Annotated in this window: 57 protein-coding genes and 1 tRNA gene (1 of these 58 only partly in view); 41 read left to right on the top strand and 17 right to left on the bottom strand. The window is 59.3% G+C overall.

The genetic code is table 11. From position 1 onward, the window contains the following. A protein-coding gene (locus B9Z52_RS06640; protein ID WP_108413067.1) for an NAD(P)/FAD-dependent oxidoreductase crosses the window boundary here: on the top strand, window positions 1-1008 show its 3' portion. 264 nt of this gene lie to the left of the window's left edge; 1008 of the gene's 1272 nt are visible here — the last part of the coding sequence; its start codon lies off the left edge, out of view; it ends in the stop codon at window positions 1006-1008. Between the two features lie 67 nt (window positions 1009-1075). Further along, entirely contained in the window at window positions 1076-1684 is a 609-nt protein-coding gene (locus B9Z52_RS06635; protein ID WP_233251851.1) for a c-type cytochrome, read from the top strand. A gap of 19 nt (window positions 1685-1703) precedes the next feature. Here the strand turns inward: B9Z52_RS06635 and B9Z52_RS06630 are convergent, their stop codons facing one another. Both B9Z52_RS06630 and B9Z52_RS06625 read right to left on the bottom strand, forming a co-directional pair. Then, window positions 1704-2810, bottom strand: coding sequence for a YeeE/YedE family protein (locus B9Z52_RS06630; RefSeq protein WP_233251850.1), 1107 nt, complete (start codon window positions 2808-2810; stop codon window positions 1704-1706). Window positions 2811-2896: 86 nt separating this feature from the next. Further along, the gene (locus tag B9Z52_RS06625; protein WP_233251849.1) at window positions 2897-3961 is read right to left on the bottom strand and encodes a YeeE/YedE family protein; all 1065 of its coding nucleotides are present in this window, start codon (window positions 3959-3961) and stop codon (window positions 2897-2899) included. Between the two features lie 94 nt (window positions 3962-4055). Here B9Z52_RS06625 and B9Z52_RS06620 point away from each other — a divergent pair, with 94 nt between their 5' ends. Both B9Z52_RS06620 and B9Z52_RS06615 read left to right on the top strand, forming a co-directional pair. After that, window positions 4056-4541, top strand: a complete 486-nt coding sequence (locus B9Z52_RS06620; RefSeq protein WP_233251848.1) for a hypothetical protein — start codon at window positions 4056-4058, stop codon at window positions 4539-4541. A 71-nt stretch (window positions 4542-4612) separates the two neighbouring features. Next, complete coding sequence (locus tag B9Z52_RS06615; protein ID WP_108413065.1) at window positions 4613-5314, top strand: Crp/Fnr family transcriptional regulator; 702 nt, start codon at window positions 4613-4615, stop codon at window positions 5312-5314. An 18-nt stretch (window positions 5315-5332) separates the two neighbouring features. Here the strand turns inward: B9Z52_RS06615 and B9Z52_RS06610 are convergent, their stop codons facing one another. After that, window positions 5333-5950: a bifunctional 2-polyprenyl-6-hydroxyphenol methylase/3-demethylubiquinol 3-O-methyltransferase UbiG gene (locus B9Z52_RS06610; RefSeq protein ID WP_108413064.1), complete on the bottom strand. Its 618-nt coding sequence runs from the start codon at window positions 5948-5950 to the stop codon at window positions 5333-5335. A gap of 66 nt (window positions 5951-6016) precedes the next feature. On the opposite strand from B9Z52_RS06610, the gene B9Z52_RS06605 reads away from it, so the two are divergent. The 15 genes from B9Z52_RS06605 to B9Z52_RS06535 all read left to right on the top strand — a co-directional run bounded on the left by B9Z52_RS06605 (window position 6017) and on the right by B9Z52_RS06535 (window position 17889). Next, window positions 6017-6505: a rhodanese-like domain-containing protein gene (locus tag B9Z52_RS06605; RefSeq protein WP_233251847.1), complete on the top strand. Its 489-nt coding sequence runs from the start codon at window positions 6017-6019 to the stop codon at window positions 6503-6505. A 12-nt stretch (window positions 6506-6517) separates the two neighbouring features. Next, the gene (locus B9Z52_RS06600) at window positions 6518-6898 is read left to right on the top strand and encodes a rhodanese-like domain-containing protein (RefSeq protein WP_108413063.1); all 381 of its coding nucleotides are present in this window, start codon (window positions 6518-6520) and stop codon (window positions 6896-6898) included. Between the two features lie 182 nt (window positions 6899-7080). Beyond that, window positions 7081-7398 (top strand): c-type cytochrome, encoded by a 318-nt coding sequence (locus B9Z52_RS06595; protein WP_108413062.1) that lies wholly within the window; start codon window positions 7081-7083, stop codon window positions 7396-7398. Between the two features lie 122 nt (window positions 7399-7520). Then, window positions 7521-7844, top strand: a complete 324-nt coding sequence (locus B9Z52_RS06590; protein ID WP_108413061.1) for a hypothetical protein — start codon at window positions 7521-7523, stop codon at window positions 7842-7844. A 129-nt stretch (window positions 7845-7973) separates the two neighbouring features. Beyond that, a complete protein-coding gene (locus tag B9Z52_RS06585) occupies window positions 7974-8546 on the top strand; it encodes a DUF302 domain-containing protein (protein ID WP_108413060.1) in 573 nt (190 codons plus the stop codon). Window positions 8547-8572: 26 nt separating this feature from the next. Then, complete coding sequence (locus tag B9Z52_RS06580; protein ID WP_108413059.1) at window positions 8573-9904, top strand: OmpP1/FadL family transporter; 1332 nt, start codon at window positions 8573-8575, stop codon at window positions 9902-9904. Between the two features lie 129 nt (window positions 9905-10033). Continuing rightward, the gene (locus tag B9Z52_RS06575) at window positions 10034-10339 is read left to right on the top strand and encodes a helix-turn-helix transcriptional regulator (protein WP_108413058.1); all 306 of its coding nucleotides are present in this window, start codon (window positions 10034-10036) and stop codon (window positions 10337-10339) included. A 22-nt stretch (window positions 10340-10361) separates the two neighbouring features. Beyond that, window positions 10362-11726: a sulfite dehydrogenase gene (gene soxC, locus B9Z52_RS06570; RefSeq protein ID WP_233251846.1), complete on the top strand. Its 1365-nt coding sequence runs from the start codon at window positions 10362-10364 to the stop codon at window positions 11724-11726. Further along, entirely contained in the window at window positions 11710-12789 is a 1080-nt protein-coding gene (locus B9Z52_RS06565) for a c-type cytochrome (RefSeq protein WP_108413057.1), read from the top strand. The genes soxC and B9Z52_RS06565 overlap by 17 nt, the downstream gene beginning before the upstream one ends. A gap of 68 nt (window positions 12790-12857) precedes the next feature. Further along, on the top strand, window positions 12858-13313 hold the full coding sequence (soxY, locus tag B9Z52_RS06560; protein WP_108413056.1) for a thiosulfate oxidation carrier protein SoxY: 456 nt from the start codon (window positions 12858-12860) through the stop codon (window positions 13311-13313). Window positions 13314-13361: 48 nt separating this feature from the next. After that, window positions 13362-13673, top strand: coding sequence for a thiosulfate oxidation carrier complex protein SoxZ (gene soxZ / locus B9Z52_RS06555; protein WP_199222051.1), 312 nt, complete (start codon window positions 13362-13364; stop codon window positions 13671-13673). A 136-nt stretch (window positions 13674-13809) separates the two neighbouring features. Continuing rightward, the gene (soxA, locus tag B9Z52_RS06550; protein ID WP_369907866.1) at window positions 13810-14553 is read left to right on the top strand and encodes a sulfur oxidation c-type cytochrome SoxA; all 744 of its coding nucleotides are present in this window, start codon (window positions 13810-13812) and stop codon (window positions 14551-14553) included. Window positions 14554-14571: 18 nt separating this feature from the next. Beyond that, the gene (soxX, locus tag B9Z52_RS06545; protein ID WP_108413287.1) at window positions 14572-15228 is read left to right on the top strand and encodes a sulfur oxidation c-type cytochrome SoxX; all 657 of its coding nucleotides are present in this window, start codon (window positions 14572-14574) and stop codon (window positions 15226-15228) included. A 60-nt stretch (window positions 15229-15288) separates the two neighbouring features. Further along, window positions 15289-17025: a thiosulfohydrolase SoxB gene (soxB, locus tag B9Z52_RS06540; RefSeq protein WP_108413054.1), complete on the top strand. Its 1737-nt coding sequence runs from the start codon at window positions 15289-15291 to the stop codon at window positions 17023-17025. 159 nt (window positions 17026-17184) lie between these two features. Further along, the gene (locus B9Z52_RS06535) at window positions 17185-17889 is read left to right on the top strand and encodes a DUF4395 family protein (protein WP_233251845.1); all 705 of its coding nucleotides are present in this window, start codon (window positions 17185-17187) and stop codon (window positions 17887-17889) included. 16 nt (window positions 17890-17905) lie between these two features. Here B9Z52_RS06535 and B9Z52_RS06530 read toward each other — a convergent pair whose 3' ends face one another. The 3 genes from B9Z52_RS06530 to B9Z52_RS06520 are packed head-to-tail and all read right to left on the bottom strand — an operon-like array spanning window position 17906 to window position 18680. Beyond that, a complete protein-coding gene (locus B9Z52_RS06530; protein ID WP_108413052.1) occupies window positions 17906-18106 on the bottom strand; it encodes a hypothetical protein in 201 nt (66 codons plus the stop codon). Between the two features lie 23 nt (window positions 18107-18129). Continuing rightward, on the bottom strand, window positions 18130-18477 hold the full coding sequence (locus tag B9Z52_RS06525; RefSeq protein ID WP_108413051.1) for a rhodanese-like domain-containing protein: 348 nt from the start codon (window positions 18475-18477) through the stop codon (window positions 18130-18132). Then, window positions 18474-18680 carry a hypothetical protein gene (locus B9Z52_RS06520; protein ID WP_108413050.1) on the bottom strand — a complete coding sequence of 69 codons (207 nt, stop codon included), beginning with the start codon at window positions 18678-18680 and terminating at the stop codon, window positions 18474-18476. Before B9Z52_RS06520 ends, B9Z52_RS06525 begins: the two co-directional genes overlap by 4 nt. Window positions 18681-18821: 141 nt before the next feature. Between B9Z52_RS06520 and B9Z52_RS06515 the strand changes: the two genes are divergently transcribed. Continuing rightward, entirely contained in the window at window positions 18822-20105 is a 1284-nt protein-coding gene (locus B9Z52_RS06515) for an NAD(P)/FAD-dependent oxidoreductase (RefSeq protein WP_108413049.1), read from the top strand. Window positions 20106-20143: 38 nt separating this feature from the next. Here the strand turns inward: B9Z52_RS06515 and B9Z52_RS06510 are convergent, their stop codons facing one another. Further along, the gene (locus B9Z52_RS06510; protein WP_108413048.1) at window positions 20144-21073 is read right to left on the bottom strand and encodes a LysR family transcriptional regulator; all 930 of its coding nucleotides are present in this window, start codon (window positions 21071-21073) and stop codon (window positions 20144-20146) included. A 109-nt stretch (window positions 21074-21182) separates the two neighbouring features. On the opposite strand from B9Z52_RS06510, the gene B9Z52_RS06505 reads away from it, so the two are divergent. The 13 genes from B9Z52_RS06505 to B9Z52_RS06445 all read left to right on the top strand — a co-directional run bounded on the left by B9Z52_RS06505 (window position 21183) and on the right by B9Z52_RS06445 (window position 36438). Then, on the top strand, window positions 21183-22562 hold the full coding sequence (locus B9Z52_RS06505) for a ribulose-bisphosphate carboxylase (protein WP_108413047.1): 1380 nt from the start codon (window positions 21183-21185) through the stop codon (window positions 22560-22562). 93 nt (window positions 22563-22655) lie between these two features. Then, entirely contained in the window at window positions 22656-23447 is a 792-nt protein-coding gene (locus B9Z52_RS06500; RefSeq protein WP_108413046.1) for a CbbQ/NirQ/NorQ/GpvN family protein, read from the top strand. 12 nt (window positions 23448-23459) lie between these two features. Beyond that, window positions 23460-25736 (top strand): nitric oxide reductase activation protein NorD, encoded by a 2277-nt coding sequence (locus B9Z52_RS06495; RefSeq protein WP_108413045.1) that lies wholly within the window; start codon window positions 23460-23462, stop codon window positions 25734-25736. A gap of 243 nt (window positions 25737-25979) precedes the next feature. Next, window positions 25980-26705 (top strand): HAD-IA family hydrolase, encoded by a 726-nt coding sequence (locus tag B9Z52_RS06490; protein ID WP_108413044.1) that lies wholly within the window; start codon window positions 25980-25982, stop codon window positions 26703-26705. After that, window positions 26702-27388 carry a ribulose-phosphate 3-epimerase gene (rpe, locus tag B9Z52_RS06485; protein ID WP_108413043.1) on the top strand — a complete coding sequence of 229 codons (687 nt, stop codon included), beginning with the start codon at window positions 26702-26704 and terminating at the stop codon, window positions 27386-27388. The genes B9Z52_RS06490 and rpe overlap by 4 nt, the downstream gene beginning before the upstream one ends. A 50-nt stretch (window positions 27389-27438) precedes the next feature. After that, window positions 27439-28536: a class 1 fructose-bisphosphatase gene (locus B9Z52_RS06480; protein ID WP_108413042.1), complete on the top strand. Its 1098-nt coding sequence runs from the start codon at window positions 27439-27441 to the stop codon at window positions 28534-28536. Window positions 28537-28586: 50 nt separating this feature from the next. After that, window positions 28587-29471 carry a phosphoribulokinase gene (locus B9Z52_RS06475; RefSeq protein WP_108413041.1) on the top strand — a complete coding sequence of 295 codons (885 nt, stop codon included), beginning with the start codon at window positions 28587-28589 and terminating at the stop codon, window positions 29469-29471. 20 nt (window positions 29472-29491) lie between these two features. Further along, window positions 29492-31597 (top strand): transketolase, encoded by a 2106-nt coding sequence (gene tkt, locus B9Z52_RS06470; protein ID WP_199222050.1) that lies wholly within the window; start codon window positions 29492-29494, stop codon window positions 31595-31597. Between the two features lie 30 nt (window positions 31598-31627). After that, window positions 31628-32293 (top strand): HAD-IA family hydrolase, encoded by a 666-nt coding sequence (locus tag B9Z52_RS06465; RefSeq protein ID WP_108413286.1) that lies wholly within the window; start codon window positions 31628-31630, stop codon window positions 32291-32293. Between the two features lie 237 nt (window positions 32294-32530). Beyond that, the gene (gene gap / locus B9Z52_RS06460) at window positions 32531-33547 is read left to right on the top strand and encodes a type I glyceraldehyde-3-phosphate dehydrogenase (RefSeq protein ID WP_108413039.1); all 1017 of its coding nucleotides are present in this window, start codon (window positions 32531-32533) and stop codon (window positions 33545-33547) included. After that, window positions 33544-34764 (top strand): phosphoglycerate kinase, encoded by a 1221-nt coding sequence (locus B9Z52_RS06455; protein ID WP_108413038.1) that lies wholly within the window; start codon window positions 33544-33546, stop codon window positions 34762-34764. The genes gap and B9Z52_RS06455 overlap by 4 nt, the downstream gene beginning before the upstream one ends. A gap of 39 nt (window positions 34765-34803) precedes the next feature. Further along, the gene (gene fba / locus B9Z52_RS06450) at window positions 34804-35838 is read left to right on the top strand and encodes a class II fructose-bisphosphate aldolase (RefSeq protein ID WP_108413037.1); all 1035 of its coding nucleotides are present in this window, start codon (window positions 34804-34806) and stop codon (window positions 35836-35838) included. 129 nt (window positions 35839-35967) lie between these two features. Further along, complete coding sequence (locus B9Z52_RS06445) at window positions 35968-36438, top strand: hypothetical protein (protein ID WP_108413036.1); 471 nt, start codon at window positions 35968-35970, stop codon at window positions 36436-36438. A gap of 79 nt (window positions 36439-36517) precedes the next feature. Here B9Z52_RS06445 and B9Z52_RS06440 read toward each other — a convergent pair. Then, window positions 36518-36602 (bottom strand) — tRNA-Leu (locus tag B9Z52_RS06440). 185 nt (window positions 36603-36787) lie between these two features. Between B9Z52_RS06440 and cysM the strand changes: the two genes are divergently transcribed. From cysM to B9Z52_RS06425, 3 genes are read left to right on the top strand one after another with little or no spacing between them, the layout of a single operon-like run. Continuing rightward, a complete protein-coding gene (gene cysM, locus B9Z52_RS06435) occupies window positions 36788-37690 on the top strand; it encodes a cysteine synthase CysM (RefSeq protein ID WP_108413035.1) in 903 nt (300 codons plus the stop codon). A 14-nt stretch (window positions 37691-37704) separates the two neighbouring features. Next, complete coding sequence (locus tag B9Z52_RS06430) at window positions 37705-38259, top strand: NUDIX domain-containing protein (protein WP_108413034.1); 555 nt, start codon at window positions 37705-37707, stop codon at window positions 38257-38259. Between the two features lie 3 nt (window positions 38260-38262). After that, entirely contained in the window at window positions 38263-38490 is a 228-nt protein-coding gene (locus B9Z52_RS06425) for a sulfurtransferase TusA family protein (RefSeq protein WP_108413033.1), read from the top strand. Between the two features lie 96 nt (window positions 38491-38586). On the opposite strand, the gene galU is transcribed toward B9Z52_RS06425, so the two are convergent. Both galU and B9Z52_RS06415 read right to left on the bottom strand, forming a co-directional pair. Beyond that, entirely contained in the window at window positions 38587-39465 is an 879-nt protein-coding gene (gene galU, locus B9Z52_RS06420) for a UTP--glucose-1-phosphate uridylyltransferase GalU (protein ID WP_108413285.1), read from the bottom strand. A gap of 27 nt (window positions 39466-39492) precedes the next feature. Beyond that, the gene (locus tag B9Z52_RS06415; RefSeq protein ID WP_108413032.1) at window positions 39493-42507 is read right to left on the bottom strand and encodes a valine--tRNA ligase; all 3015 of its coding nucleotides are present in this window, start codon (window positions 42505-42507) and stop codon (window positions 39493-39495) included. A 194-nt stretch (window positions 42508-42701) separates the two neighbouring features. On the opposite strand from B9Z52_RS06415, the gene B9Z52_RS06410 reads away from it, so the two are divergent. Both B9Z52_RS06410 and B9Z52_RS06405 read left to right on the top strand, forming a co-directional pair. After that, window positions 42702-43124 (top strand): rubrerythrin family protein, encoded by a 423-nt coding sequence (locus B9Z52_RS06410; protein ID WP_108413284.1) that lies wholly within the window; start codon window positions 42702-42704, stop codon window positions 43122-43124. A gap of 8 nt (window positions 43125-43132) precedes the next feature. Next, window positions 43133-43729, top strand: coding sequence for a DUF3501 family protein (locus B9Z52_RS06405; protein ID WP_108413031.1), 597 nt, complete (start codon window positions 43133-43135; stop codon window positions 43727-43729). Here B9Z52_RS06405 and B9Z52_RS06400 read toward each other — a convergent pair. The 3 genes from B9Z52_RS06400 to B9Z52_RS06390 form a co-directional block, all read right to left on the bottom strand. Further along, the gene (locus B9Z52_RS06400; protein ID WP_108413283.1) at window positions 43716-44693 is read right to left on the bottom strand and encodes a tripartite tricarboxylate transporter substrate binding protein; all 978 of its coding nucleotides are present in this window, start codon (window positions 44691-44693) and stop codon (window positions 43716-43718) included. The genes B9Z52_RS06405 and B9Z52_RS06400 overlap by 14 nt on opposite strands. A 23-nt stretch (window positions 44694-44716) precedes the next feature. Continuing rightward, complete coding sequence (locus tag B9Z52_RS06395; RefSeq protein ID WP_108413030.1) at window positions 44717-45838, bottom strand: NADH:flavin oxidoreductase/NADH oxidase; 1122 nt, start codon at window positions 45836-45838, stop codon at window positions 44717-44719. A 496-nt stretch (window positions 45839-46334) separates the two neighbouring features. Further along, on the bottom strand, window positions 46335-47039 hold the full coding sequence (locus tag B9Z52_RS06390) for a pseudouridine synthase (protein WP_108413029.1): 705 nt from the start codon (window positions 47037-47039) through the stop codon (window positions 46335-46337). Here B9Z52_RS06390 and yaaA point away from each other — a divergent pair. From yaaA to B9Z52_RS06375, 3 genes are read left to right on the top strand one after another with little or no spacing between them, the layout of a single operon-like run. Further along, window positions 47038-47814 (top strand): peroxide stress protein YaaA, encoded by a 777-nt coding sequence (gene yaaA / locus B9Z52_RS06385; protein WP_199222049.1) that lies wholly within the window; start codon window positions 47038-47040, stop codon window positions 47812-47814. The genes B9Z52_RS06390 and yaaA overlap by 2 nt on opposite strands. Further along, window positions 47811-48668 (top strand): NADPH-dependent 7-cyano-7-deazaguanine reductase QueF, encoded by an 858-nt coding sequence (gene queF / locus B9Z52_RS06380; protein WP_108413027.1) that lies wholly within the window; start codon window positions 47811-47813, stop codon window positions 48666-48668. Before yaaA ends, queF begins: the two co-directional genes overlap by 4 nt. Window positions 48669-48691: 23 nt before the next feature. After that, window positions 48692-49132 (top strand): PACE efflux transporter, encoded by a 441-nt coding sequence (locus B9Z52_RS06375; RefSeq protein WP_108413026.1) that lies wholly within the window; start codon window positions 48692-48694, stop codon window positions 49130-49132. Between the two features lie 15 nt (window positions 49133-49147). Here the strand turns inward: B9Z52_RS06375 and B9Z52_RS17840 are convergent, their stop codons facing one another. From B9Z52_RS17840 to B9Z52_RS06355, 4 genes are all read right to left on the bottom strand, one after another. Then, the gene (locus B9Z52_RS17840) at window positions 49148-49297 is read right to left on the bottom strand and encodes a hypothetical protein (protein WP_158270517.1); all 150 of its coding nucleotides are present in this window, start codon (window positions 49295-49297) and stop codon (window positions 49148-49150) included. 37 nt (window positions 49298-49334) lie between these two features. Beyond that, entirely contained in the window at window positions 49335-51158 is a 1824-nt protein-coding gene (locus tag B9Z52_RS06365; protein ID WP_108413024.1) for a DUF6396 domain-containing protein, read from the bottom strand. A gap of 21 nt (window positions 51159-51179) precedes the next feature. Then, on the bottom strand, window positions 51180-53414 hold the full coding sequence (locus B9Z52_RS18100) for a phospholipase D-like domain-containing protein (protein WP_233251844.1): 2235 nt from the start codon (window positions 53412-53414) through the stop codon (window positions 51180-51182). A gap of 23 nt (window positions 53415-53437) precedes the next feature. Continuing rightward, on the bottom strand, window positions 53438-55470 hold a 2033-nt coding region (locus B9Z52_RS06355), incomplete at its 5' end, for a type VI secretion system Vgr family protein (RefSeq protein WP_108413023.1).

Genomic DNA, 55470 nt, shown 5'->3' with positions numbered 1-55470 from the left:
CCCTACGACAACCTGGTCAAGCGCCACGGCGTGCAGATGGTGCAGGACCGTGTGAGCAGCATCGATGCCGACAAGCGGGTGGTCAAGCTCGCTGGCGGTGCCGAATTGACCTATGACCGCTTGATCGTCTCGCCAGGCGTGGACTTCATGTGGGAAACCCTGCCCGGCATGAACAAGCCTGGTGCGCAAGACAAAGTGCTGCACGCCTGGAAAGCGGGTGCCCAAACCTTGGCATTGCGCAAGCAGCTCGAAGCCATGCCCGATGGCGGTGTGTTCGCCATGTCGATTCCTCTGGCACCTTACCGTTGCCCGCCCGGCCCCTATGAGCGTGCATGTCAGGTGGCCGATTACTTCAGCAAGGCCAAGCCCAAGAGCAAGGTGCTGATTCTGGATGCCAACGACGACGTGACCTCCAAAGGACCTTTGTTCAAGAAGGCCTGGACAGAGCGTTACAAAGGCATCGTCGAATACCGCAACAAGCACAACGTGACCGATGTGGACGTGGCCACCAACACTTTGAAGTTCGAGTTCAACGACGACCTCAAGGCGTCTGTGTTGAACGTGATCCCCAACATGCGTGCGGGCGACATTGCCGTCAATGCCGGTTTGGCCACGGCCAACAAGCGCTGGTGCGATGTGGACTTTCTGACTTTCGAATCGAAAGTGGGCAAGAACGTGCACGTGTTGGGCGATGCGATCCAGATTGCACCGGCCATGCCCAAGTCGGGCCACATGGCCAACCAGCATGGCAAAACCTGTGCGGCCGCAGTCGTGGCTTTGCTGACGGGTCAGCAAGTCAACACCATGCCGATCTACAACAACACCTGCTACAGCTTTGTCAGTTCGGATGATGTCGTTCACGTGGCCAGCGTGCACGCCTACGACGCCGACAAGAAAACCATGCTGGCTGTGCCTGGCTCGGGTGGCGTCTCCAGCGCCGCCAACGAACTCGAAGGCCGCTATGCAATGGCTTGGGCACGCAACATCTGGGCAGACACCTTGGCTTGATGTGCCGCTTGATCCAGGCCGCAGTCGAGAGTCTGCGGCTTTTTTTTGTCATTCATTTTTCAATGCCATGAACATCCGAACACATGCCCAAATCGCCTTGATGCTCTTGTGCGGGGCCGCCAGCTTGGCTGCGCACGCGCAAGCTGACGAGGCGCGTGCCAAGAAAATTGTTGGTGGCGTTTGCTTTGTCTGCCATGGTGCAGAAGGTGAATCGTCCAGCGAAGTGTTCCCTCGTCTGGCGGGGCAGCACTGGGAATACACGGCCAAGCAGTTGGAAAACTTCAAATCCGGCAAGCGCAAGAGCACCGCCATGGCCGACATGGTGGCCAAGTTGACGCCCGATGAAATGGTGGCGCTGGGCAAGTACTTTGAAAAACAAACCGTGCCGGTCGAATCTGCCAAAGACCCCGGCCTGGCGGCTGTGGGCAAATACATTTATCACAACGGCAATAAATTCAGTGGTCTGGCCGCGTGTGCCAGCTGCCATGGCGCAGAAGCCAAAGGCACCACGGCCTTGCCGCGCCTGGCGGGCCAGTATGCGGACTACATCGCCACGCAGTTGCAACAGTTCAACAAGCGCGAGCGCACCAATGACAATGCCGTGATGCACGCCATCGTCAGCAAGATGACACCGCTTGAAATGGTTGCCGTGGCGGAGTACCTGAGCGGGAAATAAATCCCCGCTCGGGCTCAGGTCAGGGGGCGGTCAATCCCGATAGGGGCATGGCCTGCGAGGCTTGGACACTGGCCGATGTGCCGCCATCGAGCCAGCGGTCTGTCAGGCCTGCGCCCAGCCACATGCCCACCAGGCTGAGCCACGAGGTGAGCGCGAAGATGGCACCGCCGGTCACGCCAGCACCTACCGCGCAGCCGCCTGCGAGCATGGCCCCAAAACCCATCAAGATGGCACCGCCAATGTAGCGACGCATGCTGTAGCCGTCGCTGAAGCCTTCGAGTTTCCAGTCCTTGCCGATCAGGGCACCGATCAGCGAGCCGATGAACACGCCGGGCATCAGTCCAAACTCGAAGCCGATGGGGGGCGTGGGCCATTGCACCACCCGCATTAACCACTCGGCAGACGGGCCACTGAACGTCAGACCCTGGATTTGCACCGGATCGAACGACTCGCGTGCGACCCACTGGCTAAAGCCCCAAGCGGCAGCCACCATGAGGCCGGAGCCAATCCCACCGACCCACATCCACACACCGCGTTGTGGGCTGCGCAAGGAAAAATACAGCGCTGCGATCAGCCAGATGCCGCCCATGGCCAGACCTGCGCCATGGCCCAGCCCTGTCATGGCCAACAGGTCGCGAGAGGGACCGCCTGCAACCGTCCACCAGCTGCTGATGGCCAAGCGCAAGGGCGACAAAGCCCCTGACAAAGCCGATTGAGCGGCGACCGCGAAGATCAAGCCCGACAAGAGTGCACGCAAGTTGCCGTTGGCTGACAGCACCAGCAAACGGCTGGCGCAGCCACGCGTCATGACCATGCCCACGCCAAAAGTCAGGCCGCCAATGAGTGCGCCAGACAGGCTGCCGGTGGCGGCAATCTGACGGGCGCTGTTGGTGTCCAGCCAACCCAGCAGCACCATGAGCTGCACGGCGATCACCGCAGAGGCAAACGCCAATAACCACACGGAGAGCTTGTCGCCAAAGCGGCGATGCCAGAACTCGATCACGGCCGCTCGCAGACAAAAGCGAGAACGCTGTGCAAAGAACCCAAACAAGCCACCAATCAGGGCACCACCGGTGGCCAGAACAGTAGCATTTCCATAGGCTTCCAGCCATTGAGCCATAGACATGGCGCGCTCCAGTTACATCATTGTTGAATGATGTATATCCTAAGGCGTGTGATGGTTAGAGGCTTGATCGAGGTCAATGCACGGTCTCAGATGACCCAGCCCATGCTTTTGCTCAGGCGCCAGGCCAAGCCCGCTCCGAGCCAGATGCTGACGAGTGTGAGCCAAGCCGTGAGCGCAAAGATGGCACCGCCCGTCATACCGGCACCCACGGTGCAGCCGCTGGCCAATACCGCGCCAAACCCCATCAGGATGGCACCCGAGAGGTAGTGCCCTAATTTGTTTTCAGTTTTGAAACCTTCGAATTTGAACTCGCGGCCCAGCCAAGCACCGATCAAGGAGCCCAGGAATGTGCCGGGCAATACCCCTGAGTCAAATCCCCAGCTGCCTGCATTGGCTGTGGAAAGTACGCGCATCAGCCACTCGGCCGACGGGCTGCTGAAGCTCAGGCTTTGCACGGGCACGGGCTCAAAAGACGCAGATGCGATGGCTTGGGTAAAGCCCCAGCCCATGGCGATGCTTGTGCCCGTCAACGCGGCACCCAGCCCCAGCGCCCAGCGACCTGCATGGTGGCGCATGAAAAATACCCAAGCAAAGATCAGCAAAGCGGCTGAGATGATCAGCCCACCGGTGTGGCCAATGCCCGCGAGCAGCAGCAAATCACGCGATGGCCCACCATCGACAGGCCACAGTTGGGTCACACTGAGTTTCAGGGGGGCCAACCAGCCGCCAATGGTGGCCTGAACTGTCACGGCAAAGATCAGCCCTGACAGCAAAGCGCGCAAATTGCCATTGGCCGACAACACCAGCAAGCGGCTCGCACAGCCGCGCGTCAGGATCATGCCGGCGCCAAAACACAAGCCACCCACAATGGCCCCCGAGATGCTTCCTGGTTGGGCCATGAACCGGGTCACGGATGGTTTGAGCCATCCCATGGCAACCAGCCCCTGCACGGTGAAAAGACAAGTGCCAAAGGCCAAAAGCCAGACACTCAAGCGTTCGCCGGCCTTGCCTTCACAGCATTCAAGCACTGCTGCACGCGCACAAAATCGTGTGCGTTGTGCCGCAAAACCAAATACCAAGCCGATGAGCGCCCCCCCAGTGGCCAACACATGGGCATCGCCCCAGGTTTCCAACAGGCTTGCAAGATTCACAGGGTTCTCCAGTAATTTAAGATGCGCTTATATTTCGGGTTGTCTACACATGATGACAACGCCTGTATTTTCCGGGTTTTTTTGATCGATATTCATGAATGAGTTTACTTTGAACCTCGCTTTGAAACGTCGTCATTTCTTGGGGGTGGCGTCATTGGGGTTTGCCCAAGGTGTTTGCGCGCAGTCGATAGCCTCTGCTGTGCTGCCTACGCCTCAATCTTTGCAGGCCGAATTGGATCGGGCTTTGCAGCAAAAACAACCCTTGATCGTGATGGTGAGCCTGGAGGGTTGTCCGTTTTGCCGAGTTGCACGCAGCAGCCATCTGGTGCCCATGCAAAAAGCGGGCGCGCCCATCGTGCAGCTCGACATGCGCAGTGCGCAAGTGGTGTTGGATTTCCAAGGACGCTCGACCACGCATGATCAACTGATCAAACAATGGCACATTTCCATTGCGCCGACTTTGCTGTTCTTCGGCCCGGGGGGCAAAGAAGTTGCAGAACGCATGGAGGGCGGTTATCTGCCGGATTTCTATGGCCCTTATCTGGATGAGCGCCTGATCAAGGGCCGACAGGCGCTTTGAATCGATCCTGCTGACCTTAGAAATCCATGCAGTCTTCCTTCCCGAAAAATTTCAATTTTTGACAAGCAGTCATGATTCCAATCCGCATTGATTCCGCATGGAAGGGCACTTCCGACTGCCGCACTTGTGGCATACGTGACATGGTCTTGTTTGCCGACCTTAACGAGCAAGACTTCAGCGACATGCACACGCCCATCGATGACATGGGCTTTCAGGCGGATGCGGTCTTGTACACGGAGGGGCAGACAGCGCAAGGCTTGTTCACGCTGCGAAAAGGCACCGTGAAGTTGGTCCGTGCAACGGTTGACGGCCGTGAACGCATTGTCAGAGTGTTGCGCCCGGGGGATGTGATCGGTCTGGAGGCCTTGGTCACTGGGCGTTACGACAGTGAAGCCGTTGCGATGGTGGATGTCAGCGTTTGCAGGATCCCTTTGTCGGTGATCCATCAACTGTCTGCCAACTCCCCTCGTTTGCACTTGAGGTTGATGCAAAAATGGCAGCAAGCTTTGAAAGACGCTGATGATTGGTTGGCCGAATTGAATTTCGGCTCTGCGCGTCAGCGCGTGGCCAGTTTGGCATTGAAAATGCGAGATCCAGAGCAGTCACAGTTCACGGCATTCTTTGCGCGTGATGACATGGGCGCCATGCTCGACCTCAAGTTGGAAACTGTGAGTCGTGAAATTTCGGGACTGATTCGTGATGGCACCTTGAAATCTTGCGACAAACAGGGCAGGCGCTACGAGATTTTGGACGAAAAAAAGCTAATGGTTTGAGCGGCCATCAGCTCAATTTCAGCGCTTTCGAGCGGTCAAGCCCAGCAGACCAGACATGCCTTTGTGGGCCGTACCTTCGTCTATCTGCGCTTCGTAGGTTTGCAAGTTGATGATGTCGTAATTTGCAAAAGCTTCACGCATCAGGGACTCGTCGTACATGTGTGCCAGTTTGCCCGGGCCACCTGTGTTGAACTTCAGTTGTGCTGCCGTGTAGCCCTGAATGATCAATGTCCCGCCGGACTTCAGGCTCGCGTCCATCTTTGTAAAAAGCGCCTTGCGTTCCAGCGGGTTGGCAAATTGGAAGAAGATGCCGACCACATTGTTGTAGTGTGATGCCTTCCATTTGAACGATTGCCAGTCGCTGCAATGCCACTGAACCGATTGCATGCGACGTGCCGCCAACACCCGTGCTTTTTGAATGGCGTTTTCTGAAAAATCAAAGGCATCAACGGCGAGACCTTGCTCCGCCAGCCAGACACCATTGCGGCCTTCGCCATCTGCTACAGCCAGAGCAGAACCAGCTTGCAGGTGCGCCATTTGGCTGCGCAGGTACGCATTGGGTGTTTCGCCAAAAATGTACTGATCCGTGGCGAATCGTTGGTTCCATGTGTTGAGTGGACTGTTGAATGCTGTCATGGTGTTGCGGGTTGATCTGTTGTCGTTTACTGGGGAACGGATAATTGGGTATATTAGCTAAAACTGATGGATTTCCGCATGAACATGATTCATTCTCTTCGAACCCTCCCCTTCTTGGTGCTGTGTCTGGGGGCATTGAACAGCCATTTGGTTTGGGCCACAGATGCCAAGGCTGTTGCTGTGGACGAAATGTCTGCCTATCTCGAGTTCGTTGATTACGGCGGGGCCACGATATTTTCAGAACAAATTCCCAAGGCCGAGTACGCCAAGATGATCGTCATCGATACACGCGATGCCAATCAATTTGGCAAAGAACACATTCCGGGCGCCATCAACATCGAATGGCGTCAAGTGCTGGCCAAGTCGGCGCTCATTCCCAAAAACAAGCCGGTACTGGTTTATTGCAATACCGGCAGTTTGTCTGCGCAGGCAGGATTTTCCTTGCGGGTCGCAGGTTGGGAAAATGTCCGCATTCTTCAAGGTGGCTATGCCGAATGGAAAGCCAAAGGCGGCATGGACGCCAACCTCAAGGCCACATCTACTCCACAGCATTGAAAGAAAAAAATTATGAAAACAGCACATGATTTGGTGGCGCAAGCCAAAACACACACCCGGGAAATTGCCTTGGAAGATGCAGCGCAAGCGATTCTTGAGGCCGATGTGTTGCTCGACGTTCGAGAAGCGGATGAGTTTGCTGCGGGCCACATTGCAGGCGCTGTGTTGATGCCACGCGGTTTGCTGGAGTTCAAGCTCAGCGCCTCACCTGCACTGGCATCACGTGATCTGAACATTGTTGTGTATTGCAAGACGAGCGGTCGAGCTGCATTGGCGGCACAAACCATGCAGGCGATGGGTTACCTGAATGTCCGTTCGCTCGCGGGGGGATTTGACGCTTGGCAGGGCGGTGGAATGCCGGTGGTCAAACCGGAACAACCTTCATTTGAATGAGCGCTGCCAGGTGCCTGAGTTTGCCAAGCAGATGGGTCATGAAGAAAAATGGTGACGTCAAAATGGCTGTTTGTAAATGCGGTCACTGGTGAAATCCCTGAGCGCATGGATGGTGTGATTTGTTGGACTCATCGGCTTTTTGCGTTAAATTAGCGGCTGTTTATATTTAAAGTGGAGCTTGCATGAAACTGTTGTCTGCTTTGGTCGCTGTGTCTGCATTGTTTGCTGTACCGGCCTTTGCCAACTTGGACCTTGCCAAGAAAAATGCCTGCATGGCATGCCATGCAGTGGATAAAAAAGTGGTGGGTCCAGCCTACCAAGATGTGGCCAAGAAATATTCAGGCCAAAAGGACGCTGTGGCAGCGGTGGCAGCGGTGGCAAAGAATATCAAGTCTGGTGGTTCCGGTAAGTGGGGTCCAGTTCCCATGCCTACACAAGTTGCTTTGAGCGATGCAGATGCCAACACATTGGCAGCCTGGATTTTGGCGGGTGCCAAGTAATTGTTATGGCCAATTGCTTGTCAATTGGGTGTTGAAGTTGTGAAAGCTCGATTGGTACTCGTGGCTTTTATATTCCGCTCTTCGGGCAACTGAAGAGCGGTTTTTTTTGGGGGAGACATTCCATGCCTGCATCAATTCGATGGGTTTTGTATTTCATGTTGGCGGGCGCATTCACAGGGCTACACGCGCAGCCTGCCATTTTTCACGGGGCAGACTTGAAGTTGGGTCAAAAATTGATCGATGAGAACAAGTGCGTCGAATGCCACGCGTCAAAGGTTCCGGGTGACGGCAGTGCGATCTACAAGCCCAAAGGGCGAATCAACACGGCTGGCATGTTGCGTGGCATGGTCGAGCAATGCAACACCGAGCTGAACATGGGCATGTTCCCTGAAGAGGTCGATGCCGTGTCAGCCGTCTTGAACAAGAACTACTACAAATTTAAATAAACACCTGCTTATATAGGGTATCTCCTATATCAGTTTTCGCGAATATCTTTGATGATTTGAATCAAAGGCGGGGTCTCTCCGAGAGGTGGGACCCGCTGTTCAAATGTCGCAAATCTGAAGGAGATACAAATGCGCAAATCTTGGACCTGGGTGAAGTGGTGCGTTTTGGCCAGTACTGTCTGGCTGACTGGTTGTGGAACCATCGGCACGATGGGCAAGCTTGAGACGGGTGCCGCCGCCGAAGCTGGTCGCATGTGGGATCGTTGGGTGGATGGCAATGGTGACATCGCTGTGGCGACCACATGGGAGCGCAAGGTCAAGGCCGGTGTCACGGCCAACGAAGTGGAGCAAGTTCTCAAGCAAGTGGCCACTGAGCGCAACATGAAAGACGTGGGCACGTTGCCTTTGTCCAAAGAACTGGAGGCCCGTACCGGGCAAAAACAAAAACTGCTGACGGTCTACTCCTTCTGCACCCCCACCACGGCACGTCGCATGGTGGATTTCAGCCCCCACATGGCCGCTTACTTGCCTTGCCGCATCTCATTGGTTGAGAAAGAAGATGGCCTGTGGATGTACACGCTCAACATGGACATGATGGTCAAGATGGGCCGCCAGTTGCCTTCCCCACTGAAGGAAGAAGCCCGAGCCGTGCGCGACACCATTTGGGAAATGATGGAGCGCGGCTCCAAGGGTGAGTTCTGATTTAAACCGACACGAGGAGACAAAACATGAAAACGACACACACACTGCGCGCAACGGTTACTGCATCAGCCCTGCTGCTGGCTTCTTTGTCGGCACATGCCACCAACGGCATGTTGATGGAGGGCTATGGCCCGCAATCACTGGCCATGGGTGGCGCTGCCACGGCGTTTGACAATGGCACGGCGGCCATGATGAACAACCCCGCTACTTTGCAATTGGGGGCCAATGGTTCTCGCTTGGATGTGGCTGTGGGCGTGTTGGGACCCAACGTCAAATCCAGCATGACCGGCATGCCAACGGCATCGTCCAGCGGAACTTCTTATGTCATGCCCGCCATGGGCTGGGTTCGCAAAGACGACCGGATGACCTGGGGTGTGGGTGTTTTTGGTCAAGGTGGGATGGGTACTGAATACGGCGCTGACGCGTTCTTGGCCATGCAAACCGGTCAGGACGTGCGTTCCGAGTTGGCAGTGGGGCGCGTGATTTTTCCGGTGGCCTTGAAGGTCAATGATCAGTTGAATATTGGCGCCTCTCTCGACTATTCATGGGCCAGCTTGGACATGAAGATGGCCGCCAGTGGTGCACAGTTGGGTGGCATGGTCACGGGTGGTTCTGGCAACATCGCAGCGGCTGCTGCAGGGTTGGCGGCGGCGCCATGGGCACGTATTGATTTCAGCAATTCCAATAAATTCACGGGTGCTGCCAAAGGGTCTGGCTGGACGGGCAAGTTGGGACTGGTTTTCCAGGCTAACAAAGACTTGTCTCTGGGATTGAGTCATCATCTCAAGACCAACCTCAGCGACATGACAACAACAGCGGCCGGTGCGGGCATGAGTGGCCCTGGGGGGTTCGCAGATGCAGGAAAGATCTCGGTGATCAACTTTCAGATGCCGGAATCCACCACAGTGGGCCTGGCATGGCAGGCCAGCCCCAAGTTGTTGGTGGCAGCAGATGTCAAACGCATCGGTTGGTCAAGTGTGATGAAGGGCTTTTCCATGCGCTACGACAGCGCCACCATGGGGGGCAATGTCAACTTCACCATGCCTCAAAACTGGAAAGACCAAACGGTCGTGGCCTTGGGTGGTGCCTACCAATTGGATGACGTCTGGACCTTGCGTGCGGGCTACAACCATGCATCGAATCCCATTCCTGATGGCACCGTCAATCCCTTGTTCCCAGCCATTGTGAAAGACCATTACACCGCAGGGTTTGGTTACAAGATCAGCAAGTCGGTCAGCGTGGATGCTGCGATGTCCCATGCGCCAACTGTGACGGTCGTCAATACATCGGGGCAGATGCCTTTGACCATCAGCCACAGCCAGACCAACTATCAGATGTTGCTGAGCTACCGCTATTGAGTCAAAGGGCGCAACTGATCAGGGTTTGTCCTGATCAGTTGCTATCGTCCATGTAATCCTTGGTTCAGATTCATCATTTATCGTATATATTCGCACATCCGAATATATTAACTTAATGGCAAGCGGTGCATGAGCGATGAGGTTGATGAGGTTGTCGATAAGGCGGCGGAGTTGTTTGCCGTACTGTCCACGCCGATTCGTCTGCGCATCATCAGCCAGCTGTGTCAGGGTGAGAAAAATGTCGGGCAATTGCTTGGCAGCATTGATGTGGCGCAACCCAATATGTCCCAACATCTGAACATCATGTACAGATCAGGCGTTTTGGGTAAACGTCGCCAAGGTGCTCAACTGTTTTATCGGATTGCAGACGAGACAACTGTGGTGGTTTGCCGTGCGGTGAGTACACAAGTCGCCATCGACGTGGCCGTGAATTGACAACTCAAAACGAGGAGTTTGTGTGAAAGAAGACAACATTAACTCAGGGAGGGTGCAAAAAGCACCGGAGAACTTCCTGACCCAAACTGGCATCAAAGAGGTTTATGCCGAAGGAAAAAAAGGTCGCCGTGATTTCATTCGCAGCGCATTTGCTGCGGCTGCTGCGGGTGCGGCTGCACCCATGGCTTTGGCACAAGGCAATCCTGTGCCGACTGAAGGTGGCGATCCCAACATCTTGAATTTGCCTGAGCATGCGACCAATCTGGGTCAGGGCGTGGCGGTTGAAGGGTATGGCAAGCCATCTAAGTTCGAAGCCAACTTGCAACGTCGTCAGAGTCCGGGACTGACACAGACCACTCAGGCTTCGGTGTCGTTTGCGCCACTGCAATCCTTGTTCGGTATCGTGACCCCCAGCGGTCTGCACTTCGAGCGACACCACCAAGGCTGGTGGGACATCGATCCGTCCAAACACCGCTTCATGATCAACGGCATGGTCAAAAAGAACATGGTGTTCACCATGGACGAGATCATGCGATTGCCATCCGTGTCGCGCTTTCATTTCATCGAGTGCGGTGCCAACACCGCTGTCGATTGGGGCAATGTGGCTGTCCCCACGGTGCAATACACCCACGGCATGTTGTCGTGCAGCGAGTTCACCGGCGTGCCCTTGATCACGTTGCTTGAATTGGCTGGCGCGGATCTTAAAAACGGCAAGTTCATTTTGGCCGAAGGCGGCGATGGCTCGTCCATGACCCGCACCATCCCGATGAGCCTGATCACCTCGGGTGAAGTGTTGGTGGCCTATGGCCAGAACGGTGAAATGCTCCGCCCAGAAAACGGCTACCCCCTGCGCCTGGTGGTGCCTGGTGTGCAGGGCGTCAGCTGGGTCAAGTACCTGCGCCGCATCGAAGTGGGTGACAAGCCCTATGCGGCCAAAGACGAAGCCGTGCATTACATCGATTTGCAGCCCGGTGGCTTGCACCGTCAGTACACCAACATCCAGGAAGTCAAGAGCGTAGTGACCACGCCTTCTGGTGGCCAGGTGCTGCTGGACAAAGGTTTCTACAACATCACGGGATTGGCCTGGTCGGGCAAAGGCAAGATCCAGCGCGTGGACGTGTCCACCGATGGTGGCCGCAATTGGAGGCAAGCGCGCCTGGAAACGCCTGTTTTGTCCAAGGCATTGACGCGTTTCAACCTCGATTGGGTTTGGGACGGTAAGCCTGCCATCATCCAAAGCCGAGCACAGGACGAGACAGGCCATGTTCAGCCGACTTATCAGCAATTGCGTGGCGTGCGCGGTACGCGTTCGATCTATCACAACAACGCCATCCAGTCGTGGCTGGTTCAGGAAAACGGTGAGGTGAAAAATGTCCAGGTTTCGTAATGCCGTTTTGACGGTCGCCTTGCTGGCCGTGGCTGGCTTGGCTACAGCGCAGTCGCCCAAATACCCTGGGGTGGGGCGCCCCGCCACTCCCAAAGAAGTCGCCAAGTGGGACATCGATGTCCGGCCAGACTTCAAAGGCTTGCCTGCAGGTTCGGGCTCTGTGGCCAAGGGGCAAGACGTTTGGGAAGGCAAATGCGCGCATTGCCACGGCGTGTTCGGTGAATCCGGTGAAGTGTTCAGCCCCTTGATTGGCGGCACCACTGCCGAAGACGTCAAGACTGGCCGCGTGGCCAATTTGAATCGTTCTGACTATCCAGGCCGCACCACCATCATGAAGGTGGCCACGGTGTCGACCTTGTGGGACTACATCAACCGCGCCATGCCTTGGACCAGCCCCAAGTCTTTGACTACAGAAGAAGTCTATGCGGTGACGGCGTTCTTGTTGAATTTGGGCAATGTGGTACCTGATGACTTCGTGTTGTCGGACAAAAACATCGCTGACGTGCAAAATCGCATGCCCAACCGCAACGGCATGACGACCCAGCACGCCATGTGGCCCGGTCGTGAATTTGGTGGTGTCAAGAAGCCAGATACCGATAACAAGATCTGCCTGAAAGACTGCACGCCTGAGCCTAAAGTGGCGTCCTTTTTGCCTGACTTTGCACGCAACGCGCACGGTAACCTGGCGGAGCAAAACCGTCTGGTGGGCCAGCAGCACGGTGTGGACACCACCAAGCCAGAAGCCAAGGCCGGCATGCCTGCCGTTGCAGCGCCCGCTGCTGCGGCAGCACCCGCCAAGCCAGAGAATGCCGAGGCCAAAGCCGCCATTGCATTGCTGAACAAGTACAGCTGCACAGCATGCCACGGTGTGGACAAGAAAGTGGTGGGCCCAGGCTTCAATGAAGTAGCCAAAAAGCATGCAGGCAAGGCCGACTATTTGGCTGGCAAAATCAAGGCCGGTGGTTCTGGTGTGTGGGGGCCGATCCCCATGCCTGCACAGTCCCTGCCTGAAGCGGACGCCAAGAAAATTGCCGAATGGATTTCAAAGGGGGCCAGCAAGTAATACGGGCTATACCTGTTGCACTGCTGAACCTGTTTCAATAGCATCACTCAACCTCAAGGAGATATCAGATGCAAACCCGTCGCGAGACACTCAAGCAAAGCGCTGTAGTGGCAGGCCTGTTGGCCACGGCTGGCTTCCCCCAGTTCGCACAAGCCGCGTTCAACAAAGTGGCCTTTGATGCCAAGTCTATTCAAGATGCTGCCAAAGCCGCTGGCGCCGTCAGTTTGGCTGAAAGCAAGGATGTGACCATCACCGGTCCGGACATCGCTGAAAACGGCGCTGTGGTTCCATTGGGTGCCAGCACCTCTTTGGCTGGCGTGAAGCAATTGCTGGTTCTCGTTGAGAAGAACCCTGCAGCATTGGTCGCCTTGTTCCATGTGAGCGACAGCATTGATGCCAACTTCGCCACACGTGCCAAGATGGGTCAATCTTCGGATGTTTACGCTGTCGCCATCATGGCCGATGGCAAAGCTTTCTTCGCCAAGAAGGAAGTCAAAGTCACTTTGGGCGGGTGCGGCGGTTAAACGCTCACTGATCCGATCCACAAAACATTGAAAGAATTGGAGTAAAAAATGGCAGATCCCATGCGCATTCGTGCCCAAGTATCCGGCGACAAAGCCACCGTCCGCGTGCTCATGAGCCACGAGATGGAATCCGGTCAGCGCAAAGACGCCGCTGGCAAATTGGTCCCAGCTTGGTATATCCAGGAAGTCACCGCTGCTTTGAACGGCAAGCAAGTGCTGGCCGCTGAATGGGGCCCCGCTGTCTCCAAGAACCCCTTTATGCAGTTCGCCATCAAGGGTGCCAAGGCCGGTGATAAAGTTGCTGTGACCTGGAAAGACAACAAGGGCGATACCCGCACAGACGAAGCTACGGTTTCCTGATAACGTGGTGAATCAAAAAGGGTGAAGCATTTGACTTCACCCTTTTTTTGTTTTGAGAATGAATAAGAGGTGACGCATGAAATACGCGACCACAATGACCTTGGCCACTGTTTTGGCCATGGCCGTCGTCCCCGCCATGGCGCAAAAGACCGCCAGCCAAGGCATTGATGAATACCGCGCCATGTTGCAAGACGGTAACCCTGCCGACCTGTTTGAGGCCAAAGGCGAGGGCTTGTGGACGCAAAAGCGTGGCCCCAAAAATGCCAGCCTTGAGAAATGCGATCTGGGCAAAGGCCCTGGCGTGGTCAAAGGCGCATTCGTGGAGTTGCCCCGTTACTTTGCAGATACACAGCGCGTGCAGGATCTGGAAACCCGTTTGGTCACTTGCATGGAAACCCTTCAGGGTTTCAACGCTGCCGAGATTTACAAGACACCCTTTGGTAAGGGCGAGCAAAACAACGTGACGGCACTGGCCACCTGGATCGCCGCAGAGTCCAAGGGCATGCGTTTCAATCTGTCGCAAGCGCATCCGCAGGAAAAGACTTTTTATGAAGTCGGCAAGCGTTTGTTTTTCCAACGCGGTGGTCCGCATGATTTCTCTTGTGCCTCTTGCCACGGCGAAGAGGGCAAACGCATTCGCCTGCAAGACTTGCCCATGCTGACCAAAAATCCCGGTGATGGTGTCGGTTTTGCCGCTTGGCCGGCCTACCGCGTGTCCAACGGTCAAATGTGGGGCATGCAACTGCGTTTGAATGACTGCTACCGTCAGCAACGCTTCCCATACCCCGGTTTTGGCAGCGATGCCACATTGGCCCTGGCCACCTATTTGGGTGTGAATGCCAAGGGTGCAGCATCGGTGGCTCCAGCCATCAAGCGCTGATGAATGAAGGTGATCTCCATGAAAAAGAAAATTCAATTTGTCATGACCGGTATCGCTGCAGCTTTGCTGGTGGTCGGTTGTGCATCGGCCCCTTCAGTGGCTGAACTCAATGAGCTGACCCACAAGATCGTCAAAGCATCGTTTCGCGACGAGGGTTTTGTCAAAGTCGATCGCGTCTTGAACACCGATGAAACCAACCGCGCATGCAGCGAAGCCGATGTGGTGGGCAAGCCTTTGGATGAGAAGACCGCCAAAGCCATCGAAGACATGAATTTGAAGGCCATCAAATGGCCCTCGGATGGGAAATTCATCGGCGATTGGAAGCAAGGCGAGGCTATTGCCCAGAGTGGACGTGGCTTGACCTGGACAGACAAAGCCAGCGATGTGAATGGTGGCAATTGCTACAACTGCCACCAAATCAGCAAAGAGGAAATCTCTTTCGGCACGATTGGCCCGAGCCTCTACAACTACGGCAAGATCCGCGGCGTGACCGATCCGAACAGCCCCGAAAGCAAACCCATTGTGGAATACACCTGGGGCAAGATCTGGAACTCCAAAGCCTACAACGCGTGCTCCAACATGCCCCGTGCAGGTCACATGGGTATCTTGACTGAAGCGCAAGTGCGCCACGTGGTTGGCCTGTTGCTGGACCCCAAATCGCCCGTCAACCAGTAATCCATCTGAAACCCGGCGTGCCCGGGTTTTTTTGCCGTTAATACATCAGTGAGTGCAAATATGAACTTGACCAAACGTGAATTCATCCAAGTGATGGGCGCTGGGACCATGGCCGGCATGAGCATGGGCCAATTTTCTGAAGCCAGCGCAGCGACCGCAGCCCATGGCCTGTACGACATCCCCAAGTTCGGCAATGTGTCCTTTTTGCACATGACCGACTGCCATGCGCAGCTCAAGCCGATTTACTTCCGTGAGCCCAGCATCAACATGGGCATTGGCTCGATGCAGGGTAATTTGCCGCATCTGGTGGGCGAGCACTTGCTCAAAGTGGCCAAGATACGTCCGGGCTCTGCAGAGGCGCATGCATTGACGTATCTGGACTACGAAAAAGCCGCCAACCGTTACGGCAAGGTCGGCGGTTTTGCGCACTTGGCCACCTTGGTCAAGCGCATGAAAGCCAGCCGCCCAGGCGCTTTGCTGCTGGACGGTGGGGACACCTGGCAGGGCTCAGGCACCAGCCTGTGGACCAACGGTCAGGACATGGTCGACGCCTGCAAACTGCTGGGTGTGGACGTCATGACCGGCCACTGGGAATTCACTCTGGGCATGGAGCGTGTCAAAGAAATCGTCGAGAAGGATTTCGCAGGCAAGGTGGACTTCGTCGCACAAAACGTCAAGACCAATGACTTCGGTGATCCGGTGTTCAAGCCCTATGTGATCCGCGAGATCAATGGTGTGCCATGCGCCATCATCGGCCAGGCCTTCCCCTACACGCCGATTGCCAATCCGCGTTACATGGTGGCCGACTGGGCCTTTGGCATCCAAGACGAGAACATGCAGCTGATGGTCAACGAAGCGCGTGGCAAAGGCGCGCAGGTGGTGGTGGTCCTCAGCCACAACGGCATGGATGTGGACTTGAAGATGGCCAGCCGTGTGAGCGGCATCGACGCCATCATGGGTGGCCACACCCACGACGGCATGCCTGTGGCCACGCTGGTGTCCAACAAGAGCGGCAAGACCATCGTCACCAACGCAGGCTCCAATGGCAAGTTCCTGGGCGTGCTCGACTTGGATGTGAAAGACAAAAAGGTCAGCGACTTCCGTTATAAGCTGCTGCCTGTGTTCTCGAACATGCTGCCCGCCGACAAAGAGATGGATGCCTTGATCACCAAGATCCGTGCGCCTTATGAAGCCAAGTTGTCCGAGAAGCTCGGCATCTCGGAAGGTTTGCTCTATCGCCGTGGCAACTTCAACGGCACGGGCGACCAGCTGCTGGTTGATGCCTTGCTCGATGTGCAGGGTGCCGAGATTGCCTTCTCGCCAGGCTTCCGTTGGGGCACATCCTTGTTGCCTGGTCAGGCCATCACACGTGAGTGGCTGCTGGACATGACCGCGACCACTTACTCGTATGCCACCGTGACCGAAATGACCGGTGAGACCATCAAAACGGTTCTGGAAGATGTGTGCGACAACCTGTTCAACCCCGATCCTTACTACCAACAAGGTGGTGACATGGTGCGCGTGGGCGGCTTGAGCTACAGCTGCAACCCCTTGGGCAAGATCGGCACACGCATTGGCGACATGCGCCTGAATGGGCAGTTGATTGATGCTGGCAAAAAATACAAGGTCGCTGGCTGGGCGCCTGTGGCCGAAGAGGCGCGCAACCAAGGCAACAAACAAGTGTGGGAAGTGGTCGAGACCTGGCTCAAGACGCAGCCCGGCGGCCGCGTCAAGCCTCGCAAGCTCAATGCACCCAAGATCACAGGCGGATTGCCAAACCAGGGCTACGTGGGCTGAGCTTGAATCAACCCACAGGGCTCTGAGATGCAACAGAGTTGCATCTCAGGATGGCTTTGCCGGCAACTCGGTAAACACATCAGTCTGGCTTGTCTCGAAGCGAAAAAAGCATACTGATTTTCATGGAAAAAGGGGAGACCAATGGCAGATTCAAATGGCATGACAACAGGCAATTCCTGGTCCTTGCTCTGGTTCAGAAGCCGTGACGATGTCACGCCGTTCATCAATGACACCGCAGTTCGCATTCGCGCGGGCATCATGCTGGCCATTCCGATCTTCATGGCCTTTACCTTGTGGGACATCGTCTTCGGCAGCCGATGGATCGTGACCGGGGAAGTGATCAAGGACACGTTTGAAACCGACTTTGACAACCGAATCCTTTACATGGTCGAGGCTGTTCGACGCACCTACGACTACACGGTGCAAACCTGGTTGTTGATTTATGCCTTGTTTGAAATGCTGGCTGGCATGAGCGTCAAAACGGCCTACCTGTCACCCACCATCTGGCTGTCCACCTTGCTGGCTCGCAAGGCGCGTCCTTTGTGGAAACCTCTGGCACCCAAACGGTTTGCATGGACCATCGGGGCATCCATGATCAGTGTTTGCCTTGTGTTTTTTCACCCCGAGAAGTTCGCCGCAGCCGTCAACTTCATCTTCCAAAGTCAGGTGCTGCCCACGACCGAACAATATTTGCCACGCTGGTTGCCCTTGGTGATGGTTTGGGTGTGCCTGGGCTTCATGTGGATGGAAACGGTGCTGGGCTTTTGTCTGGGTTGTGAGGTCCATGCCTTGCTGGTCAAGTTGGGCATTTTTCAGGACGAGTGCGAGGCTTGCAACAACCTCGATTTTGGTCAACCGCGTTGATCCACTGCAAGGCGCATCAGCGGTGCGTCTTGCAGCCTGAGCTCATTCGTGTTTGATAGTTCGCCAAGATCCGTTTGACGATTTTCAATGGCAAGTTTCTGATGCCGGCAGGCAAAATGCCCGACCAGCGAATGGAAAAGGCTGCAGCCCAGCGTGTGACTGGGCGCAACCAGGCCGTGGCTTCCAAAAACTCTTTTTGTTGTTGGCGGTTCATCATGGTTGCAATGCCTTGATCCGTGTTCAGGACATGAAATTGCGCCACGCACCGATGTTGTAAACGCGTTGGTAGCCGTTCTTCTTCAACATCAACTTGGCCATGCCGCTGCGTGTGCCGCTGGCGCAGCCGACCACAACGGGCGTAGATTTGGGCAGGCTGGCCAAATGCTGGCCCAATTCGTTGAGGGGAATGTTGCGCGTGCCTGGGGCATTGCCAGAGGCGAATTCGGCTTCTGATCGCACATCCAAAAGTATCGCGCCTTCACTTTTGAGTTGGGGCAGCAAAGCCTTGACGCGCCTTGCATTCCACCACTTGTAGCCTAACCAAAGGGCCAAGGCCATCATGGGCCAATAGTCTTGAATGAATTTCATGGGGCTTCTTTCTGAGTTGGGTTTTGGCCAAAACTGTCGGACATTTTCACCGACACAACCTCGCCGCGCGCGGTGGCAACACCCGCAGCATAAACGGTGGTCTCCACCACCACCTTGCGGTCTTTGACTTCCTTGACGCGACCACGAATGACCGTCTCTCTGTCCAGATGTGTGGGCTTGAGTTGGCCGCGCAGGGTATTCATATAAGTGATTTTGCATATTTTGCTTGGGCACTGAGATTGCATAGGCTAAAGCAGGGAAAACGAGAGGTCAGCGATTGATCTGCATCAACTCAAGGGTGCGTTTGAGACCGATGATGGAGAAAACTTTTAAAGGAGACCGACATGGCTCACATCGTGATTATTGGCGCAGGCATTGGCGGCATGCCCATGGCCTTCGAGATGAAAGAACTGGCACGCCCCGGAGACCGGGTCACGGTGATCAGCGAGTCCTCAAAATTCCATTTCGTGCCATCCAACCCTTGGGTGGCGGTGGATTGGCGCAAGCGCAAAGACATCGAGATGGACATCGCCCCCACGCTCAAGCGCAAGGGTGTTGAGTTGATCGCGCAAGCTGCCAAACGGGTTCACCCCGAGCGCAACCAGGTGGAGTTGCTCGATGGCACACAGGTCGATTACGACTATTTGGTCATTGCTACAGGGCCGAAGTTGGCCTTCGATGAGATTCCGGGTTTGGGGCCAGATGGCTTTAGCCAATCGATTTGCCATGTCTCTCATGCAGAAACCGCCAAACTCAATTGGGACCGGTTCACGGCCGACCCGGGCCCGATTGTCGTGGGCGCGGTGCAGGGTGCTTCCTGCTTTGGTCCTGCCTATGAATACGCCATGATCATGGAGACGGACCTGCGCCGTCGCAAGATCCGTGACAAGGTGCCCATGACGTATGTCACCTCGGAGCCCTACATCGGCCATTTGGGCTTGGGCGGCGTGGGCGACTCCAAAGGTTTGCTCGAATCGGCCATGCGCGATCGCCACATCAAGTGGATTTGCAACGCCAAGACCACCAAGATTGAAAACGGACAGATGTTCGTGACTGAGCACGATGAAAATGGCCAACCTAAAAAAGAACACGTCTTGCCATTTAAGCATTCGATGATGTTGCCCGCCTTCAAAGGCGTGGATGCGGTGTTCGGCATTGAAGGCCTGACCAATCCTCGGGGTTTCATTACCATCGACGAGCACCAGCGCAACACCCGGTACACCAATGTGTTCAGTGTCGGTGTCTGTGTGGCGATCCCCCCGGTTGAGCCCACGCCGGTGCCCTTGGGCACACCCAAGACCGGTTTCATGATCGAGTCCATGGTGACCGCCACAGCGCACAACATCCGTGAACTGCTCGACGGTCAAGAGCCTTCCCACAAGGCGACTTGGAACACGGTTTGTCTGGCCGATTTTGGTGACACGGGCGCAGCGTTTGTGGCCTTGCCCCAGATTCCGCCGCGTAACGTGAGTTGGTTTGCCGAAGGCAAATGGGTTCACCTGGCCAAGGTGGCATTCGAGAAATACTTCATGCGCAAGATGCAAAAAGGCACTTCGGAGCCTTTTTACGAAAAAATGGTCATGGACATGATGGGCATCGTCAAGCTCAAAGACAAGCTCAAGAAGTGATGCACGCCGTGAGCAGTCATGCTGCGCCGAGTGGAGACTCAAATGCGCAGATGGCGACCAAATTGTTCAGCCAGATGTCGCTCACCATTTTCCAGCATGAAATACCTGAAAGCTTCTGCGGCCGGGGAGAGCATTTTGGATTGGGTGTGCACCACATTCCAAGCGCGCACGACCGGCGCGCCTTGCACATCGAGCATCGCGATCAATTTGTGCTCGAGCTCCAGGCCGATCGTGTGCATGGATAAAAAGCCCAAGCCCAGGCCCGCCATGACGGCCTGTTTGATGATTTCGTTGCTGTGCAGCTCGATTTTCAGACGAGGCTCAACATGGGTGTCTTCGAAAAACTTTTCCATGGCCGCGCGGGTGCCTGCGCCCTTTTCGCGGGCGATGAAGTCGTAGGGGCGCAAGTCTTCCACGGTGAGCGGGCCACGTTGGGCCAGTGGGTGGTCTGTGGCCGCCACAAACACATGCGGGTGCGCGGCAAAGGGCTCGGCCCGGGTTTGCAGCTCTTTGGGCGGGCGGCCCATGACGGCGATGTCGACTTCGCTGTTTTGCAGCATCTTCACGAGTTGGTCGCGGTTGCCAATCGACAGTTGCACCTCCACACCCGGGTGTTTGCTGCGAAAGTCGGCCAGCATGCGCATCAAAAAATACTTGGCGGTGCTGACAAAGCCGATGGTCAGCACGCCAGTTTCGGCCCTTTGCAAGCGGGCGGCGGCGTCTTCGGCGTCTTTGACCGTGGCCAAAATTTTGCGGGTGTAGACCAGCATGTACTCACCTGTGGTGGTCAGGCTCACTTGCTTGCCACGCCGCTCGAACAGGGGCATGCCCACATGGCCTTCGAGATCTTTGATCTGCATGGTCACTGCGGGGGGCGTCAGGTGCAGGGTTTCGGCGGCGCGCACAAAACTGAGGTGGCGGGCCACCTCGTTGAACACACGCAATTGGCGGAAGGTGGCGTTCTTCATTCAGCTATCTCTTAATTTGGTAGCGATCAATATTGAATTTACCTTATGCCTGGATGTTTTTAAAGTCCAGACATTCCCTGAGTACAGGGCTTTTAAAAGGAGACTGAACATGGACCAATCCGCACGTTATGCCGACCTGAGCTTGTCTGAAGCCGAACTCATCGCCGGGGGTCGCCACATTTTGGTGGCTTACAAAATGAAGCCCAAATCGGGTCATGGCTACTTGGAAGCTGCAGCCCACTTTGCCGCTGAATCTTCCACCGGCACAAACGTTGAAGTTTCCACCACCGACGACTTCACCAAAGGCTTGGATGCTTTGGTGTACCACATCGACGAAGCCACCGAGGACATGCGCATCGCCTACCCGATGGACCTGTTCGACCGCAATGTGACCGATGGCCGCATGATGATGGTCTCGATCCTGACCTTGGTCATTGGCAACAACCAGGGCATGGGCGACATCCAGCACGCCAAGATCCACGACATTTATTTTCCCGAGCGCGCCATCCAGTTGTTCGATGGCCCAAGCAAGGACATCTCGGACATGTGGCGTGTGTTGGGTCGCCCCCTCAAGGACGGTGGCTACATTGCCGGTACCATCATCAAGCCCAAACTCGGCCTGCGCCCTGAGCCCTTTGCGCACGCGGCTTACCAATTTTGGTTAGGTGGCGACTTCATCAAAAACGATGAGCCCCAAGGCAACCAGGTGTTTGCGCCGATGAAGAAAACCATTCCGTTGGTGGTGGACGCCATGAAGCGCGCCATGGACGAAACCGGCCAAGCCAAATTGTTCTCTGCCAACATCACCGCCGACGACCACTACGAGATGTGCGCCCGCGCCGACTTCATCCTGGAAGCCTTTGGCCCCGACGCTGACAAAGTGGCTTTCCTGGTGGATGGTTTTGTGGGCGGCCCCGGCATGGTCACGACCGCACGCCGTCAATACGCCAACCAATACCTGCACTACCATCGCGCAGGCCACGGCATGGTCACCAGCCCCAGCGCCAAACGCGGTTACACCGCCTTTGTACTGGCCAAGATTTCGCGCTTGCAGGGGGCCTCGGGCATCCACGTGGGCACCATGGGCTACGGCAAGATGGAAGGCGAAAACGACGATCGCATGATCGCCTACATGATCGAGCGCGACGAGTGCCAGGGTCCGGTCTACTTCCAGAAGTGGTACGGCATGAAGCCCACCACGCCCATCATCTCGGGCGGCATGAACGCTTTGCGCTTGCCCGGTTTCTTCCAGAACCTGGGCCACGGCAACGTGATCAACACCTCCGGTGGCGGCTCGTATGGTCACATCGACAGCCCTGCAGCTGGTGCGATCTCGCTGCGCCAGTCCTACGAGTGCTGGAAGTCGGGTGCCGACCCGATCGAGTTCGCCAAAGAACACAAAGAGTTTGCCCGTGCTTTTGCGTCCTTCCCGGGTGATGCCGACAAGCTGTTCCCCGGCTGGCGCGACAAGTTGTCCGCACACAAGTAAAACCTGCAAGGCGCGCATCTGCCCACAGAAGGCCGGTGCGCGCCCGTGCAGGAGCCCACCCCATGGGCGATACGTTTGACCCAGGAGCCTTGCATGTCTGAGCTGATCACCCAGGAACCGCTGTACCTGCCCCAGGGGCAAGAGGTGGCGCTTTACCAAGCTGCTTATGCGGCCCGTTTGCCGGTCATGCTCAAAGGCCCGACCGGTTGCGGCAAGTCGCGATTTGTCGAGCACATGGCCTGGAAGCTGGGCAAGCCCCTCATCACCGTGGCCTGCAACGAAGACATGACCGCCTCCGACTTGGTGGGCCGTTATTTGCTGGACGCCCAGGGCAGCCGCTGGGTCGATGGCCCGCTGACGCGTGCTGCGCGCACCGGGGCCATTTGCTATTTGGACGAAGTGGTGGAAGCACGGCAAGACACCACCGTGGTCATCCACGCCCTGACCGACCACCGCCGCGCCTTGCCCATCGACAAAAAGGGCGAGACGGTGCAAGCGCATCCGGATTTTCAGCTCGTCATCTCTTACAACCCGGGCTACCAAAGCCTGATGAAAGACCTCAAGCCCTCGACCAAGCAGCGCTTTGTGGCTTTTGAGTTTGACTACCCCGAAACCGCACAAGAAGTGGCCATCTTGCAGGGCGAGACTGGCATTGACGTCGAGCGCGCCCACAAACTGGTGCAATTGGCCCACAGCGCCCGCCACCTCAAAGGGCATGGCTTGGTGGAAGGGGTGTCCACCCGTTTGCTGGTGTATGCGGCCCAGCTCATGGCGCAGGGTGTGGCCCCGCAAGCGGCCTGTCGCATGGCACTGGTGCGTCCCATCACCGACGACGCCGACATCCGCCAGACCCTGGACCACGCCATCGATGCCCTGTGGGGCTGAGCGGTCTGCGCCATGAGCCCCGCCGAAACCGCAGCCCCGCCGGACTACGCCGATGTGCGCTGGCAGACGGCCTGGGGTGAGCTGGGTTGCCGCCTGCCCGGGGTGCAGTCGGTGTTCGAGTCCAGTGTGGCGCAAAGCCTGGAGGGCCTGACCGAGCCGCAATTGCACGGCCTCTGGGGTGTGGGGCGGCGCTTGGGGCAACTCGGACGCGGGGCCGAACCCGTCATCGCCTGGCTCACGCATTGGCCTGCTGTGTTGGACTTGATCGGCGATGAGGTGCTGGACGATGTGCTGGCGCTGGTGCAGTTTTTGCACAAATCCCCCAACAGCGCCGCCATCGCGCCCCTGATTGGCAGCTTGGTCACTGCGGCCCGCCGTTTGGCTTCGGCCGAGGGCGTGCGCCAGTACCTGAGTCTGCTGCAAACTTTTACACAGCAAACCACCGGCTCTATCCACGGCCGCCAGCAAACCCAGCCCAGCCCGGGCTTGCTGCCTTTGCTGGCGCAAGCGCCGCTTTTGCTGCAACAGCTGTCCATGGCGGGGCTGCGCCGCTGGGTGCTGCACGGTGCACGGGTGCATGCGCAACACCCTCCGCAGCAGGTGGCTTATTTCTCGCTGCAAAGCCCGGACAGCCTGGCCATGTTCCAGCGCGAGCGGCACGGCACCTTGTTGGTCGATGTGCAGCGCCAACTGGGCATGACGCAGCAGGCTTTGTGGCAAAGTGATCTGCCCCTGGCCCCCTTGACGGGCGACAACGCGGCCGTGGCCCGCATGACGCCTGCGCTGCAAGCCGATGTGTTGGGCCTGCCCGATGTGCTGGAAGACCTGAACGGGGTCACTGGCCTGGGGCGCTACCGCTTGATGCTTTTGCACGCCATGGCCCACCGGCACTTGTCGGGCACCTGCATCGCCGACAACTGGAGCCCCGCACAGCGCTTGGCGGTGGAATGGTTTGAAGACGCCCGCATCGACCGCTGGCTGCTGGCGCGCTGGCCCGGTTTGCGCCCCGACATGCTGGCCCTGTTGCCCCCGGTGCAAGAGGGCGAATGCGACGATCGCACCCACGCTTGTTTGCGCCACCGGCTGGCGCTGTGGAACCGGGCGGTGCTCGATCCTTCCTTCGCGTTGACGCAGCCTGCACTGCATGACTTTGTTCGGCGCTTTGAACACGCGCTGGACGAGCCCTTGGTGTGCACACGCGACATGGCCATGCTGGCCCTGTCGTTTGTGGCCTGCACGCGCTGCGCGGGCGATGCCTTGCCGAATGTGTTTTTTGCAGGCAGCCTGATTGACTGGCGTGACGACAACCGCCACCTGTGGCAGTACATCGAAGACGGCGACGAAGAAGACACCCGCAGCCCCAGGCGGCGTGACGCCGAGCCCGAACTGCACAGCCTGCCGCCCCGCCTGTACCCGGAGTGGGACCACATCAGCCAAAGCGAGCGCCCCGACTGGGTCAAGGTCTATGAATACCTGCACCCCTCGGGCCAGGCCAGTGACATCGACCGCCTGACCGCGCAGCACAGCGGTCTGACGCGCCGACTGGAGAGGGTGTTGGACAAACTCAAACCGCAAGGCCGCCAGCGCCTGCGTCGGCTGGAGCAGGGCAGTGAACTCGACCTGGATATGGCCCAGCAAGCCTGGATCGACTGGCGCAGCGGCCACACGCCAGACGAGCGCGTGCAGCAGCACTGGCGGCCGCACGAGCGCGATGTGAGCGTGCAACTGGTGCTGGATTTGTCGGCCTCTTTGGCCGAGCGCATTCCCGGTACCGACCAGACCGTGCTGCAAGTGAGCCTGGCGGCGGTGGCCTTGCTGGCCTGGGCACTGGACCGGCTGGGCGACCCGCTGGCCATTGGCGGTTTCCACTCCAACACCCGCCAAGAAGTGCGCTATATGCACCTCAAAGGGTTTGAAGAAACCTGGGGCGCAGAGGCCAAGGCCCGCCTGGCGGCCGTGAGCCCCGCGTATTCCACCCGCACCGGTGCCGCCTTGCGTCACGCCAGCCACACCCTGCTGCAACGGCGCAGCCCGCGCAAGCTCTTGCTGCTGCTCACCGATGGCGAACCCTCGGATGTGGATGTGAGCGATCCAGACTACCTCACGCAAGACGCCCGCCAAGTGGTGCGCCAGTTGCAGGCCCAAGGCGTGTTTGTTTGGTGCATCCAACTGCACCCGGCTCACGAGGCCAATGTGCGCAGCGTGTTTGGCGAGCACTACACCTTGGTCAAGGATTTGCAGCAACTGCCGCAAACCTTGGCGGGTTTGTTTTTGCGCTTGACGAAGTAGGCCAACCACTGGCTGGGGTCCTGGGTCGTCATCCGCGTGTCGCTGTGCTTGTGAAGGTGTTGTGGTGACCCGGATAGATCGGAGCCATGGAAGCCGTCACCTCACGCATGAGGTGACTTAGCCGTCTTCAATCAGGCCAAACATTAAGCATTAACTTAATTCGGACGTTGCGAATATTGAATTGTCCTGAGCGTCAGTCTTTTTTAAAGTGGAGGCCTTCTGTTCCACGAAGGGATTTTCCCCATGCTCAAGGCTTTGATATTTGACGTAGACGGCACACTGGCCGACACGGAAATGGCGCACTTGGCTGCTTTCAATCACGCATTTGTCGAAATGGGCCTCGATTGGCGCTGGGACGTGCCGCTGTACACGCGCTTGCTGGCGGTGTCTGGTGGCAAAGAGCGCATCAAGGCCTATTGGCAAACACAGGCTGCGGATGTGCTGGACATCGGCGGCGGTGGCAAGCAAGACACCATTGACCGCTTGCACGAGATCAAGACCGCTGCTTATGAGCAAGCGGTGCAAGACGGTCAGGTGCAAATGCGCCCAGGTGTGCTGGCGCTGATGTCAGCGGCCCGTGCGGCCGGTTTGCAACTGGCCATTGCCACCACCACCTCACCCGTCAACATCGCTGCATTGCTGCGTCGCGCCATCGGGGCTGACTGGAGAGGCCACTTTCAGGTGATCGAAGACGCGTCGACCGCCCCGCGCAAAAAGCCCGATCCCATGGTCTACCAGCAAACCCTGGCCCGTATGGGTTTGCCTGGGCGCCAGTGCCTGGCGTTTGAAGACTCTGAAAACGGCCTGCGTGCCGCCGTGGCAGCAGGCCTGGCCACCGTGATCACGCCCAACGACTTCACGGCTGAGCACGATTTTTCGGGCGCTTTACGCGTCTTGCCCAACTTGCAAGACGTGGGCGTGGCTCAACTCCGTGAATGGCATTCATCCTCCATCCAGGTCTCCGCATGAACCCTGTTTGCATCGCCCCTTCCATCTTGTCCGCCGACTTTGCCCGTTTGGGCGAAGAGGTTCGCGCCATTGAAGCCGCAGGCGCGGACTGGGTGCACTTTGACGTGATGGACAACCATTACGTGCCCAACCTGACCATTGGCCCGCTGGTGTGCGAGGCGATCCGCCCCCATGTCCAGATCCCGATCGATGTGCATTTGATGGTCGAGCCGGTCGATGCCTTGGTGCCTTTGTTCGCCAAGGCGGGGGCCAACATCATCACCTTTCACCCCGAAGCCAGCCGCCATGTGGACCGCACTTTGCAAATGATCCGCGACCACGGCTGCAAAGCCGGCCTGGTGTTCAACCCCGCCACCCCGCTGGAGTGGATGGACCATGTGATGGACCGCCTAGACGTGGTCTTGCTCATGAGTGTGAACCCCGGTTTTGGCGGCCAGAAATTCATCCCCTCCACCTTGCCCAAGTTGCAAGCGGCGCGCCAGCGTATCCACACCCATGTGGCCCGGGGTGGCCAGTCCATCGTGCTGGAGGTGGACGGCGGTGTGAAGACCGACAACATCGCCCAGATTGTGGCCGCCGGTGCCGACACCTGTGTGGCCGGCAGTGCCGTGTTTGGTGCGCCCGATGCCGACGGCGGCTACCGGGGCGTGATGCAAGCCCTGAAGCAGGCTGCTGTGGCTTGAGCCAGTTTCCGAGAGTCCGAATTTAAAAAACTACAGAGAGTGTTTGCCCCATGTCCTTGAGCCCCCGCACCACGCCCACCCTGACGCAATACCTGATTGAAGAGCGTCGCCGCTTTCCCGATGCCAGCGGCGATTTCAACGCCTTGATTTTGGATGTGGCCATGGCCTGCAAAGCCATTGCCAAATCGGTTGCTTATGGGGCTTTGGCCGACATGTACGGCAACCACGCGGCAGATGCTGGCGGCAGCATCAACGTGCAGGGCGAGACCCAGAAAAAACTCGATGTGGTCAGCAACGAACTGTTCATCCGCATGAACGAGTGGGGCGGTCACTTGGCTGGCATGGCTTCTGAAGAGATGGACTTGCCCTATGACATTCCGTCGCAACACCCCCGTGGCAAATACCTGCTGGTGTTTGACCCGTTGGACGGCTCCAGCAACATCGACGTGAACGTGTCGGTGGGGAGCATTTTCAGTGTGCTGCGTGCGCCCGAGGCGACCGCCGCAGGAGGCGCTATGAGCGAGGCCGATTTCTTGCAGCCCGGCACACAACAAGTGGCCGCAGGTTATGCGCTGTATGGCCCGACCACCATGCTGGTACTGAGTGTGGGCAATGGCGTGGCCGCATTCACGCTTGACCCGGTGATGGGCGAGTTCATGCTGACCCACCCCGAGTTGCGCGTGCCCGAAGACACGCAGGAGTTTGCCATCAACGCCTCCAACAGCCGCTTCTGGGAAGCCCCGGTCAAGCGCTACGTGGACGAATGCCTGGCCGGCAAAACCGGCCCGCGCGGCAAGGACTTCAACATGCGCTGGATCGCCTCCATGGTGGCCGAGGCGCATCGCATCTTGATGCGCGGCGGTGTATTCATGTACCCCCGCGACACCAAAGACCCCAGCAAACCCGGCCGCCTGCGCCTGTTGTACGAGGCCAATCCGGTGGGCTTCATCATGGAGCAAGCCGGTGGCCGTGCCAGCACGGGCCAGGTGCCCATGCTGAGCGTGCAGCCCACCCGCTTGCACCAGCGCATTGGCCTGGTGTTTGGCTCCAGAAACGAGGTTGAGCGCATCGAGCGTTACCACGCTGAGCCGCCCAAGCAAGACAGCTTTGCCCCGCTGTTTGCTGAGCGCAGCCTGTTCCGCGACTGAGCGGCCAAGTCCGTTCGCCAAACGATTGACAAAATTAAAAGGAGACCCCCATGTCTGAACGCCACCCCATCATCGCCATCACCGGCTCTTCGGGCGCAGGCACCTCGACGGTGACACGCACGTTTTCCAATATTTTTCGGCGCGAAGGCGTGCATGCGGCCATCATCGAGGGCGACAGCTTTCACCGCTTCGACCGCAAGGAAATGAAGATTCGCCAGGCCCAGGCCGAACAAGAAGGCAATAAGAACTTCAGCCACTTCGGCTCGGACAACAACCTGTTTGGCGACATCGAAAACCTGTTTCGTACCTATGGCGAAACAGGCCAGGGGCAGGCGCGAAAATACCTGCACAACGCCGAAGAAGCCGCGCCTTACAGCCAGGAGCCGGGCACTTTCACACCCTGGGAAGCCTTGCCTGCCGACACCGACATGCTGTTTTACGAAGGCCTGCACGGCGCGGTGGTCACGCCCGAACACAACATCGCCCAATACCCCGACTTGCGCGTGGGCGTGGTGCCGGTCATCAACCTGGAGTGGATTCAGAAACTCTGGCGTGACAAACACCAGCGTGGCTACAGCACCGAGGCGGTGACCGACACTATTCTGCGCCGCATGCCCGACTATGTGAACTACATCGTGCCGCAGTTTGCGCACACGCATGTGAACTTTCAGCGCGTGCCCATGGTGGACACCTCCAACCCCTTTATTTCGCGCGACATCCCGTCTGCCGACGAGAGCATGGTGGTGATCCGTTTTGCCAACCCCAAGGGCATTGATTTCCCCTACCTGCTGAACATGATCAACGACTCCTGGATGAGCCGGGCCAACACCATCGTGGTGCCCGGCGGCAAGATGGAAATCGCCATGCAGCTGATCTTCACGCCCTTTGTCTGGCGCATGATGGAGCGCCGCAAACGGGCGCTGGGCCAGGCTTGAACACACCAAGGATCACGCCCATGAATACCGCTGACCATTTATCCGCTCACCCCAGTCCCGAGATGGCCCGCCGCATGGCCAACGCCGTGCGCATGCTGGCCGTCGACGCCGTCGAAGCCGCCAAGTCCGGCCACCCCGGTGCCCCCATGGGCATGGCCGACATCGCCGAAGTGCTGTGGCACCGCCACCTTAAACACAACCCGCTCAACCCGCAGTGGTACGACCGCGACCGCTTTGTGCTGTCCAACGGCCACGGCTCAATGCTGATTTATGCCTTGCTGCACCTGACAGGCTACGACCTGGCCTTGGACGAGCTGAAAAAGTTTCGCCAACTGCACAGCAAAACCCCCGGCCACCCCGAAGTGGACATCACCCCCGGCGTGGAAACCACCACCGGCCCCTTGGGCCAAGGCATCACCAACGCCGTGGGCATGGCACTGGCCGAAAAGATGTTGGCCGATGAATTCAACCGGGAGGAGGGCGGTCAGCGCCTGGACATCGTGGACCACATGACCTATGTGTTCCTGGGCGATGGCTGCCTGATGGAGGGCATCAGCCACGAGGCCTGTTCTCTGGCAGGCACCTTGCGTCTTTCCAAACTGGTGGCGCTGTACGACGACAACGGCATCTCGATCGACGGCCATGTGGAAGGCTGGTTCACCGACGACACGCCCAAGCGCTTTGAGGCCTATGGCTGGAACGTGATCGCCCAGGTGGACGGCCACGACCCGCAAGCCGTGCACGCTGCCATTGAAGCGGCCAAAGCGCAAGCCCACAGCCCCAACGGCAAACCCACCTTGATTTGCTGCCAAACCGTGATCGGCATGGGCTCGCCCAACAAGGCCGGCACGCACGATGTGCACGGCGCAGCGCTGGGCGCTGCCGAAGTGGCCGCCACCCGCGAAGCGCTCAACTGGCCGCACGCGCCATTTGAGGTGCCCTTTGACGTGGTCAGCGCTTGGGATGCCCGCGCCTGCGGTGTAAAGGCCGAAAGCCAATGGCGCGAGCGCTTTGCCGCCTACCAAAGCCGCTACCCGCAAGAGGCGGCTGAGTTTGAGCGCCGCATGAAAGGCGACTTGGGTGAGGCCTACGGCCAAGGCCTGGCAAAAGCCCTGGCCGCCATCGTGGCCAAGCCCGATGCCGTGGCCACCCGCAAAGCCAGCCAGAATGCGCTCGATGTGCTGGCCCCCTTGTTGCCCGAGTTTTTTGGCGGCAGCGCCGACCTCACGGGCTCGAACCTGACCAACTTCAAAGGCTGCACCAAGGCCGGCCGCGACACCTGGGGCAACCACCTGTCGTATGGCGTGCGCGAATTCGGCATGGCCGCCATCATGAACGGCATGGCGCTGCATGGGGGTTACATCCCGTATGGCGGCACCTTCCTCACGTTCTCGGACTATTCGCGCAATGCCATCCGCATGGCGGCGCTGATGAAAAAGCGTGTGATCCATGTGTTCACGCACGACTCGATTGGCTTGGGCGAAGACGGTCCCACGCACCAAAGCGTGGAGCATGTGCCCAGCTTGCGCATCATCCCGGGGCTGGACGTGTGGCGTCCGGCCGACGGGCTGGAGACCGCTGTGGCCTGGGCCTGTGCAGTAGAGCGGCGCGATGGACCCAGCGCCTTGGCCTTGTCGCGCCAGAACCTGCCGCAGCTGCTGACCGACGTGGCCGATGCGGCCAAGGTGCGCCAAGGCGGCTACATCCTGAGCGACATGCCGGGGGCTCAAGCGATCATTGTGGCAACGGGGTCTGAAACCTCCTTGGCCATGAAAGCCCAGGCTGACCTGGCCGCACAAGGAGTGGCCACGCGGGTGGTGTCCATGCCCTGCACCAATGTGTTTGACCGGCAAACCGAGGCTTACCAGGACATGGTCTTGCCGCTGGGCTTGCCCACGGTGGCTGTTGAAGCCGCACACCCCGACTTTTGGCGCAAATACGTAGGCCGCACCGGCATGGTGATTGGCATGGCCAGCTTTGGCGAATCGGCCCCGGCCCCGGCTTTGTATGCGCACTTTGGCATCACCACCGAGCGGGTGTGCGAAGCGGTGCGCACCCTGGTGCACCGCCACACCCACCGCCAGGCCGAGCCGCTGCCCGCGCACATCGTGCCTTCCGAAAATTGAGCCGCCAGCCCCTTGCAAAGCGTGAAAAAAATGCCAACACCACAAGCCTATTTCTTTGACCTCGACGGCACCTTGGTCGAAACCGCGCCCGAAATTGCCGACGCCGTCAACGACACCTTGCGCTATTTCGATTGGCCCGAGGTGTCGCAGCAACAAGTCAACGACTGGATCGGTCACGGCACCAAAGAGCTGCTGATCCAGGCGCTGGCCAGCGTCACGCAGACCCCGGTGGCAGCGGTACGGCAAGGGGCCGACCTGAAGCAGGCGCTGCCGATTTTTGACCGCTACTACCAGGCCCGCTGCGGCACGCGCAGCCACCTCTACCCGCAGGTGCGCGAAGTGCTGGCGGCGCTGCGTGCCCGTGGCTGCAAGCTGGCAGTGGTGACCAACAAGGAAGGCCGTTACACCGATACCGTGCTGCGTGTGCATGGGCTGCACGAGGCTTTCGACGTGGTGGTCAGTGGTGACTCTTTCCCGGTCAAGAAACCCGACCCGACCAGCGTGGTCGATTGCCTGGCGCGTTGGCAGCTCAAAGCGTCAGACGCCCTGTTTGTGGGCGATTCGTCGATTGATGCGGCTACCGCGCGCAATGCGTGTGTGCCAGTCTGGTTGCTGCCCTATGGCTACAACATGGGCGAGTCGGTGCACACCTGTTCCCCTGATCGTGTGATCGACGATTTTTCAGCGCTGCTGTGATTTTGTAGGGGCTCACCTCTGTGGGCGATGGGCGTGGCACACACCCTTGACTGCATCGCCCACAGGGGTGAGCACCCACAAAGACCAGAACCGCCAAGAAGTTTTGTAGGAGCCCACCCCGTGGGCGATGGACGCGGAACACGCCCTAGAACGCATCGCCCACAGGGGTGAGCTTCTGCAGAAACAACGGCCCAGAAGTATTTGAAGTTCAACTGTTTTGAATGAAGAGGAAAATGCATGACCACACACATTGGCATCAACGGATTTGGCCGCATTGGCCGCATGGTGTTCCGAGCGGCGCTGCAAAATTTCGACGACATCGAGATCGTTGCCATCAATGACCTGCTGGAGCCCGAGTACTTGGCCTACATGCTGCAATACGACAGCGTGCATGGCCGTTTTGATGGCGACGTGAGCGTTGAAGGCAGTACCCTGGTCGTGAACGGCAAACGCATCCGCCTGACACAAGAGCGTGACCCCGCGAATCTGAAGTGGAACGAGGTCGGCGCGGACGTGGTGATCGAAGCCACAGGCTTGTTCCTCGACAAAGAAGGCGCTGGTAAGCATTTGGCTGCAGGCGCCCAAAAGGTGGTGATTTCGGCCCCGTCGAAAGACGACACGCCCATGTTTGTGTTTGGTGTGAACCACGCCAGCTATGCGGGCCAGGCCATCGTCAGCAATGCCAGTTGCACCACCAATGCATTGGCCCCTTTGGCCAAGGTGCTCAATGACAAATGGGGCATTAAGCGCGGTTTGATGACCACTGTGCACGCCGCTACCGCCACGCAAAAAACCGTGGACGGCCCGAGCAACAAGGACTGGCGCGGTGGGCGCGGCATTTTGGAAAACATCATCCCCAGCAGCACGGGCGCAGCCAAGGCTGTGGGCGTGGTGATTCCCGAGATCAAGGGCCGGCTCACGGGCGTGTCGGTGCGGGTGCCCACCAGCGATGTGTCGCTGGTCGATTTGACGGTCGAGTTGGCTACGCCTGCCACCTATGCCGAAATTTGCGCCGAAATGAAAGCCCAAAGCCAGGGGGCACTCAAGCGTGTGTTGGGTTACACCGAAGCCAAAGTGGTGTCCACCGATTTCCGTGGCGAGGTCTGTACCAGCGTGTTCGACGCCGAAGCGGGCATGGCGCTCGACAGCACCTTTGTGAAGCTGATGGCCTGGTACGACAACGAATGGGGTTACTCCAACAAGTGCCTGGAGATGGCCCGTGTTGTGGGTGGTGTTGCTGGGGGTGCGCAATGAAAGTCTTGCGATTTGCTGATGTGTGCGCCAGTGGCTTTGCCGAGAAAAAACGGGTTTTCATCCGTGCCGACCTGAACGTGCCGCAAGCCGATGACGGTCGCATCACCGAAGACACCCGCATCCGCGCCAGTGTGCCTTGCATCCAGATGGCGCTGGCGGCTGGTGCTGCCGTGATGGTGACATCGCACCTGGGCCGCCCGATCGAGGGCGAGTTCAAGCCTGAAGACTCGCTTGCCCCGGTGGCCAAACGCTTGGGCGAGTTGTTGGGCCGTGATGTACCGCTGGTCGCCAACTGGGCAGGCTCACAAGGCAACGCCAGCGTTGCGGGCGTGACCGTGGCCCCCGGCCAAGTCGTATTGCTCGAAAACTGCCGCGTCAACAAGGGCGAGAAAAAGAACAACGAAGACTTGGCCCGCCAAATGGCCCAGCTGTGCGACATCTACGTGAACGATGCCTTTGGCACTGCGCACCGCGCCGAGGGCACGACTTACGGCATCGCCCAGTTTGCGCCCATCGCTTGCGCAGGCCCCTTGCTGGCCGCCGAGATTGATGCCATCACGCAGGCCCTGGCCAACCCGAAGCGCCCACTGGCGGCCATTGTGGCGGGCTCCAAGGTGTCCACCAAGTTGACCATCCTCAAAAGCCTGTCGAAAAACGTAGACCAGCTGATCGTGGGCGGCGGCATTGCCAACACCTTCTTGCTGGCAGCGGGTTTGAAGATCGGCAAGAGCTTGGCCGAGCCCGACTTGGTGGGCGAGGCCAAAGCGGTGATCGAGGCCATGAAGGCCCGTGGCGCGGAAGTGCCGATCCCGACCGATGTGGTCACCGCCAAGACCTTCTCAGCCGACGCAGTGGCCACGGTGAAAAAAGCCACTGAGGTGGCCGACGACGACATGATTTTGGACATTGGCCCTGAGACGGCTGCCAAGCTGGCCGCTCAGCTCAAGCAGGCCGGCACCATTGTGTGGAACGGCCCGGTCGGTGTGTTCGAGTTTGCGGCCTTTGAAAACGGCACCAAGGTGATTGCCCAGGCGATAGCCGAGTCCAGCGCCTTCAGCATCGCGGGCGGCGGCGACACGCTGGCCGCGATTGCCAAATACGGCATCGACAAGCAGGTGGGCTACATCTCCACAGGCGGTGGCGCTTTCCTGGAAATCCTCGAAGGCAAGACCTTGCCCGCCATTGAAATTCTGAGCCGACGCGCTGCGGCGGACTGACCTCTTTTTCATCTTTTTTACTTTTCAAGGAGCCCCCTCATGGCATTGGTTTCATTGCGCCAGGTCCTCGACCATGCGGCCGAGTTCGGCTACGGCATTCCCGCTTTCAACGTGAACAACCTCGAACAGGTGCAGGCCATCATGGAGGCGGCCCAAGCCACTGACAGCCCGGTCATATTGCAAGCGTCTGCGGGTGCTCGCAAGTACGCGGGTGAGGCGTATTTGCGCCACTTGGTGCTGGCCGCCATCGAGACGCACCCCGACATTCCCGTGGTCTTGCACCAAGACCACGGGGCCACGCCCGCGCAGTGCCAGCAGTCCATCCGCTCGGGTTTTTCGAGCGTGATGATGGACGGCTCGCTCATGGCCGACGCCAAGACGCCCGCCAGCTACGAGTACAACGTGGGCGTGACGCAAAAGGTGTGCGAGATGGCCCACGCCGTGGGCGTGTCGGTCGAGGGCGAATTGGGTTGCCTGGGCTCGCTGGAGACTGGCGAAGCGGGCGAAGAAGACGGTGTGGGTGCCGAGGGCAAACTCAGCCACGACCAGATGCTGACCGACCCGGTGCAGGCCAAGGATTTTGTGGCGCAAACCGGTGTGGACGCCCTGGCCATTGCCATTGGCACCAGCCATGGCGCTTACAAGTTCACCCGTCCCCCCACAGGCGATATTTTGGCCATGGACCGCATTGCTGCTATCCATGCCGCCATTCCCAACACGCACCTGGTGATGCACGGCAGCTCCAGCGTGCCGCAAGAGTGGTTGCAGATCATTCGCCAATACGGCGGCAACATCAAGGAAACCTATGGCGTGCCGGTTGAAGAGATCGTGCGCGGCATCCAAAGCGGTGTGCGCAAGGTCAACATCGACACCGACATCCGCCTGGCCATGACCGGCGCCATGCGGCAGGTGTTTGCCCAGCAGTCTTCAGAGTTCGACCCTCGCAAAGCCTTGGCGGCTGCAAAAAAAGCGGCAGCGGCCATTGTGAAGACCCGTTTTGAAGCTTTCGGCTGCGCTGGGCGTGGCAGTCAGATCAAGCCCGTGTCGATGGATGCGATGGCGAGTCGCTATTGAAAAATGGGAATCGAAGTTCAAATCGAGACCAGACTGAAACGCAAAACACGCAAGGTAAATCATTGCTTTACGAAGTGCTGATGTGAAAACGCTGGGATACTCCCGGACTTCATCACCCAAGGAGAGCTTATGAAAAAGAATGTCATCGGTCTGACCTTCGGACTGTTGGCGGTGGTGTGTGGCTGCTCGAACGCCTTGGCAGTGCAAGAGACCCGCTTGGCAGTGCAGGCCATGCATTGCGCCGCCATCTTCAGTGTTTTGGCGCAAGTATTTTCAAATGATCCAGACAAAGGTCCCAAGTTTTCCAAAGGTGTGGAAGTGTTGACCGATGTCTACCTGAAAGAGCAGCCGTCGCCCACCGATCCTGGCGTGAGGGCTGTAGCAGCGCAGCGCCGATCAGAGACGGTGAAAGAACTGCAGACTGCATGGCCTGCAAATGGCGCCTATCTGCGAGAAGATGGCGTCATTTGCGGCGCGTGGGTCGAAGGGTTTCTGGGGCAGGGGGATCGGTATCAATTTATCCCTGTGTACCCCAAGGTGGTGCCCCCCCACATCCGTGGTCAGTACCAAACGCTGGTGGATGAGGCCATGAATCGCTGATGCGCCAAAAAAAAAGGCCAACCCGTGAAGGTTGGCCTTGATTCGCTTGGAACCCGCATGGATGCAGGGTTTCCAGAGATGGTGCCCGGGGCCGGACTCGAACCGGCACGCCTTGCGGCGGGGGATTTTGAGTCCCCTGAGTCTACCAATTTCACCACCCGGGCAGGTATTCGTGAAGACCCAAATTATGGCACATTTTTGAGCAGTTTTTTCGGTGCGCCTGTGCCTCACTCAAAAAATTGAGCTGAACAGACCCGTAGCGGGCGATCCTGAATGGCTTCAGTGGGGTGGGTTTTCGCTCGTGCCAATACGGCCCAAATGGCCTCCCAACTTATGGCAAAGTACGCACATGATTTATCCCACCATTGAAGACGCCATCGGCAAGACCCCTTTGGTTGCATTGCAGCGCTTGAGCGCCATGGACATGGGCCCCCGTGGCAATGTGATTTTGGGCAAGCTCGAAGGCAACAACCCGGCCGGTTCTGTGAAGGACCGTCCGGCTTTGTCGATGATTCGGCGGGCCGAAGAGCGCGGCGAGATCCAACCCGGCGATACCCTGATCGAGGCCACGTCTGGCAACACCGGCATTGCGCTGGCCATGGCCGCCGCCATCCGGGGTTACCGCATGATTTTGATCATGCCCGAGGACTTGTCGATTGAGCGTGCCCAGACCATGAAGGCGTTTGGTGCCGAGCTGATCCTCACGCCCAAAAGCGGCGGCATGGAATACGCCCGTGACCTGGCCGACAGCATGGCTGCGCAGGGCAAGGGGCGCATCTTGGACCAGTTCGCCAATCCAGACAACCCGCGCATCCATTACGAGACCACTGGGCCCGAAATTTGGGAGCAAACCGGTGGCAAGATCACCCATTTCGTGAGCGCCATGGGCACCACAGGCACCATCACCGGTGTGTCGCGGTATTTGAAAGAAAAAAATCCGGCCGTTCGCATCATTGGAGCCCAGCCTTGCGAGGGCTCTCGCATTCCGGGCATTCGCAAGTGGCCGCAGGAATACCTGCCCAAAATTTACGATCCGGCAGGCGTGGACGAGTTGGTCTATGTCAGCCAGAGCGATGCCGAAGAAACCTGTCGGCAATTGGCACGCACTGAGGGCATCTTTGCCGGAATTTCAGCGGCTGGAGCCTGTTGGGTCGCCCAGGAGATTGCGAAAACCGTACAAAACGCGACCATTGTGTTCATCGTGTGCGATCGTGGTGATCGCTACTTGTCAACAGGCGTCTTCCCCGCCTGAACCCAGGATGAACCATGGCTGAATTTCGTTTTTGCCCGCAGTGTGCGACCCCTCTTGCTTGGCTGAGCCAAATGGAAGACGGGGGCGAGGTCATGCGCCTGCGTTGCACCGCCTGCGACTTCACGCACTGGAACAACCCGACGCCGGTGCTGGCCGGGATTGTGCAAGTGGGCGATCAGATCTTGCTGGCCCGCAACGCGGCCTGGCCCGGTCGGCGCTTTGCCTTGATCACCGGTTTCATGGAAGCGGGCGAGACACCCGAAGACGGCATCCGCCGCGAGATCGCCGAAGAGACCAACTTGCAAGTGCAGTCGCTCAAGCTGATTGGCGTGTACGACTTCCAGCGCATGAACCAGGTCATCATCGCCTACCACGCGGTGGCTGAGGGCCAGGTGCGCTTGTCGCCCGAATTGGCCGAGTACAAGATGTTTGCGCCGCAAGACATCATTTGTTGGCCCGCAGGCACAGGCTATGCCATGGGCGACTGGCTGCGCACCATCGGCATCGAGCCCAAGTTCATGTCATGGGAAGAGCGGGCTGCGCAAAGCCAGGAACCGAACCAGGATTGAGTGATGGAATTCGACAAAGAAATTGACACCAGCGGGCTCAATTGCCCGCTGCCCATCTTGAAAGCCAAAAAAGCCTTGAACGATCTGACCAGCGGGCAGGTGCTCAAGGTCATCGCGACCGACCCGGGTTCGTGGCGCGACTTCGAAGCCTTTGCCAAGCAGACGGGCAATGAACTGGTCATGCAGGAAAAGACCGATTCAGCGTTTGTCTTCGGGCTCAAACGCCGCTGATTTTTAGCAGGGCCAGCACCCCATCACGCACGGGGTGCGGCTCCTACAGACGGGCCCGCTATTTGTAGGGGAAGCGCCCTGTGCGAGATTTCGGGTTCAGAGGCTCAGACCGTTGAGGTATTCGCGGAAGGACGCGCCCACTTGCGGGTGTTGTAAGGCCAGCTCCACTGTCGCCTGCAGAAAGCCTTCTTTGCTGCCGCAGTCGTAGCGTTTGCCTTCGTATTGGAAGGCGTAAACCGCTTCACGTTGCATCAGGCGCGCAATCGCATCGGTCAGCTGAATCTCGCCGCCAACGCCCGTGGGCTGGTTGCGGATCTCGTCAAAGATGCCTGGTGTCAAGATGTAGCGGCCTGCCACACCCATGCGCGAAGGCGCCTTGTCGGGGCTGGGTTTTTCTACGATCTGCTCGACGCGGATCAGTTGCTTGCCTGCTGACTCGCCTGCCACGATGCCGTAGCGCTTGACTTGGTCAAGCGGCACTTCCTGTACGGCCAAGACGGAGCGGCCTTGCTTGCTGTAAGCGTCCACCATTTGCGACAAAACGGAACTGCCTTGGTTGACCATCAGGTCATCGGCCAGCAGCACGGCAAAGGGTTCGTTGCCCACCAGCGGCTCTGCGCACAGCACCGCGTGGCCTAGGCCCAGCATGCGGTTTTGGCGCACGTAGGCACACACCATGTCGTCGGGCTGCACCGAACGCACCAGCGCCAGCAGCTCGTCCTTGTGGGCCGCCTCCAGCTCGGTTTCGAGTTCGTAGGCGGTGTCGAAATGGTCTTCGATGGCGCGCTTGCTGCGGCCGGTGACAAAGATCATGTGGCGCACGCCTGCCGCATAAGCCTCCTCCACCGCGTACTGGATCAGCGGTTTGTCCACCACCGGCAGCATCTCTTTGGGGGCAGCTTTGGTGGCGGGCAAAAAGCGGGTGCCTAATCCTGCGACCGGGAAGACGGCTTTGCGAATGACGTTGTGGCTCATGGTGTTTTCCTTGTTAATCATTAAGGTTTAACTCAGGCGTTGCAGTTGCTGGCGAATTTTGTCGAGCGTGGCCCCGAAGTCGGCCACGCGCTTCCTGGTTTCGTCGAGGACGGCTTGCGGGGCCTTGGCCACAAAGGCTTCGTTGCCGAGCTTGGCGTTGGCCTTGGTGATTTCACCTTCCAAGCGAGTGGCCTCTTTGGTCAGACGGATTTTTTCTGCAGCTGCATCGACTTCGATGAACAAACACAAGCGTGCTTCACCCACCACGGCCACGGGTGCGGCTTGCGCAGCAGCCACCCACTCGGCTTCGGTCTCAAACACCTTGACTTCGCTCAGCTTGGCCAGCGATTGCAGCACCGGAGCCACGCTTTGCATGAAGGCGGTGTCGCCCAGCACATACATGGGCATGCGGGTGGCCGGCGAGACGTTCATCTCACCGCGCAGATTGCGGCAAGCGTCCACCAGCGTCTTGAGCTTGGCCACATGGGCTTCGGCCGCCTCGTCGATGCGCTCGGGCTGGCTCACGGGGTAAGCCGCGATGCTGACCGATTCACCCGGACGACCCGCCACCACAGAAACTTTTTGCCAGAGTTCTTCGGTGATGAAAGGGATGATGGGGTGCGCCAAGCGCATGATGGTTTCGAGCGTGCGGATCAGGGTGCGGCGGGTGGCGCGTTTTTCAGCGTCGGTGCCGGTGTTGATTTGCACCTTGGCGATTTCGAGGTACCAGTCGCAGAACTCGTTCCACACAAAGTCATAGATCGTGTTGGCCACGTTGTCGAGGCGGTACTCGGCAAAGCCTTTGGCCACATCGGCCTCGACGCGTTGCAGCTGCGAGCTGATCCAGCGGTCGGCCTGGCTGAAAGTCAGGTAGCCGTGCACCGGACCTGCTGCGGTGGCTTGGCCATTGGCATCGATGCCCGGCGCAGCGCATTCGGCTTTGGTGTGTTCTTTCAGGCCGCAGTCTTGACCTTCGCAGTTCATCAGCACAAAGCGGGTGGCGTTCCACAGCTTGTTGCAGAAGTTGCGATAACCCTCGCAACGCTTGCTGTCAAAGTTGATGCTGCGGCCCAGTGACGCGAGCGCCGCAAAGGTGAAGCGCAGCGCGTCCGCGCCATAGGCCGGGATGCCTTCGGGGAATTCTTTCTCGGTTTGCTTGCGCACCTTGGGCGCGGTCTCGGGCTTGCGCAGGCCTTGGGTGCGCTTGTCCAGCAGCGGTTCGAGCGTGATGCCGTCGATCAGGTCGACCGGGTCGAGCACGTTGCCTTCGGACTTGCTCATCTTCTTGCCTTGGGCATCGAGCACCAGGCCGTGAATGTAGACGTGCTTGAAGGGCACTTTGCCGGTGAAGTGGGTGGTCATCATGATCATCCGGGCTACCCAGAAGAAGATGATGTCGTAGCCTGTGACCAAGACGGATGAAGGCAGGTAGAGGTCGTAATCTGTTCCGCTGGCGATCGCACCGGACTCGGCCTGGCTCATACTCGCTTCGCTCGCCAAATCGCTGCGTCCGAGCCCGGCACGCTCGCCAGCTGCGTCGTTGCTCCAACCCAAAGTGGAGAAGGGGACCAAGGCTGACGAGTACCAAGTGTCCAACACGTCTTCATCACGCTTGAGTGTTTTGCCAGGTGCCTTGGCCTGTGCCTCGGCTTCGTTGCGCGCCACGTAGACATTGCCGTCTTCGTCGTACCAGGCCGGGATCTGGTGGCCCCACCACAGCTGGCGCGAGATGCACCAGTCCTGGATGTTGTTCATCCACTGGTTGTAGGTGTTGACCCAGTTCTCGGGCACAAAGCTCACTTGGCCAGATTGCACCGCGTCGATGGCTTTTTGGGCGATGCTCTTGCCGGTGGCGTCGCCTTGGCCCACTTGGTTCATGGCCACAAACCATTGGTCGGTCAGCATGGGCTCGATCACCTGGCCTGTGCGGGCGCAGCGGGGCACCATGAGTTTGTGTTTCTTGACCTCGACCAAAGCGCCTGCGGCTTCGAGGTCGGCCACCACGGCCTTGCGGGCCACAAAGCGGTCCAGGCCCCGGTATTTCTCGGGCGCATTGTTGTTGATCGTCGCGTCCAAGTTCAGCACGCAGATCATGTCCAGCTTGTGGCGCTGGCCGACTTGGTAGTCGTTGGTGTCGTGCGCGGGCGTGACCTTGACCACGCCCGTGCCAAATGCCTTGTCCACGTAGTCGTCGGCAATCACGGGAATGGTGCGGCCGCACAGGGGCAGGTTGACCTGTTTGCCAATCAAAGCGCTGTAGCGTTCGTCCTCGGGGTGCACCATCACAGCCACGTCACCCAGCAGGGTTTCGGGGCGGGTGGTGGCGACGGTCAGTGAACCACTGCCATCGGCCAAGTCATAGCGGATGTGCCACATCGAGCCGTCTTCTTCCTCGCTCTCGACTTCGAGGTCGGACACCGCGCTCATCAGCACCGGGTCCCAGTTCACCAAGCGCTTGCCACGGTAGATCAGGCCTTGCTCGTAGAGCTGCACAAAGGTTTCGGTCACGGTTTTGGACAGCTTGGGGTCCATCGTGAAGTATTCGCGGCTCCAGTCCACGCTGTCGCCCATGCGGCGCATCTGGCTGGTGATGGTGCTGCCGGACTCTTCTTTCCACTCCCAGACCTTGCTCACAAAGTTCTTGCGGGCCTCGGCAGGGGTCGGCCCCATGTCATGGCGGCTGATGCCTTTGGCCTGCAGCTGGCGCTCCACAACGATTTGCGTGGCAATGCCTGCATGGTCGGTGCCCGGAATCCAGGCCGTGTTGAAGCCCATCATGCGGTGGTAGCGGGTCAACGAGTCCATGATGGTTTGGTTGAACGCATGGCCCATGTGCAGCGTGCCGGTCACGTTGGGCGGCGGCAGCTGGATGGCAAAGGCCGGTGCATCCGCCGTTGGGGCACCGGTGCCACGAAAGCCGGCCACGCCGTAGCCGCGCTTTTCCCACTCGGGGCCCCAATGGGCTTCCAGGGCGGCGGGCTCGAAGGATTTGGACAGGCTCTCAAGGCCGGGCTGGACCGGGGTGGCGGGTGCGTTGCTCATGGGGGTCTTTGGAAATAGGTGCGGCTTCGTTTCAGAAGCGAAAAGGCGACACAAGTCGAACTGTGCTGATTTTAACTTTTGTGGCCCTTCGCACCCGCCAAAGCCCCTTCTGGGCGGACAATCCGGCAATCCGCTTTGCCAAGGGCCATTTCTGGCCCCGCATTGCGCAGACAGACCGCTTTCAGGAGATCCACATGCCCGCCCTTAAAGGTTCCCGCACCGAGCAATGCCTCAAGCAGGCTTTTGCCGAAGAGGCGCAAGCCAACCGCCGTTACCTCTACTTTGCCAACCAAGCCGACATCGAAGGCCTGAGCGAAGTGGCGGCCCTGTTCCGCTCGACCGCCGATGGCGAAACCGGCCACGCGCACGGGCACATGGACTTTTTGGCCCTGTCTGGCGACCCGGTGACCGGCTTGCCCATTGGCACCACTGCGCTGAATCTGGCTTCGGCCGTGGCCGGTGAAATCCACGAATACACCGACATGTACCCCGGCATGGCCAAAACGGCCCGTGACGAAGGGTTTGACGACATCGCCGACTGGTTCGAAACCTTGGCCAAGGCCGAGCGCTCGCACGCCAACCGCTACCAAAAAGCCATCGACAGCTTGGAAAGCTGAACCCCGATATGCCCGGTCCCGGCCAGATCAGCCCCGAGAACCTGATGTCTTTGGAGACCTACGCCAAGTGGCGCAAGGTCCACCAGCCCGAAATGGTGGCGCTGCGCCAGTTGCGCAGCGTGCAATTGGGCGAGCACCTGCGGGTGCAATTCGAAAACGAAGCCACGGTGCGCTACCAGATCCAAGAGATGCTGCGCGTCGAAAAAATCTTTGAAGAAGACGGCATCGTGCAAGAGATCGCCGCCTATGCGCCCCTGGTGCCCGATGGCAGCAACTGGAAGGCCACCTTGCTGCTGGGCTATCCCGACGCCCAGGAGCGTCAGCGCGAGCTGGCCAAGCTGATTGGGGTGGCCAGCCATGTGTTTGTCGAGGTGGAGGGGCATCCCCGCATTTATGCCATCGCGGACGAAGACCAAGTGCGGGACACCGCCACCAAAACCTCAGCGGTGCACTTTTTGCGTTTTGAGTTGGATGCGGCCATGGTGGCCTTTGTTCAGGCCGGGGCAGGTGTGCGGCTGGGCTGCGACCACACGCATTACCCCATGCGCACCGACTTGGCTGCGCCCACTTTGGCCAGCCTCGCTGGGGACTTCAATCCATCTTGACGTTGGCCGCCTTGATGGCTTTGGTCCATTCGGCGGTTTCGCGCTCCAGCAAACGGGTCATGTCGGCAGGCGGCAAATAGCGCACCTCGATGCCCGCCTGGTCGGCGCGTTGCTTGGTCTCGGGCAGTTCTATGCTGCGTTTGACGTCAGCCGACAGCTTTTGCAAGACCGGCGCTGGTGTGCCCGCAGGCGCATACAAGGCCACCCAAGACTCCAGCGAGAAGCCCGGCAAACCCGCTTCGGCCACGGTGGGCACTTGTGGCATTTGTGGGTGGCGGGTCTTGCCCGTCACGGCCAGTGCCTTGAGCTTGCCGCCTTGCACATGCTGCATCACCGAAGGCGGTGTGGTGATGAACACCTGCACCTGGCCAGCCAGCACATCGGCAATGGCCTGTCCCGAGCCCTTGTAGGGCACGTGCGTCATGTCTACACCGGTTTGTTGCTTGAAGATCTCGGTGCCGATGTGCGAGACCGAGCCATTGCCTTGCGAGGCGTAATTCACTTTGCCCGGGTTGGCCTTGACCCAAGCGATGAAGTCCTTGAGGTTGTTGGCCGGCACCGAGGGGTGCACCGCGATCACATTGGTGGCCACGGTGATCAAACCCACGGGCGTCAGGTCCTTCAGTTCCCAGGGCAGCTTGTCCATCAGGATCGGGTTGGCGATGTGGTAACCCGAATACGACACCAGCAAGGTGTGGCCGTCTTTGGCGCTGCGGGCCACGGTTTGGTAGGCCAAGTTGCCGCTGGCGCCGGGCTTGTTGTCCACCACCACCGCTTGGCCGATCACACGGGCCAAAGGCTCAGCCACCAAGCGGGCGGATGTGTCCACCAGCCCGCCGGGCGGGTTGGGCACCACCAGGCTGATGTTTTTGCTGGGGAAGGCCTGCGCCAGCAAGCTCAAAGGCGCAGCCAGTGCCAGGGCGGCCAAGCATGCGGCCCGGCGGGTGAAGGTGAAATGGTTCATGTTTGTGTCCTGAATGTGCGGGTTCAACGCATGCCGATCTTGGCGTCGTTGAAAATGTTCTTGGCTTCGCGGGGCAGGCTGCGCCAGTACTGGTGCTGCGCGTCGACGGTGCCGCCCAGCGCCACGGCGGCTTCCCAGCCCCAGCGGGGTTTGTACAAAAAGGCACGGGCCAGCGCCACCAGGTCGGCGTCACCGCGCTGCAGCACGGCTTCGGCCTGGGCGGGCTCGGTGATCAGGCCCACGGCAAACGTGGTCAGGCCCGAGCGCTCTTTGACGGCTTTGGCCAGATGCACCTGGTACTCGGGGCCCAAGGTGATTTTTTGCAAGGGCGACACGCCGCCCGAGGAGATGTGCACGAACTGCGCTCCGGCTTGTTTGAGCAAAACCGCCAGTTCGCAGGTCTCGTCGATCGTCCAGCCGCCATCGACCCAGTCGGTGCCCGAGATGCGCATGCCCAGCGTGCCGCCAAAGGCCTCGCGCACGGCTTGGAACACTTCCAGCGGAAAGCGGATGCGGTTCTCAAACGAGCCACCGTACTGGTCGGTGCGCTGGTTGGACAAAGGCGACAAAAACTGGTGCAGCAAATAGCCGTGCGCGGCGTGCAGCTCGACGGCCTCGATGCCCAGCTCATGGCTGCGTCGGGCGGTGTTCACAAAGTCGGCCTTGATTTGCGCGATGTCGGCCAGGCTCAACTCGGTCGGCGCTGCTTCTTGCGGCAGGTGGGGCAGGGCGCTGGGCGCCACGGTCTGCCAGCCGCCGTCTTCCGGGGCGATCAGCATGCCGCCGTTCCAGGGGGCGGCGCTTGACGCCTTGCGGCCTGCGTGGCTGATCTGGATGCAGACCGGCATGTGCGGAGCCAGGCGCCGGGCACGCTGCAGTTTGTCACCCAGCGCCGCTTGCGTGGCGTCGTCCCACAGGCCCAGACAGCCGGGGCTGATGCGGCCCACGGCCGACACCGCTGTGGCTTCGATGGTGAACATGCCCGCGCCGCTGTTGAGCAGGTTGGTCCAGTGTGTCAGGTGCCAATCGGTGGCTTGGCCGTTGTCGGCCGAGTACTGGCACATGGGCGCGATCACGATGCGGTTGGGCAAGGTGAGCGGGCCGCTGGGGGCGTCGAAGGTGAAGGGTGTGAAAAGCAGGCTCATGGGAATTCAGTCTGGGTGGTTGGAGGCTGGGCTCGCGATAGGAAGCGCAGCGTGCATCTTATGGAAAACCGCGCAGATGCTTATCCGTTGGGTGACAATCGCACCGATTTGTAGGAGCCCACCCTGTGGGCGATGGTTTTCAAGGCGCGTTCCACGCCTATCGCCCACAGGGTGGGCTCCCACTACAGTGCTTATTGCCCACAGGGTGGGCTCTTGCAACAGGGTCCCATCGTTCAGGGGCAGGGCTATCGCAGCACGGTTACGAATGGAAATTCGCCGGGCCTCGGTGACCATGGTTTTTGTAGGAGCGCACCCCGTGCGCGATGGTTTCCAGAGGGCGCGTTCCACGCCCATCGCCCACAGGGTGGGCTCCCACTACAGAGCTCATTGCCCACAGGGTGGGCTCCCACTACAGAGCTCATTGCCCACAGGGTGGGCTCCCACTACAGAGCTTATTGCCCACAGGGTGGGCTTCTGCAGCATGCGCCTATGGTCTTCAGGGTGGGCTTGCACAATAGGGCCACAGTGCCCAATCGCTGGGCAAGGGCGATTCCATGTGCAGCAGTTGGCCGCTCACCGGGTGTGTCAAGTCCAGGTGCAGCGCGTGCAGCCACAGCCGCTGCAGGCCCAGGTGCTCGGCTACGGCGCGGTTGATCTGCCCTTTGCCATGCGTGGCGTCTCCGATGATGGGGTGGGCGATGTGCTTCATGTGGCGGCGCAGCTGGTGGCGGCGGCCGGTCAGGGGCTGCAGCTGCACCTCGGCCCAGCGCAGGCTTGGGAATTCACCTTGCGCAATGGGCAGCTCTCCCCGGCGCAGGGTTTCGTAACGCGTTTGCGCGGGCTGCACCTCCTCGCGCTCTGAGCGCATGTCGTCGGGCATGCGCTTGAGCGGGTGGTCGATCAAACCCTCAGGCAGAGGCCAACCCCGCACGATGGCCCGGTAAGTCTTGTGCAGGCCCTCGCCCGTTTCAAAAGCCTGCCCCAGTGTGCGGGCCACATCCGCGCTCAGGGCAAAGACCAGCACGCCGCTGGTGCCTTTGTCCAGCCGATGCACAGGCCAGACGTGCTGGCCGATCTGGTCGCGCAGCGTTTGCAGCACAAAGCGGGTTTCGCCCTTGTCCAGAGGGGTGCGATGGACCAGCCAGCCTGCGGGCTTGTGCACGATGGCGAGATAATCGTCCAGGTAAAGGATGTCGAGCATGTTGTTCTTATTGTCACCCGCCAAATCCCTGGACTATGAAACCCCCGCAGGCGATGTGCCGCACACGCTGCCGCAGTTCGTGCCGCAGTCGCAGGCCCTGATCGAGGTGTTGCGCCAAAAGTCGCCCCAGCAAATTGCCGAGTTGATGGACTTGTCAGATGCACTGTCGGCGCTGAACGTGGCGCGCTACGAAGCCTGGCGCCCCAAATTCACCGCCAAGAACGCCAAGCAAGCCGTGCTGGCTTTCAACGGCGACGTGTACGAAGGCCTGGACGCCAAAACCCTGACGGCCAAGCAATTGGACTGGGCACAAAACCATGTGTGCATCCTGAGCGGCCTGTATGGCGTGTTGCGACCACTGGACTGGATGCAGCCTTACCGCCTGGAAATGGGCACCACGCTGCAAACCGACAAGGGCAGCAACCTCTACAAGTTTTGGGGGCCGCAAATTGCCGAGCACCTGAACGAACGCCTGGCCGCCGACAAAACCCCCGTCATCGTCAACCTGGCTTCGCAGGAATACTTCAAGGCGGTGGACCGCAAGACGCTCCAAGCCCGCGTCATTGAATGCGTGTTTGAAGACTTCAAAGGCGGCAAGTACAAGATCATCAGCTTCAACGCCAAACGCGCCCGTGGTCTGATGGCCCGCTATGCCGTCCAAAACAAAATCACGAAGCCCGAAGGTTTGCTGAAGTTCAACCTCGAAGGCTATGCCTACGACGCCGCCGTGTCCGATCCCGACCGCCTGGTCTTTCGCCGCAAATTGCAAGCATGAGCACCCCCAACAACACCCCCGAGCAATCCCAGCTGGGCAAGTCCAGCGCCTATATCGACCAGTACGACGCCAGCTTGCTGTTCCCGATTCCCCGCGCCACCAAGCGGGCCGAGATCGGCATCACCGCGCAACCCGTGTTTTTTGGGGCCGACCTGTGGACCGCGTTTGAGCTGTCTTGGCTCAACACCAAAGGCAAGCCGCAGGTGGCGCTGGCGCACATCACCGTGCCCGCCGAGAGCACGCACATTGTGGAGAGCAAATCCTTCAAGCTGTATCTGAACAGCTTCAACAACACCCGGCTGGAAAGCGCCGACGTGGTGCGCGACATGATCCGCCGCGACATCAGCGCTGCCATCTGGCACGGCGGCACCATGCAGGCCAGCGTGGGCGTGAAGCTGCTGCTGCAAGAACAGTTTGACGCCGAGCCGGTGCACGAGCTCGACGGCCTCAACCTCGACCGCATGGACATCGAATGCAGCCGCTACCAGCCCGCACCGGACCTGCTCAGCGCCACTGCCGACGAGGCACCGGTCACCGAAACCCTGGTCAGCCACTTGCTCAAAAGCAACTGCCTGGTGACCGGCCAGCCCGACTGGGGCAGCGTGCAAATCACCTACAGCGGCCCGCAGATCGACCAAGCGGGTTTGCTGCAATACATCGTGAGCTTTCGCAACCACAACGAGTTCCACGAGCAATGCGTCGAGCGCATCTTCATGGACATCTGGTCGCGCTGCAAACCCACCAAGCTCACGGTTTACGCCCGCTACACGCGGCGCGGCGGGCTGGACATCAACCCCTGGCGCACCAGCGCACCGGGCGCGGTGCCACCCAACGTGCGCACGGCGCGGCAGTGAACGCATTCGCCGCATTCCCCAAGATGACCCCCACCACCCGCCGCGTTGTCCAAGCCCTTTTGTACGAGACCATGGCCATCGCCGTGGTCGGGCCCGTGTTGAGCTTGGCTTTTGACAAGTCGCCCGCTTCCACATTGGGCCTGGCGGTTGTGTTGTCGAGCATTGCACTGACGTGGAATTACGTCTTCAACTGGCTCTTCGAGCGTTGGGAGTCGCGCCAAGCCGTGCGAGGCCGCTCCTTTGTCCGGCGGGTGGCCCACGGTGCGGGTTTTGAAGGCGGCTTGGTGATCATTCTCTTGCCCGTCATGTCGCTGTGGCTGGACATTTCGCTCACCGCTGCCTTGGTGGCCAATTTGGGTTTGCTGGCCTTCTTTTTCTTTTATGCCATCGCGTTCACTTGGTGCTTTGACCGGGTCTTCGGCTTGCCCGCCTCTGCCCAAGCGGGCGCTGCAGATCGGCGCTGATGGTGCGTCAGTGACTCAAACCACCTGATCTTGCCAAGCCGGATGCTGGGCCATGATCTGCACGTAAGCCTCAGAGCTTTCAAAAGCGGCCAGCCAGTCGATCAAGCGACCGCACGGCTGCGCCGCAAACCAGGCCGGGTCGGTGTGCGCAAATGCCATCAGCATGATGCCTAAACGCTGATTCACTCCACCACGCAACAACTCAGGCGATCTTTTCAAACCCCGCCTCACACACGGCCTCACAAGCCACCATCAGCCGCCACTTGACCTGCAACTGCGCGGCTTCGCCATCGGCCAGCACCGGGGCCAGCTGCGCCGCGAACTGGGGCAGGTTTTGGCCTGACGACACAAAGGCCTGACGCCGCCAGCTGTCGCCTGCCAGCGTGCCGTTGAAGACTTGGGCCAGTGGATGCTCAGTGTTCGTCACCTCAGGCTGCCAGATGCCGCTGGTGGGGCAGCTTTGCCCGTCGGCACAGCGCGTGTCGGTGGCTTGGGCGATGGCTTGCACCAGACCCGCACGGGCCAGGTGGTCGGTCAGTGGCTGCACCGCACGGGCTGTGCCTTTGTAGAACCAGTAGACCAAACGGTGATCGCCTTCTTGCGCAAAGTAGTGGTTCATGTTCCATGCATCGGCAGTGCGCAGGTCCAGTGGCTCGCCAGCGCGGTAGTGCAGCGGGGGCACATCGGCCATGGCGCGCATGCGCAGCGATTCGTACTCGCCTGGCGGGATGCCGCCAGCCGGGCGAGACTGGGGGTGTGTGGCCCAGATGTGCAGGGGCTGGTAATAACCATCGAATGCGGCCATGGACAAGCCGGTGCGCACACCGGGTGCCGAGAGGATGTCTTTGAAGCCCACGATGGGCGTTTGCGCCCACTGGCTGCGGTCAGCGGGCATGACGAGGCTGTGGCCTTCGGGGATGTGGGCGCGGCCTGGGGCGTTGGCGGCGGGTTGTGGGGGTTGTTTGGGTGTGACGCGCACGGCTTGGGCGGCTTTGATCAGGCTTTCGGCTTCGCCGTCCCAGGTGGGCAGTTTGGCGGGGGGCAGGGGCAGCACACGGTCCAGGTTGGGCAAGCGGGTGTCGGGGTGGTGGCGCAGGTATTCTGAGATCGCAAAGTAGCGGTCCTCTCTGACAGGGTCTTTGGTGTTGCCAACAGCGGCTTCACCCAAACCAAAAAGAGAACTCAAGGCTCGAGCACATTCCATCCCTCCGAACTTGACTCCCTCGTGGTAACGCTGCACGGCCTTGGCGTACAGGGCTTCGCGTTCGACGCGGTCGAAGATGCCATCGGCCTCAACCCTGTACGTGAGGCCCAACTGATATGCGGCTTCGCCACTGCCCTGTGCGAAGGCACATTCGAGCATCTGACGGCCAATCGGGCGGTTGGCCCACAGGCGCGGCGGTTCATTGATTTTTGAGTCCAGTGCCTTGCCCAGCATGGCTTGGGCGTGCAGACTGCCCATGTCGGCTGCCCGTTGCCAAAAGGCATAGGCCACGGTGGCGTCTGGCGTGAGCGGGCCCACGCCGCTCATGTAGAAATTACCCATGTTGAACCAGGCCGCAGGCACGCCCTGGCGCATCAGGTCTTCGGTCAGGCGCAAGGCTTCGTTGGGGTCAAAGGGCACGCCTTGGCCCTCCAGGTACAACCCGGCCAGGTTGAACTGTGCCTTCCAGTGGCCCAAGGCCATGGCCTGGCGGTAGAGGCTGACGACTTGTTTGTAGTCGATCTCGGCGGGGTCACGGTCGTATTCATCCAGCGTCTTGGCTGCTTCAAACAAAGTCTGTGCGGCTTCGCTGGGCACAGGGTTGGCCTGTGCTTCGTGCTGGCAGGTGAAGGTTTTGCGGTAAGGGTTAAACGCGGGCAGCTCGGTGAAGCGGGGCAAGTCGGGGTTCATGATGCGGGAATTTGGTTGGGTGATGACGCTGGAGGCCAGATAGACCAGGATGCACAGGCCCAGGGCCAAGGCGGCCTCCAAGGGGCGGCGCAGGCGCGGCCACAGGGTGGAGAGGATTGAGGGCAATGGCATGGTGATGTTCTCGTTGACGCCTCAAGCCAGCCGCACCAGCGGGGCATCGCGCGGGTCGTCGTGCGTGTGGATGAAGCTGTCGTTGATTGGCGCTTCGGCTGTGTTGCCATCAACACGTCTTTGAGCATTGATTTGCATGCGCTCTTCCCAATCCCGAAAATGTTTGCCCACTGTGCGCAAACTCCCATCCCCCCCATTCAAGTCAGGCCCGGCCAAATTGGCCCAGACGCGTTGGCGTGCGCCGCTGGCCAATTTGTATTCGGCGCTGGCGATGTTGATCTCGCTGTCCACCACCATGGAACGGGTGTTGAGGTTGGCGCTGCCCAGGGTGATGAAGCTGTCGTCAATGAGCATGAGCTTGGAGTGGATGTAGATCTCGCGGTAACGGGCGGGACGGATGTGGTATTCGGAGTAATCGCCCTCGATCTCGTCCTTGGCCAGGGCGTCTTTGACATGGGCGTTTTGTTGCTTGTGTTCGGCGCGCTCTTGCACGGCCTGTGCGTCTTGCGCTTTGTTGTCGCGGGCATTGATCTGCAGATGCCGGGCTTCTTGGGCATGGTCATAGCTCATGAGCATGCCCGCCAAGGTCTTGATGTTCAGACGGTCCAGCTCTTTTTTGATCTGGCTTTGACTGATCTGCGCCGAGCGGCGCAGCATCTCCATGCGGTTGTCATCGAGAGCTGAGCCCAAAGGAATGTCACGTTCCCAACTGATGCCTTTAGCTTGGATGTTTTTACCCTCGTTGTCCGTCACGGCCTTGCCGCCTTGCACTTGCTCGACCTGACGGTGATAACCCTTGACGCTGGTGGCCTGGCCCATCTGCGCCAGTGCGTCGTAGGTGCGGGGCACCATTTCATTGCGCTCAGCTTGCGGACTGATGACCATCAGGTGCAGGGGTGGCAGTTTCTCCTTGCTGCCGCCAGCTTTGCGCAGCTTGTCCAGCGTGTCTTGGCGCACTTGCTTGATGAACTGCACCCACTCGGCCAGCTGGAAGTATTGGTTTTCAATGAAGATGTAGTTGCAGGCGTTGCTGCACGCTTGCACATAGGTCTTGAGGATGGTGGCATCGCTCTCTTCGGGTTGCGTTCGCACGATCTGGGCCCGGTGTGCGCCCACCGCCGGTGGCACGATGGCGGCACGGGCCTTTTGCAGTGAACCTGCCGGCCAAGCCAGGCGCGTGGTTTGCGCGCTGTCCCACGACTTGACAAAGTTCTGGTTCAGGCAGGTGAGCGACTGGCCTTGCACGCGCATGGCGTAGTCGCGATAGGGTTTGAGGTGCCAGGGTTTGAGCCAGTGCGCCCCTTTACCAAACGCGACTTCGCGGCGTGGGTCGTTGTACAGGTGCTCGGGCGTGTCCCAGTAGTCGGTCACGCTGTTCAGGCCCATCACATAGCCGCAGGTGTTGGGCGCAGCTTTGGGGTCAGCGCCTTGACCGGGGTGGTAGTCGATGAGCACAGGCTTTTGGTGGTGGGTGGCGGCGAAGTTCAGTGCCATGTCTTCGATCACATCGCGCCCCTTGGGCAGATGCGCCGATTTGAGCGCTGCCGCAGCATCGGCATCGCCTTGCCGAAACCGCACCTCCAAATTGGGGATGCCGCCAGACAAAGCCGCCTGCCACCAAGCTTTGGCATAGGCCGTGCGCACTTGAGCACTGGTCGGCTTGGCGTGGCGCATCTGTACCCGTGGCCCTTGTTGGTACTGCGAGGCAAACACGGGCATTGGTTGCCAGGCCATGGGCATGTCTGGCGCGTTGACAGCCAACACGTTGATGGCTTGTTTGACGCCTCCTCTGACCATGTGCATCAGATACATGGGTCTGTAGGCCACGGCCAATGGGCTGTTCTGGATGGCGTCCAGAAAGGCCGAGTCGTACCACAGCAAGATACGCACCTTGACGCCTTGCGCTGCCTTTTGGGCAAGCAGATCACCATAGGGCGTGCCGCGTGGCCAGGTCTTGTAGCCATCCATGGCGGGGTCTGCAGTGGCATTCATGCGCGAGAGTTCCATCGCCGGATCAAAACCCCAACACACCAGATCAATGGTGCTGCTGGCTTTGCGCAGGTCTTGCTCCAGCGCAGAAAACCCTTCGCTGCAGATCAAAAACTCCAACTCGTTTTTGTTGTGGATGGGGTGGGTCTTGACGTCTTTTTCCAGAAACCATTGCAGTGTGGTTTTGCCCACGCGACTTTGCTCGTTCAGCGGGGTGCGGTCCTTGTTCTGGGTTTTTTGCAGCAGATCAAAAAGCGGGTTGCTCATGTTTGATTTTCCTGTGTGGGTGTTCAGGCATCACGCCCTTGTTGGTGCAGCCGCTGCTGTGTCCCTTGTCCATCAGCGCGCAAACCCTGATTGGCCAGGTTTTGTTCTGCATGTGCCGCCGTGCCGTGTGCTGCAAACTCTTCCACCACGGGTACATCCACCACGGCACCATTGAAGAGTTGCACTTGGTACTGGTCGCCAGTTTGGTGCTCTTGGATGTCGATACATCCCTGTGGATCAATCACACCGCTCATTTGCGGCTGCCCGTTCTTGATCAAGGTATAGGGTTGGCCGGCCAACAGACCCTGCGGCATGTCCGGCAGGTGATCAAGCTGTAGCCTTAGGCCTTGCTGGGGCTGGTAAGGCATGGCGGTGAGTTCGACCTTGGGCACCGGCGCATTGGCTGGCCCATTCAAATCATGACCCGCCGCATGCGCTGTCCAGCTGCCGCTGGTGCCTTCTTCGATACTGCCCGCGCTCCAGCGGCGGTAGCTGCCGCCGCCGTTCATTTGCACTTCTTCTTTGGCGGTGATCTCAATGCGGTTGGCCGTGTGGGTGATGTCCAGCTTGGCCAGCAATTGGATGTTTTGGCTGAGTGACTTGATTTCTATATCGGAACCGGCGGCGATGAGCTTCATACCCGCTTTGTAGGCAAACAGCCTGATCGCCTCTTTGGCGCTGACGAGCCAGCTCTTGCCCGCGCTCACGCTGGTGTGCCCGCCACTGGTGATGGCGTGGTGCTGGCCGCTGTGCTGGTGTGTACTTTGCGGTGTGGTGCTTTCAATGCCCGCTGGGCTGGACAGGATCAAATGCGGTTCGCTCAGTTCCGGGAATTTCGCTTGACCTTCACCTGTGTTGGTGCCTGTGCTTTTGCCGTCCCCTGCAATGGCCTTGTTCTGCGCTTCAATGGCTTTGGCTACGTCGCCTTGGTCGCCTTCTTCTTGCGCTTGGTGTTGCAGCGCCAAGTCGCCCAGACTGTCGTGCTGGCTTTGGCCGTTTTGTAGTCGGGCTGTGGTCTCGCTCAGGTCGGTGATGTGGCCGCTGGCTTGTGTTCTTGCTTCGGTGCTGATGAGCAGGCCGTCTTTGGCTCTGACTGCGCCGTGTCCGTCGGTTCTGAGTTCGAAGCCCTCGCCACGGTGGTCTTTTCTTCCCGCGTTGTCTTCGATGCGCGTGATGTGCCCCAGGCTTAAGGTGCTGTGCTGGTGGTCGCTTTTGATTTGCGCCTGGATCTTTTGTTCGGTGTCGTCCAGCACCAAGTGGTTGCTTCTGCCCGCTGCGCTGTTGCCTCCGCCGGGTTTGAGCTCTCGGCTTCTGAAGCCGCTTAAGGCTTGCTGTGCAGGCAAGGCCCAGGGGGGCGTGTTCATCTGGTTGTAGACCCGCCCGGTGCAAATGGGCTGGTCCGGGTCTCCCCCCAGAAAGTCCACGATCACTTCTTGCCCGATGCGCGGCACGTGCATGGCCCCCAGTTGGTTGCCCGCCCAAGCGGCAGACACCCGCACCCAGCAGCTGCTGTTGTGGTTCTTGGCACCATAGCGGTCCCAGGGGAACTGCACTTTGATGCGGCCCAAGGGGTCGGTGTAGATGTCGCTTTGGGCGGTGTCGGCGTCTGGCCCGCAGACCAGGGCGGTCTCGGGGCCATGGGTGTGGGGTTTGGGCTGAATGCCTTCGGGGCGCAGCAGTTCGGTGGCGGGCTGCACTTCAAAGCGCACCTCGATGCGCCACTGGCCGGAGAGGCGTTGGGCGTCGGAGAGTGCTTGCGGGATCGGTGCTTGGCCGATGTTGTTCTTACTGCTGTTGTTATCTCGCGCCGTGTCTTCGCTGACGTTTTCGATGACGGTGTGGGTGGACAGCGTGAGGTATTCGATGTTGGCCGCGTCTTGTGGGTGTTTGTGCAGGGCAAAGGTGTGGCCCGTGGCGATGCCGCGCACGTGGCCTGCGCCGCTGGCGCGTTGGCCTGCTTGGCGCAGCGCTTGCATGCGCAGGCGTGCCAGGTGTTGGCCTTGGGGCTCGGTTTGGTTGGCCTGGGCGGTGTCGGAGCCTTTGCCCGCACCTTTGC

Origin of the sequence: Limnohabitans sp. Jir72 (assembly GCF_003063575.1) — a bacterium.
In the GTDB taxonomy this organism is placed as follows: Bacteria; Pseudomonadota; Gammaproteobacteria; order Burkholderiales; family Burkholderiaceae_C; genus Limnohabitans_A.
Note: the sequence above shows the minus strand (reverse complement) of the source record. Positions and strands in the feature narration are given on the sequence as shown.

Bases quoted from the DNA above. Each gene is read 5' to 3' on its own strand.
- B9Z52_RS06635 (WP_233251851.1), top strand. From the start codon at position 1,076: ATGAACATCCGAACACATGCCCAAATCGCCTTGATGCTCTTGTGCGGG.
- B9Z52_RS06630 (WP_233251850.1), bottom strand. From the start codon at position 2,810: ATGTCTATGGCTCAATGGCTGGAAGCCTATGGAAATGCTACTGTTCTG.
- B9Z52_RS06620 (WP_233251848.1), top strand. From the start codon at position 4,056: ATGAATGAGTTTACTTTGAACCTCGCTTTGAAACGTCGTCATTTCTTG.
- B9Z52_RS06615 (WP_108413065.1), top strand. From the start codon at position 4,613: ATGATTCCAATCCGCATTGATTCCGCATGGAAGGGCACTTCCGACTGC.
- B9Z52_RS06610 (WP_108413064.1), bottom strand. From the start codon at position 5,950: ATGACAGCATTCAACAGTCCACTCAACACATGGAACCAACGATTCGCC.
- B9Z52_RS06605 (WP_233251847.1), top strand. From the start codon at position 6,017: ATGGATTTCCGCATGAACATGATTCATTCTCTTCGAACCCTCCCCTTC.
- B9Z52_RS06600 (WP_108413063.1), top strand. From the start codon at position 6,518: ATGAAAACAGCACATGATTTGGTGGCGCAAGCCAAAACACACACCCGG.
- B9Z52_RS06595 (WP_108413062.1), top strand. From the start codon at position 7,081: ATGAAACTGTTGTCTGCTTTGGTCGCTGTGTCTGCATTGTTTGCTGTA.
- B9Z52_RS06590 (WP_108413061.1), top strand. From the start codon at position 7,521: ATGCCTGCATCAATTCGATGGGTTTTGTATTTCATGTTGGCGGGCGCA.
- B9Z52_RS06585 (WP_108413060.1), top strand. From the start codon at position 7,974: ATGCGCAAATCTTGGACCTGGGTGAAGTGGTGCGTTTTGGCCAGTACT.
- B9Z52_RS06580 (WP_108413059.1), top strand. From the start codon at position 8,573: ATGAAAACGACACACACACTGCGCGCAACGGTTACTGCATCAGCCCTG.
- B9Z52_RS06575 (WP_108413058.1), top strand. From the start codon at position 10,034: ATGAGCGATGAGGTTGATGAGGTTGTCGATAAGGCGGCGGAGTTGTTT.
- B9Z52_RS06565 (WP_108413057.1), top strand. From the start codon at position 11,710: ATGTCCAGGTTTCGTAATGCCGTTTTGACGGTCGCCTTGCTGGCCGTG.
- soxY (WP_108413056.1), top strand. From the start codon at position 12,858: ATGCAAACCCGTCGCGAGACACTCAAGCAAAGCGCTGTAGTGGCAGGC.
- soxZ (WP_199222051.1), top strand. From the start codon at position 13,362: ATGGCAGATCCCATGCGCATTCGTGCCCAAGTATCCGGCGACAAAGCC.
- soxA (WP_369907866.1), top strand. From the start codon at position 13,810: ATGGCGCAAAAGACCGCCAGCCAAGGCATTGATGAATACCGCGCCATG.
- soxX (WP_108413287.1), top strand. From the start codon at position 14,572: ATGAAAAAGAAAATTCAATTTGTCATGACCGGTATCGCTGCAGCTTTG.
- soxB (WP_108413054.1), top strand. From the start codon at position 15,289: ATGAACTTGACCAAACGTGAATTCATCCAAGTGATGGGCGCTGGGACC.
- B9Z52_RS06535 (WP_233251845.1), top strand. From the start codon at position 17,185: ATGACAACAGGCAATTCCTGGTCCTTGCTCTGGTTCAGAAGCCGTGAC.
- B9Z52_RS06530 (WP_108413052.1), bottom strand. From the start codon at position 18,106: ATGATGAACCGCCAACAACAAAAAGAGTTTTTGGAAGCCACGGCCTGG.
- B9Z52_RS06525 (WP_108413051.1), bottom strand. From the start codon at position 18,477: ATGAAATTCATTCAAGACTATTGGCCCATGATGGCCTTGGCCCTTTGG.
- B9Z52_RS06520 (WP_108413050.1), bottom strand. From the start codon at position 18,680: ATGAATACCCTGCGCGGCCAACTCAAGCCCACACATCTGGACAGAGAG.
- B9Z52_RS06515 (WP_108413049.1), top strand. From the start codon at position 18,822: ATGGCTCACATCGTGATTATTGGCGCAGGCATTGGCGGCATGCCCATG.
- B9Z52_RS06510 (WP_108413048.1), bottom strand. From the start codon at position 21,073: ATGAAGAACGCCACCTTCCGCCAATTGCGTGTGTTCAACGAGGTGGCC.
- B9Z52_RS06505 (WP_108413047.1), top strand. From the start codon at position 21,183: ATGGACCAATCCGCACGTTATGCCGACCTGAGCTTGTCTGAAGCCGAA.
- B9Z52_RS06500 (WP_108413046.1), top strand. From the start codon at position 22,656: ATGTCTGAGCTGATCACCCAGGAACCGCTGTACCTGCCCCAGGGGCAA.
- B9Z52_RS06495 (WP_108413045.1), top strand. From the start codon at position 23,460: ATGAGCCCCGCCGAAACCGCAGCCCCGCCGGACTACGCCGATGTGCGC.
- B9Z52_RS06490 (WP_108413044.1), top strand. From the start codon at position 25,980: ATGCTCAAGGCTTTGATATTTGACGTAGACGGCACACTGGCCGACACG.
- rpe (WP_108413043.1), top strand. From the start codon at position 26,702: ATGAACCCTGTTTGCATCGCCCCTTCCATCTTGTCCGCCGACTTTGCC.
- B9Z52_RS06480 (WP_108413042.1), top strand. From the start codon at position 27,439: ATGTCCTTGAGCCCCCGCACCACGCCCACCCTGACGCAATACCTGATT.
- B9Z52_RS06475 (WP_108413041.1), top strand. From the start codon at position 28,587: ATGTCTGAACGCCACCCCATCATCGCCATCACCGGCTCTTCGGGCGCA.
- tkt (WP_199222050.1), top strand. From the start codon at position 29,492: ATGAATACCGCTGACCATTTATCCGCTCACCCCAGTCCCGAGATGGCC.
- B9Z52_RS06465 (WP_108413286.1), top strand. From the start codon at position 31,628: ATGCCAACACCACAAGCCTATTTCTTTGACCTCGACGGCACCTTGGTC.
- gap (WP_108413039.1), top strand. From the start codon at position 32,531: ATGACCACACACATTGGCATCAACGGATTTGGCCGCATTGGCCGCATG.
- B9Z52_RS06455 (WP_108413038.1), top strand. From the start codon at position 33,544: ATGAAAGTCTTGCGATTTGCTGATGTGTGCGCCAGTGGCTTTGCCGAG.
- fba (WP_108413037.1), top strand. From the start codon at position 34,804: ATGGCATTGGTTTCATTGCGCCAGGTCCTCGACCATGCGGCCGAGTTC.
- B9Z52_RS06445 (WP_108413036.1), top strand. From the start codon at position 35,968: ATGAAAAAGAATGTCATCGGTCTGACCTTCGGACTGTTGGCGGTGGTG.
- cysM (WP_108413035.1), top strand. From the start codon at position 36,788: ATGATTTATCCCACCATTGAAGACGCCATCGGCAAGACCCCTTTGGTT.
- B9Z52_RS06430 (WP_108413034.1), top strand. From the start codon at position 37,705: ATGGCTGAATTTCGTTTTTGCCCGCAGTGTGCGACCCCTCTTGCTTGG.
- B9Z52_RS06425 (WP_108413033.1), top strand. From the start codon at position 38,263: ATGGAATTCGACAAAGAAATTGACACCAGCGGGCTCAATTGCCCGCTG.
- galU (WP_108413285.1), bottom strand. From the start codon at position 39,465: ATGAGCCACAACGTCATTCGCAAAGCCGTCTTCCCGGTCGCAGGATTA.
- B9Z52_RS06415 (WP_108413032.1), bottom strand. From the start codon at position 42,507: ATGAGCAACGCACCCGCCACCCCGGTCCAGCCCGGCCTTGAGAGCCTG.
- B9Z52_RS06410 (WP_108413284.1), top strand. From the start codon at position 42,702: ATGCCCGCCCTTAAAGGTTCCCGCACCGAGCAATGCCTCAAGCAGGCT.
- B9Z52_RS06405 (WP_108413031.1), top strand. From the start codon at position 43,133: ATGCCCGGTCCCGGCCAGATCAGCCCCGAGAACCTGATGTCTTTGGAG.
- B9Z52_RS06400 (WP_108413283.1), bottom strand. From the start codon at position 44,693: ATGAACCATTTCACCTTCACCCGCCGGGCCGCATGCTTGGCCGCCCTG.
- B9Z52_RS06395 (WP_108413030.1), bottom strand. From the start codon at position 45,838: ATGAGCCTGCTTTTCACACCCTTCACCTTCGACGCCCCCAGCGGCCCG.
- yaaA (WP_199222049.1), top strand. From the start codon at position 47,038: ATGTTGTTCTTATTGTCACCCGCCAAATCCCTGGACTATGAAACCCCC.
- B9Z52_RS06390 (WP_108413029.1), bottom strand. From the start codon at position 47,039: ATGCTCGACATCCTTTACCTGGACGATTATCTCGCCATCGTGCACAAG.
- queF (WP_108413027.1), top strand. From the start codon at position 47,811: ATGAGCACCCCCAACAACACCCCCGAGCAATCCCAGCTGGGCAAGTCC.
- B9Z52_RS06375 (WP_108413026.1), top strand. From the start codon at position 48,692: ATGACCCCCACCACCCGCCGCGTTGTCCAAGCCCTTTTGTACGAGACC.
- B9Z52_RS17840 (WP_158270517.1), bottom strand. From the start codon at position 49,297: ATGCTGATGGCATTTGCGCACACCGACCCGGCCTGGTTTGCGGCGCAG.
- B9Z52_RS06365 (WP_108413024.1), bottom strand. From the start codon at position 51,158: ATGCCATTGCCCTCAATCCTCTCCACCCTGTGGCCGCGCCTGCGCCGC.
- B9Z52_RS18100 (WP_233251844.1), bottom strand. From the start codon at position 53,414: ATGAGCAACCCGCTTTTTGATCTGCTGCAAAAAACCCAGAACAAGGAC.